The 57,105-nt window shown below is 76.0% G+C and carries 52 protein-coding genes (1 of these 52 running past the window's edge); 15 read left to right on the forward strand and 37 right to left on the reverse strand.

The genetic code is table 11. The features are described 5' to 3' along the window. The 3 genes in view from PHY01_RS04150 to PHY01_RS04155 are tightly spaced (at most 44 nt apart) and all read right to left on the reverse strand, a layout consistent with a single transcriptional unit that may run on beyond the window. A protein-coding gene (locus tag PHY01_RS04150) for a glycosyltransferase (RefSeq protein WP_218029993.1) crosses the window boundary here: on the reverse strand, positions 1 to 602 show its 5' portion. 577 nt of this gene lie to the left of the window's left edge; the window shows 602 of its 1,179 coding nt (coding positions 1-602); it begins with the start codon at positions 600 to 602; its stop codon lies beyond the left edge, outside the window. A 44-nt stretch (positions 603 to 646) separates the two neighbouring features. Continuing rightward, a complete protein-coding gene (locus PHY01_RS26965; protein WP_218029994.1) occupies positions 647 to 1,633 on the reverse strand; it encodes a DMT family protein in 987 nt (328 codons plus the stop codon). Further along, entirely contained in the window at positions 1,630 to 2,340 is a 711-nt protein-coding gene (locus PHY01_RS04155; RefSeq protein ID WP_170183622.1) for a DUF998 domain-containing protein, read from the reverse strand. Before PHY01_RS04155 ends, PHY01_RS26965 begins: the two co-directional genes overlap by 4 nt. A 193-nt stretch (positions 2,341 to 2,533) precedes the next feature. On the opposite strand from PHY01_RS04155, the gene PHY01_RS04160 reads away from it, so the two are divergent. Then, on the forward strand, positions 2,534 to 3,406 hold the full coding sequence (locus PHY01_RS04160; RefSeq protein WP_218029995.1) for an alpha/beta fold hydrolase: 873 nt from the start codon (positions 2,534 to 2,536) through the stop codon (positions 3,404 to 3,406). A 7-nt stretch (positions 3,407 to 3,413) separates the two neighbouring features. After that, positions 3,414 to 4,466 carry a glycosyltransferase family 4 protein gene (locus PHY01_RS04165; protein WP_141277174.1) on the forward strand — a complete coding sequence of 351 codons (1,053 nt, stop codon included), beginning with the start codon at positions 3,414 to 3,416 and terminating at the stop codon, positions 4,464 to 4,466. 22 nt (positions 4,467 to 4,488) lie between these two features. Here PHY01_RS04165 and PHY01_RS04170 read toward each other — a convergent pair whose 3' ends face one another. The 25 genes from PHY01_RS04170 to mraZ all read right to left on the reverse strand — a co-directional run bounded on the left by PHY01_RS04170 (position 4,489) and on the right by mraZ (position 33,541). Next, entirely contained in the window at positions 4,489 to 5,139 is a 651-nt protein-coding gene (locus PHY01_RS04170) for a hypothetical protein (protein WP_141277175.1), read from the reverse strand. Beyond that, complete coding sequence (locus tag PHY01_RS04175; protein WP_218030004.1) at positions 5,136 to 6,020, reverse strand: RluA family pseudouridine synthase; 885 nt, start codon at positions 6,018 to 6,020, stop codon at positions 5,136 to 5,138. The genes PHY01_RS04170 and PHY01_RS04175 overlap by 4 nt, the downstream gene beginning before the upstream one ends. Positions 6,021 to 6,057: 37 nt before the next feature. Next, positions 6,058 to 6,609: a signal peptidase II gene (gene lspA, locus PHY01_RS04180; protein WP_246085690.1), complete on the reverse strand. Its 552-nt coding sequence runs from the start codon at positions 6,607 to 6,609 to the stop codon at positions 6,058 to 6,060. A 14-nt stretch (positions 6,610 to 6,623) separates the two neighbouring features. Further along, positions 6,624 to 8,102, reverse strand: coding sequence for a potassium/proton antiporter (locus tag PHY01_RS04185; RefSeq protein ID WP_141277177.1), 1,479 nt, complete (start codon positions 8,100 to 8,102; stop codon positions 6,624 to 6,626). A 22-nt stretch (positions 8,103 to 8,124) separates the two neighbouring features. After that, positions 8,125 to 8,889: a class I SAM-dependent methyltransferase gene (locus tag PHY01_RS04190; protein ID WP_141277178.1), complete on the reverse strand. Its 765-nt coding sequence runs from the start codon at positions 8,887 to 8,889 to the stop codon at positions 8,125 to 8,127. 184 nt (positions 8,890 to 9,073) lie between these two features. After that, positions 9,074 to 12,214, reverse strand: coding sequence for an isoleucine--tRNA ligase (ileS, locus tag PHY01_RS04195; protein WP_141277179.1), 3,141 nt, complete (start codon positions 12,212 to 12,214; stop codon positions 9,074 to 9,076). Positions 12,215 to 12,488: 274 nt separating this feature from the next. Then, a complete protein-coding gene (locus PHY01_RS04200; RefSeq protein WP_141277180.1) occupies positions 12,489 to 13,826 on the reverse strand; it encodes a hypothetical protein in 1,338 nt (445 codons plus the stop codon). Positions 13,827 to 13,896: 70 nt separating this feature from the next. Continuing rightward, positions 13,897 to 14,790, reverse strand: a complete 894-nt coding sequence (gene wag31, locus PHY01_RS04205; protein WP_141277181.1) for a DivIVA-like cell division protein Wag31 — start codon at positions 14,788 to 14,790, stop codon at positions 13,897 to 13,899. 56 nt (positions 14,791 to 14,846) lie between these two features. Next, positions 14,847 to 15,131, reverse strand: coding sequence for a YggT family protein (locus PHY01_RS04210; RefSeq protein WP_141277182.1), 285 nt, complete (start codon positions 15,129 to 15,131; stop codon positions 14,847 to 14,849). 3 nt (positions 15,132 to 15,134) lie between these two features. Beyond that, a complete protein-coding gene (locus PHY01_RS04215) occupies positions 15,135 to 15,815 on the reverse strand; it encodes a cell division protein SepF (RefSeq protein ID WP_141277183.1) in 681 nt (226 codons plus the stop codon). 61 nt (positions 15,816 to 15,876) lie between these two features. Then, complete coding sequence (locus PHY01_RS04220) at positions 15,877 to 16,611, reverse strand: YggS family pyridoxal phosphate-dependent enzyme (protein WP_141277184.1); 735 nt, start codon at positions 16,609 to 16,611, stop codon at positions 15,877 to 15,879. Beyond that, on the reverse strand, positions 16,608 to 17,309 hold the full coding sequence (gene pgeF / locus PHY01_RS04225; protein ID WP_246085691.1) for a peptidoglycan editing factor PgeF: 702 nt from the start codon (positions 17,307 to 17,309) through the stop codon (positions 16,608 to 16,610). Before pgeF ends, PHY01_RS04220 begins: the two co-directional genes overlap by 4 nt. Positions 17,310 to 17,347: 38 nt before the next feature. Further along, positions 17,348 to 18,703: a cell division protein FtsZ gene (gene ftsZ, locus PHY01_RS04230; protein WP_141277186.1), complete on the reverse strand. Its 1,356-nt coding sequence runs from the start codon at positions 18,701 to 18,703 to the stop codon at positions 17,348 to 17,350. 138 nt (positions 18,704 to 18,841) lie between these two features. Then, complete coding sequence (locus PHY01_RS04235) at positions 18,842 to 19,768, reverse strand: cell division protein FtsQ/DivIB (protein WP_141277187.1); 927 nt, start codon at positions 19,766 to 19,768, stop codon at positions 18,842 to 18,844. Beyond that, positions 19,768 to 21,177 (reverse strand): UDP-N-acetylmuramate--L-alanine ligase, encoded by a 1,410-nt coding sequence (gene murC, locus PHY01_RS04240; protein WP_141277188.1) that lies wholly within the window; start codon positions 21,175 to 21,177, stop codon positions 19,768 to 19,770. Before murC ends, PHY01_RS04235 begins: the two co-directional genes overlap by 1 nt. Next, positions 21,174 to 22,247 carry a UDP-N-acetylglucosamine--N-acetylmuramyl-(pentapeptide) pyrophosphoryl-undecaprenol N-acetylglucosamine transferase gene (locus tag PHY01_RS04245; RefSeq protein WP_141277189.1) on the reverse strand — a complete coding sequence of 358 codons (1,074 nt, stop codon included), beginning with the start codon at positions 22,245 to 22,247 and terminating at the stop codon, positions 21,174 to 21,176. The genes murC and PHY01_RS04245 overlap by 4 nt, the downstream gene beginning before the upstream one ends. Next, positions 22,244 to 23,539 carry a putative lipid II flippase FtsW gene (gene ftsW / locus PHY01_RS04250; RefSeq protein WP_307723938.1) on the reverse strand — a complete coding sequence of 432 codons (1,296 nt, stop codon included), beginning with the start codon at positions 23,537 to 23,539 and terminating at the stop codon, positions 22,244 to 22,246. Before ftsW ends, PHY01_RS04245 begins: the two co-directional genes overlap by 4 nt. Then, the gene (gene murD, locus PHY01_RS04255) at positions 23,536 to 24,906 is read right to left on the reverse strand and encodes a UDP-N-acetylmuramoyl-L-alanine--D-glutamate ligase (protein WP_141277190.1); all 1,371 of its coding nucleotides are present in this window, start codon (positions 24,904 to 24,906) and stop codon (positions 23,536 to 23,538) included. The genes ftsW and murD overlap by 4 nt, the downstream gene beginning before the upstream one ends. Further along, positions 24,906 to 25,976, reverse strand: a complete 1,071-nt coding sequence (mraY, locus tag PHY01_RS04260; protein WP_141277191.1) for a phospho-N-acetylmuramoyl-pentapeptide-transferase — start codon at positions 25,974 to 25,976, stop codon at positions 24,906 to 24,908. The genes murD and mraY overlap by 1 nt, the downstream gene beginning before the upstream one ends. Next, positions 25,973 to 27,373, reverse strand: a complete 1,401-nt coding sequence (locus PHY01_RS04265) for a UDP-N-acetylmuramoyl-tripeptide--D-alanyl-D-alanine ligase (protein ID WP_141277192.1) — start codon at positions 27,371 to 27,373, stop codon at positions 25,973 to 25,975. The genes mraY and PHY01_RS04265 overlap by 4 nt, the downstream gene beginning before the upstream one ends. Further along, positions 27,370 to 28,845 (reverse strand): UDP-N-acetylmuramoyl-L-alanyl-D-glutamate--2,6-diaminopimelate ligase, encoded by a 1,476-nt coding sequence (locus PHY01_RS04270; RefSeq protein ID WP_445009113.1) that lies wholly within the window; start codon positions 28,843 to 28,845, stop codon positions 27,370 to 27,372. The genes PHY01_RS04265 and PHY01_RS04270 overlap by 4 nt, the downstream gene beginning before the upstream one ends. A gap of 406 nt (positions 28,846 to 29,251) precedes the next feature. Further along, positions 29,252 to 31,090, reverse strand: a complete 1,839-nt coding sequence (locus PHY01_RS04275) for a peptidoglycan D,D-transpeptidase FtsI family protein (RefSeq protein WP_141277194.1) — start codon at positions 31,088 to 31,090, stop codon at positions 29,252 to 29,254. Further along, positions 31,090 to 31,815, reverse strand: coding sequence for a cell division protein FtsL (gene ftsL / locus PHY01_RS04280; protein WP_141277195.1), 726 nt, complete (start codon positions 31,813 to 31,815; stop codon positions 31,090 to 31,092). The genes PHY01_RS04275 and ftsL overlap by 1 nt, the downstream gene beginning before the upstream one ends. A gap of 64 nt (positions 31,816 to 31,879) precedes the next feature. After that, positions 31,880 to 32,878, reverse strand: a complete 999-nt coding sequence (gene rsmH, locus PHY01_RS04285; protein ID WP_141277196.1) for a 16S rRNA (cytosine(1402)-N(4))-methyltransferase RsmH — start codon at positions 32,876 to 32,878, stop codon at positions 31,880 to 31,882. 231 nt (positions 32,879 to 33,109) lie between these two features. Continuing rightward, entirely contained in the window at positions 33,110 to 33,541 is a 432-nt protein-coding gene (mraZ, locus tag PHY01_RS04290) for a division/cell wall cluster transcriptional repressor MraZ (protein WP_141277197.1), read from the reverse strand. A gap of 418 nt (positions 33,542 to 33,959) precedes the next feature. Between mraZ and PHY01_RS04295 the strand changes: the two genes are divergently transcribed. The 3 genes from PHY01_RS04295 to PHY01_RS04305 are packed head-to-tail and all read left to right on the forward strand — an operon-like array spanning position 33,960 to position 38,414. Next, positions 33,960 to 34,958 (forward strand): AAA family ATPase, encoded by a 999-nt coding sequence (locus PHY01_RS04295; protein ID WP_141277198.1) that lies wholly within the window; start codon positions 33,960 to 33,962, stop codon positions 34,956 to 34,958. Between the two features lie 4 nt (positions 34,959 to 34,962). Continuing rightward, positions 34,963 to 36,174: a DUF58 domain-containing protein gene (locus tag PHY01_RS04300; RefSeq protein WP_141277199.1), complete on the forward strand. Its 1,212-nt coding sequence runs from the start codon at positions 34,963 to 34,965 to the stop codon at positions 36,172 to 36,174. Beyond that, the gene (locus PHY01_RS04305; protein ID WP_141277200.1) at positions 36,171 to 38,414 is read left to right on the forward strand and encodes a transglutaminase-like domain-containing protein; all 2,244 of its coding nucleotides are present in this window, start codon (positions 36,171 to 36,173) and stop codon (positions 38,412 to 38,414) included. Before PHY01_RS04300 ends, PHY01_RS04305 begins: the two co-directional genes overlap by 4 nt. Before the next feature lie 100 nt (positions 38,415 to 38,514). Here PHY01_RS04305 and PHY01_RS04310 read toward each other — a convergent pair whose 3' ends face one another. Together PHY01_RS04310 and PHY01_RS04315 are read right to left on the reverse strand one after the other, a co-directional pair. Then, entirely contained in the window at positions 38,515 to 38,910 is a 396-nt protein-coding gene (locus PHY01_RS04310) for an SCO2097 family morphological protein (RefSeq protein ID WP_141277201.1), read from the reverse strand. 327 nt (positions 38,911 to 39,237) lie between these two features. Next, positions 39,238 to 40,017 carry a class I SAM-dependent methyltransferase gene (locus tag PHY01_RS04315; protein ID WP_370467367.1) on the reverse strand — a complete coding sequence of 260 codons (780 nt, stop codon included), beginning with the start codon at positions 40,015 to 40,017 and terminating at the stop codon, positions 39,238 to 39,240. A 43-nt stretch (positions 40,018 to 40,060) separates the two neighbouring features. Here PHY01_RS04315 and PHY01_RS04320 point away from each other — a divergent pair, with 43 nt between their 5' ends. Beyond that, complete coding sequence (locus PHY01_RS04320) at positions 40,061 to 40,921, forward strand: ParA family protein (RefSeq protein WP_141277202.1); 861 nt, start codon at positions 40,061 to 40,063, stop codon at positions 40,919 to 40,921. Between the two features lie 68 nt (positions 40,922 to 40,989). On the opposite strand, the gene PHY01_RS04325 is transcribed toward PHY01_RS04320, so the two are convergent. After that, entirely contained in the window at positions 40,990 to 41,442 is a 453-nt protein-coding gene (locus PHY01_RS04325) for an SAV_6107 family HEPN domain-containing protein (protein ID WP_170183623.1), read from the reverse strand. A gap of 37 nt (positions 41,443 to 41,479) precedes the next feature. Continuing rightward, a complete protein-coding gene (locus PHY01_RS04330; RefSeq protein WP_141277203.1) occupies positions 41,480 to 41,797 on the reverse strand; it encodes a hypothetical protein in 318 nt (105 codons plus the stop codon). Positions 41,798 to 42,025: 228 nt separating this feature from the next. Here PHY01_RS04330 and PHY01_RS04335 point away from each other — a divergent pair, with 228 nt between their 5' ends. Then, positions 42,026 to 42,616 (forward strand): GNAT family N-acetyltransferase, encoded by a 591-nt coding sequence (locus PHY01_RS04335; RefSeq protein ID WP_246085693.1) that lies wholly within the window; start codon positions 42,026 to 42,028, stop codon positions 42,614 to 42,616. 29 nt (positions 42,617 to 42,645) lie between these two features. Beyond that, entirely contained in the window at positions 42,646 to 43,308 is a 663-nt protein-coding gene (locus PHY01_RS04340) for an LppM family (lipo)protein (protein WP_141277204.1), read from the forward strand. A gap of 3 nt (positions 43,309 to 43,311) precedes the next feature. Here the strand turns inward: PHY01_RS04340 and PHY01_RS04345 are convergent, their stop codons facing one another. Next, positions 43,312 to 44,205, reverse strand: a complete 894-nt coding sequence (locus tag PHY01_RS04345) for a methylenetetrahydrofolate reductase (RefSeq protein ID WP_141277205.1) — start codon at positions 44,203 to 44,205, stop codon at positions 43,312 to 43,314. Positions 44,206 to 44,331: 126 nt separating this feature from the next. Between PHY01_RS04345 and PHY01_RS04350 the strand changes: the two genes are divergently transcribed. Genes PHY01_RS04350 through PHY01_RS04365 form a run of 4 tightly spaced genes read left to right on the forward strand, consistent with a single transcriptional unit; the run spans position 44,332 to position 49,534 of the window. Beyond that, complete coding sequence (locus PHY01_RS04350; RefSeq protein ID WP_246085694.1) at positions 44,332 to 45,441, forward strand: polyprenyl synthetase family protein; 1,110 nt, start codon at positions 44,332 to 44,334, stop codon at positions 45,439 to 45,441. A gap of 2 nt (positions 45,442 to 45,443) precedes the next feature. Continuing rightward, positions 45,444 to 46,997: a phytoene desaturase family protein gene (crtI, locus tag PHY01_RS04355; RefSeq protein WP_141277206.1), complete on the forward strand. Its 1,554-nt coding sequence runs from the start codon at positions 45,444 to 45,446 to the stop codon at positions 46,995 to 46,997. A 28-nt stretch (positions 46,998 to 47,025) separates the two neighbouring features. Then, positions 47,026 to 48,585, forward strand: coding sequence for a polyprenol phosphomannose-dependent alpha 1,6 mannosyltransferase MptB (gene mptB / locus PHY01_RS04360; protein ID WP_246085695.1), 1,560 nt, complete (start codon positions 47,026 to 47,028; stop codon positions 48,583 to 48,585). Continuing rightward, positions 48,575 to 49,534, forward strand: a complete 960-nt coding sequence (locus tag PHY01_RS04365; RefSeq protein ID WP_141277207.1) for a phytoene/squalene synthase family protein — start codon at positions 48,575 to 48,577, stop codon at positions 49,532 to 49,534. Before mptB ends, PHY01_RS04365 begins: the two co-directional genes overlap by 11 nt. Here PHY01_RS04365 and PHY01_RS04370 read toward each other — a convergent pair. Beyond that, positions 49,503 to 49,868, reverse strand: a complete 366-nt coding sequence (locus PHY01_RS04370; RefSeq protein WP_246085696.1) for an Rv2175c family DNA-binding protein — start codon at positions 49,866 to 49,868, stop codon at positions 49,503 to 49,505. The two genes, PHY01_RS04365 and PHY01_RS04370, sit on opposite strands and share 32 nt — an antisense overlap. A 79-nt stretch (positions 49,869 to 49,947) precedes the next feature. Here PHY01_RS04370 and pknB point away from each other — a divergent pair, with 79 nt between their 5' ends. After that, complete coding sequence (pknB, locus tag PHY01_RS04375; RefSeq protein WP_141277208.1) at positions 49,948 to 51,672, forward strand: Stk1 family PASTA domain-containing Ser/Thr kinase; 1,725 nt, start codon at positions 49,948 to 49,950, stop codon at positions 51,670 to 51,672. Between the two features lie 4 nt (positions 51,673 to 51,676). Here the strand turns inward: pknB and PHY01_RS04380 are convergent, their stop codons facing one another. Next, positions 51,677 to 53,065 carry a class II 3-deoxy-7-phosphoheptulonate synthase gene (locus tag PHY01_RS04380; protein WP_141277209.1) on the reverse strand — a complete coding sequence of 463 codons (1,389 nt, stop codon included), beginning with the start codon at positions 53,063 to 53,065 and terminating at the stop codon, positions 51,677 to 51,679. A gap of 144 nt (positions 53,066 to 53,209) precedes the next feature. Between PHY01_RS04380 and PHY01_RS26190 the strand changes: the two genes are divergently transcribed. Continuing rightward, the gene (locus PHY01_RS26190) at positions 53,210 to 53,353 is read left to right on the forward strand and encodes a GPGG-motif small membrane protein (protein ID WP_170183625.1); all 144 of its coding nucleotides are present in this window, start codon (positions 53,210 to 53,212) and stop codon (positions 53,351 to 53,353) included. Between the two features lie 18 nt (positions 53,354 to 53,371). Here the strand turns inward: PHY01_RS26190 and PHY01_RS04385 are convergent, their stop codons facing one another. Next, complete coding sequence (locus tag PHY01_RS04385) at positions 53,372 to 53,863, reverse strand: polyadenylate-specific 3'-exoribonuclease AS (RefSeq protein ID WP_141277210.1); 492 nt, start codon at positions 53,861 to 53,863, stop codon at positions 53,372 to 53,374. 159 nt (positions 53,864 to 54,022) lie between these two features. Here PHY01_RS04385 and PHY01_RS04390 point away from each other — a divergent pair, with 159 nt between their 5' ends. Beyond that, positions 54,023 to 56,233 carry a diguanylate cyclase domain-containing protein gene (locus tag PHY01_RS04390; protein ID WP_141277211.1) on the forward strand — a complete coding sequence of 737 codons (2,211 nt, stop codon included), beginning with the start codon at positions 54,023 to 54,025 and terminating at the stop codon, positions 56,231 to 56,233. A 27-nt stretch (positions 56,234 to 56,260) separates the two neighbouring features. Here the strand turns inward: PHY01_RS04390 and PHY01_RS04395 are convergent, their stop codons facing one another. Beyond that, positions 56,261 to 57,001, reverse strand: a complete 741-nt coding sequence (locus tag PHY01_RS04395) for a lysophospholipid acyltransferase family protein (RefSeq protein WP_141277212.1) — start codon at positions 56,999 to 57,001, stop codon at positions 56,261 to 56,263. Positions 57,002 to 57,105 lie beyond the last annotated feature (104 nt).

The following is a 57,105-nucleotide window of genomic DNA, read 5'->3' on the forward strand; positions in this document are numbered from 1 at the left end:
TCGGGCTCGGCCCCCCGGTACCGGGCGGCGTCGATGCCGCAGGACACGGCGAGCGAGCCGGTCATCCCGGTGGCCTTCTCCAGCAGCTCGACCGCGCGCGGCGTCGGCGCCGTGACGACGTCGGCGTGCCGGTAGATGAGGTTCATGTCCCACCAGCCGATCTTGGTCACCGGCTTCTGCAGCGGCCGGGGGACGCGGGCGTGCCCGACCAGGTTCTCCGGCATGAAGTGGTTGGTGGCGACGATCGGGGTGCCGGCGGCGCGGGCGGCGTGCACCAGCCCGCGGCCGACCGGGAAGTGGCCCTGCACGTGCAGCACGTCGGGGGCGATCTCGGCGAACAGCCGGGCCGTGCGCGGCCGGGTGGTCCACGGCCAGGCGACGCGGAAGGTCGGGTGGCTGAACCAGCGGTGCGACTTCACGGTGTGCACGGTGACGCCGTCCTCGACGCGGACGGCCGGGGGACCGTCGTGCGAGGGGGCGACGACGTGCACCTCGTGGCCGCGCGCGGCCAGTCCGGCGGCCAGCCGCGAGGAGAAGCGCGACAGTCCGTTGACGTCGGGCGCGTAGGTGTCGGCGCCGATAAGGATGCGCAGCGGCTTCACGGGGGGTGATCCTCTCGGATGCGGTCGGGCGGGCCCGACGCGGGTCACGGGCGGGGAGCGGGCCGCGGCACCGCGGCGGGATCGTCGGAGGGGGCGGCCGGGGCCTGCCCGGCGGGAGCGGAGGGGTCGACGGTCCGGGCCGCGGCGCGGGCGCGCCGGGCGTCGGGGTGGTAGCGGGCCAGGGACACGACCCCGGCGGCCGCGGCGGCGGCGCAGCCGAGGAGGACGGCGGCGGCGACGCCCGAGGTCGCGGGCCCCTCGCCGAGCAGGACGATGCCGAGCAGGACCGCGACGATGGGGTCGACGACGGTGAGGCAGGCGATGACGACCTCGGGCGGGCCGGAGGCGAACCCCTGCTGGATGAGCCAGCCGCCCACCAGCAGGGCCACCCCGATCCCGGCGGCGGTGCCGAGCAGGCGGGGGTCGTTCCAGGCGACGAGCCCGGTGGTGACCTGCAGCGACAGCGCCCGGACCAGCGCCGACACCAGCCCGAACGCGACGGCGCCCGCGGTGACGTAGGCGACGCACCGCAGCCATCCCCCGGTGACCAGGGCGATGCCGACGAGCACCAGGATCAGGGCCGTGCTGATGCCGCCCGCGATCAGGGTGGCGAAGTCGGGCACGCGGGTGGCGCTGGTGGAGTTGGCCGCGATCGTGACGAAGGACGCCACGCCCGCCACGCTCAGCGCGACCCCGAGCAGCACCCCGCGGCCGGGGCTCTCCCGGGTGCGCCGCGCGGTGAGCAGAACCGCGATCGGCACGGCGAGCACCCCGATCGGCTGGACGACCGACAGCGGGCTGAGCACCAGCGCGACGGCGTGCAGGCCGGAGCCCGCCACCGCGGCGGCGAGCCCGAGCAGCCACCCGGGGCGGCTGACCAGCGTGCGGAACGCCGCCAGGCCCAGCCGGTTGCCGTCGGTGGACACGTCGTCGACGGCGTCGTGCTGCAGGGTGGCGGCCACCGCGAAGCAGCCGGCCGCGACCACCGCCAGCGCGATGGCCGGGGTGGACGCCAGGAGGGTGGGGCTCACGCGGCCCCCCCGCAGCCGGCGGGGCCCCGCAGCGGCACCGGCGCGGGCGGGTGGGCCGCCGACACCGTCGACGCGGCCCGGGCGAGCACCACGAGCAGCACCGCCGTCAGCACGAACATCAGCCGCTGCACCGTCCCGATACCCGGGAGCGCGGGCCCGAGGCCGAACCCGACCGGCGCCTGCCCGGCCAGGAAGACCAGGGTGAGCAGCCCGGACACCGCGGCCCAGCGCCGCAGGCCCGGCACGACCGACGCCCAGTGCGCGTCGCGCGCCCCGGACCGCGCGACGAGCGCGACGATCACCGGGAGCAGCCCGAACACCACGGCGCCGCCGAGGCGGTGCACCCAGGCCGTGACGGTGACCGGGGTGCCCGGGACGTTGGTCGGGAACACCGCGACGACCGTCAGCGCGGCGGCCCAGACGACCAGCACGGACCCGACCCGGCGCGCACCGGGCAACCGCGCCGCCCCCAGCCCGGCGGCCAGCACCAGCCCCGCCACGGCGAGGGCGACGGCGCTCACGCCGATCAGCGCGTACCCCCCGGCGACGGCGACGTAGTCGCTGATCGGGGCGGTGACCGGGTCGACGGCGGTGGAGCCCAGGAGGTGCAGCAGGCCCATCGGCACCAGGGCGACGATCATCGCACCGAGGACCGCGGAGTCCCCGGCCCATGCGGCAGGCGCCGCGGACCTACCGATCGTCGTCATGATCCCACCGTGGCATCCCGAAGCTGAGACGTACATCAGGATCACTACCGAGTGGCATCGGGGTTCACCCCGAAACACGCACGTCACGGCAGTGTTCTCCGACTCGTGGCCCCACCGACGCCGTACCGTGATCCGACCGTATCCTGCGCGGCCGGCTGTCTGCGGGTCCAGGAGGCCACCTACACTCCGCGCGGTGGCCAGCCTCCCCTCCGCATCGCGCTCGGAGCGTCTGCCGGGCCGTCGTCACGAGGTGGACCTCCCGACGGGGATGGTTCCGTACCGCACGTACGGCGACGTCACCGCCCCTCCCCTGGTCATGCTGCACGGCCTGCGCGGCGACCACCACGGCCTCGTGCCGATCGTGTCGCACCTGTCCGGTTTCCACGTCGTCGTGCCCGATCTTCCCGGCTTCGGCGAGGCCCCACCCCTGACGACCGGCAGCCACGACCTCGCCGGGTACGCGGCGTGGACCCGCGCGTTCGTCGCCGCGGTGGCCCCCGGTGCGGCGCTGCTCGGGCACTCGTTCGGCTCGATCGTGGCGGCCGCCGCGGTCGCGGACGGGCTGCCGGTGCGGGCGCTGGTGCTGGTCACGCCCGTCGCCGGGTCGGCGCTCGCCGGGCCGCGCCAGGTCATGACGCGGGCCACGGTGCTGGTCCACCGGCTCTGCGCCGCGCTGCCCGAGCGGACCGGCACGGCGGTGCTGCGCAGCAGGCTGTTCACGCGGGTCGCGAGCATCGCGATGGTGAAGACGCCCGACCGCGCGCTGCGGCGCTGGATCCACGCCGAGCACGACCGATGGTTCGGCGGGTTCGCCGACCGGCGGGTGCTGCTGGAGGCGTTCGGGGCGTCGGTGTCGCACGGGGTGGACGAGTCGGCGGCGCGGATCCTGATACCGACGCTGCTGGTCGGCACCACCCTCGACGACATCACCACCCCCGCCGAGCAGGAGCGCCTGGCCGCGCTCTTCCCCGACGCCCGGCTGGAGATGCTCGACGGCACCGGGCACCTGGTGCACTACGAGCGGCCCGACGCGGTGGCCGCGCTCATCGGGCGCTTCCTGACGTGAGGGTCCCGTGAGGATCGCCGTCGACTGCCGCTACGTCCGCGTCGACCACCACGACGGCATCAGCCGCTTCACCGCGGGGCTGGTCGCCGCGCTCGCCGAGCTGCACCCCGTCACCATGCTCATCAGTGACGAGCGGCAGCTGCGGATGCTGCCCGACCTGCCCTCGTTCCGGGTGAGCGGGCCGACCAGCGTCCGGGAGCCGCTGGTGGCCCGGCAGGTCAACCGCCTCGCCCCCGACGTCGTGTTCAGCCCGATGCAGACCATGGGCACCTGGGGCCGCCGCTACGGCCTGGTCCTCACGCTGCACGACCTCATCTACTACCGCCACAGCACGCCCCCGCGCGACCTCCCCGCCCCGATCCGGCTGCTCTGGCGGCTCTACCACCTCGCCTGGTGGCCGCAGCGGGTGCTGCTGGACCGCGCCGACGCCGTCGTCACGGTCTCGGCGACGACGGCCGGACTCATCGCGGAGCACCGGCTGACCCGCCGCCCGGTGACGGTGGTGCCGAACGCGGCCGACCCGCTGCCCCCCGCGTCCGGCACCCCGGGCAGGCGGCTGGTCTACATGGGCTCGTTCATGCCGTACAAGAACGTCGACACCCTGGTCCGGGCGGCGGGCCGGCTGCCCGGCCACGAGCTGCACCTGATGAGCCGGGTCGCCCCCGCCGAGCGGGCACGGCTGGAGGCGCTGGCGCCCGCGGCGCGGCTGGTGTTCCACGACGGCGCCTCCGACGCGGAGTACGCCGCGGCACTGCGGGGCGCGACGGCGCTGGTGTCGGCCTCGCGCGACGAGGGCTTCGGGATCCCGCTCGTCGAGGCGATGGGGGTGGGCACGCCGGTGGTGGTCAGCGACATCCCGGTGTTCCGCGAGGTCGGGGCCGACGCGGGCGCCTACGTCGACCCCGACGACGTCGACGGCTTCGTCGCGGCGATCGGGGCGCTGGACGATCCCGCGGTGCGTGCGGCCCGCGGCGAGGCGGCCCGGCGGCGGGCGGAGCACTACTCCTGGGCCAACAGCGCACGCACGTTGCTCGACCTGCTGCAGCGCACGACGCCCTGACCCCCGCCCCGGGCGGGGCGCCTCAGCCGCGCGGGGGCTCGCCGTCGTCGGGCAGGGGGTCGGCCGCCCGCGTCTGCTCGGGGAGCAGGGGCGCCAGGGCCAGCTCCACCGGTCGGGCGTCGGGCGGGGCGGCGTGCACCGCCCGGACCTCCGGGCGGGTGCCCAGCGCGTCGAGCGCCGCCCGGTCGCCGCGGACCACGAGCGCGGCCACGCACGCGCACGCCGGATCGGCCAGTGCCGCGGCCTCCGCCGACGCGACGGCGGCCGGGCGGCCGGTGAGCCGGGCCGCGTCGGCCTGCGCGGCGGCGACGGCGCGGTTGCGGGCGAGGTCGACGGTGCCCAGGTCCTCGAACCGCAGCGCCGTCTGCACCCGCTCGATCGGCACGCGGAACACCGCCGTCACCGGCTGCGCGCCCGCGACCACGTCCACCGCGGCGGGCCCGGCCAGCCCGGCGCGGAACTGCACCAGCGCGTAGGCCGCCTCCCCGGGGCCGGGGAGCTCGGCGGGGATCCGGGCGAGGTAGGCGTCGACGGCCTCCCCGGCGTCGGGCCCCAACCGCACCGATCCCGGGGTGGGCCCGGGGGTCGCGGGCTCGAAGCGCGACCCGGCGTACCAGGCCGTCAGCAGGGCGACGACCAGGCACCCGGCCAGCACGGCGAGGCGGGGTCTCACTCGCGCAGCAGGTCCAGGGCCGCGGCGAGGTCGGCCGGGTAGGGGCTCGTGTAGGAGACCCACCGCCCGTCGCCGGGGTGCTCGAACCCGAGCTCGTGCGCGTGCAGCCACTGCCGGTCCAGCTTCAGCCGCTTGGCCAGCGTGGGGTCGGCGCCGTAGGCGAGGTCGCCGACGCAGGGGTGGCGCAGGGCGGACAGGTGCACCCGGATCTGGTGGGTGCGCCCCGTCTCCAGCCGCACGTCGAGCAGCGACGCGGCGCGGAACGCCTCGATCGTGTCGTAGTGCGTGACGCTCGGCTTCCCGTCGGCGACGACGGCGAAGCGGTAGTCGTGCTTGGGGTGCCGGCCGATCGGGGCGTCGATGGTGCCGCTGCTGGGATCGGGGTGCCCCTGCGCGACGGCGTGGTAGCGCTTGGACACCGTCCGCTCCTTGAACGCCCGCTTGAGGACGGTGTAGGCGCGCTCGGAGGTGGCCACGACCATCACGCCGGTGGTGCCCACGTCGAGCCGGTGGACGATGCCCTGCCGCTCCTCGGACCCCGACGTCGAGACGCGGTGGCCCAGCGCGGCCAGCCCCCCGACGACGGTGGGCCCGGTCCAGCCGGGGCTCGGGTGCGCGGCGACGCCGACGGGCTTGTCGACCACCACGATGTCGTCGTCGGCGTGCAGCACCGTCAGGCCGTGGACGACCTCGGGCGGCGCGGAGATGGTCGTCGGGCCCGCGGGCTCGGGCAGCGTGACCTCCAGCCAGGACCCGGCGACGAGGCGGTCGGACTTGCCGGCGGCCCGGCCGTCGACCTCGACCCGGCCCTCCTCGGCCAACCCGGCCACCACGGTGCGCGACATGCCGAGCAGCCGCGCCAGCCCGGCGTCGACGCGCATCCCGTCGAGTCCGTCGGGGACGGGGAGGCTGCGCAGGTCACTCACCGGCGGTCTCCGTGGCCGAGGACTCCTTCTTCGACGGCGTGCGGGTGCCGTCGAGCTCCCGGCCGAGCAGCGCGAGCACGACCAGCAGCGCGCCGCCGCAGACGATGGAGGAGTCGGCGAGGTTGAACACCGGGAAGACGCGACCGTCGGGGGCGAACGGCGACACGAGGTCGACGACGTGGCCCTGCAGCGGCCCGGGTGCCCGGAATATGCGGTCGACGAGGTTGCCCGTCGCGCCCCCGAGGATGAGCCCGAGCGCGATTGCCCAGCCGGTGGAGCGCAGCTTGCGCGACACCCGGATGATCACGACCACCACCCCGAGCGCGATCAGCGACAGCACCCAGGTGTAGCCGGTGGCCAGCGAGAACGCCGCACCCGGGTTGCGCACGAGCTGCAGGTTGATCAGACCCCCCAGCAGCTCGACGGGCTCGCGGCCCTCCAGCAGCGCCACACCGATCGCCTTCGTGGCGATGTCGGCGGCCAGGATCAGGACCGCGATCAGGGCGAGCAGCCGGACACGGGGGGCGGTTGCGGGGGCACTCACCCGGCCATCATCCCTCAACGCGGGGTGCTGCCGCGCCAGCGGGCCAGGCGTCCGCCCGCGTCGACGGCCCGGATGCGCGCCTCCGTCGCCTGCCGCACCCCCGACGTGGCGACGACCAGCAGCTGGTCGCGCTCGCGCAGCCGGGTCCCGCCGTCCGGGGTGAACGCCTCCCCGCGGCGCACCACCAGGCTGACCGTCGCCCCCACGGGCAGCCGCAGCTCGCGCAGGTAGACGCCCTGCAGCCGCGACCCGACGGGCACCCGCACCTGGATCAGGTCGGCGCCGAGCTCGTCGAGCGGGGCGGCGTCGACCTCGATCCGCTGGGCGTCGACGGCCTGGGTCACCCCCAGCAGCCGGGCGACGGCGGGCAGCGTCGTGCCCTGCACCAGCGTCAGCACCACGACCAGCACGAACACGACGTCGACGAGCATGCCCGCGCCGGGCGCGCCCTCCGTCAACGCGATGAGGGCGAGCACGATCGGGACCGCGCCGCGCAGACCCGCCCAGGACAGGAAGGCCTGCTCCCGCCACGGCACCCGGAACGGCGTGGCGGCGACCAGCACCGACAGGGGGCGGGCCGCCAGCACCAGTACCAGCCCGGCGACCGCGGCGGGGGCCACCGCGTCGAGCAGCCGGCCCGGGGAGGCGTAGAGCCCCAGCAGCACGAACAGCCCGATCTGGGCCAGCCAGCCGGTGCCCTCCGCGAAGGACTGCACGCCGCCGCGGTGGGGCAGGTCGGAGTTGCCGAGCACGAGCGCGCAGACGTAGGTGGCGAGCAGGCCGGAGGCGTGCGCGAACTGCCCGCCGGAGTACGCCAGCACGCACACGGCGATCGCCGCCAGCGGGTACAGGCCCGTCGACGGCAGGGCGGCCCGGCGCAGCGCCCACGCCCCGCCGAGCCCGAGCAGCACCCCGATCGCGGCCCCGGCGCCCAGCTCGTAGACGACCAGGACCGGGGTGAGCCAGGTGATCGGGTCGGCGGCGGCGAGCAGCAGCACGGCGAGCACGACCGGCGCGTCGTTCATCCCGGACTCCAGCTCCAGCGCACCGGCGAGCCGCCGCGACACCCCGACCCCGCGCAGCACGCTGAACACCGCCGCCGCGTCCGTCGAGGACAGCACCGCGCCCCACAGGAACGCCGTGCGCCACTCCAGGTCGAGCAGCACGTGCAGCGACACCCCGACCACGCCGATGCTGACGACCACCGCCACCGTCGACAGCGCGATGCCGACCCCGAGCGAGGGCCGCACCGCGTCCCACCGGGTCGTCAGGCCGCCCTCGATGAGGATCAGCACGAGCGCCGCGAGCCCGATCGACTCCGTCAGCAGCGCGTCGGAGAACTCGATGCCCAGCACCGACTCGCCCAGCAGCACCCCGATGCCGAGATAGAGCAGCAGCGAGGGCAGCCCCACCCGGACGGAGACCCGCACGGCGAGCACACCGATCAGGACGACGGCGGCCGCGACGCCGAGCACAGTCTCCAGATCGGGCATATCACCTCCGCTGGAGTCGACTCTAACTACCCGCGTCCCAGGTGAGCGTGGCGGCGTGCCGCGGGCGGGGCGGCGTGGCGGCGAGCGCGGCGGCGACGTCGGGCTCGCGGTCGGGGGGCAGGCACAGCCGTCGCGTCACCCAGGCGGGGTCCTGCTTGGGCGGGGTGCGCCGCTCCCAGCGCCGCACCCGTGGTGCGATCCCCAGCTCGCGCAGGACGGCCACGGCGTCGTCGGTGGTGGCGGGCGGTGGGCGGTGCAGGCCGTGGAAGGTCACCCACAGCCCGTCGAGCCAGGCCATCGGGTGCTCGTCGAGCATCTCGACGACGACCCCGCGCCGGGCGGCCGCGGTCAGCGCCGTCACGAACGGCGGCAGGTCGACGACGTTGTGCAGCACGTGGTGGCTGACCACGACGTCCGCGGTGCCGGCCTGCTCCGCGACGTCGGGCCAGCGGCCGAGGACGGTGCGGAACGGCACACCCCGGGCCGTCGCCTCGGCGGCGAACAGCTCGAGCATGTCGGCCTGCCGGTCGTTCGCGGTGACGTGGGTGGCCGCCCCGGTGAGCGCGAGGCAGGCGTCGCCGCCGCCCGCGCCGACGTCGAGCACCGTGCCGCCCGCGCCGAGCAGCGCCAGGCCGGCGCGCCGCGACGGGGTGTCGGCGGGGACCGCGGGCGGGGTGAAGTAGGACGGGTCGTGCTCCCACGGCGGGGCCGGGGCCTGCGCGAGGATCCCCGGCGGGATGCCCCGCCCCTCCTGCAGCTCCGCCCACCGCCGCGCCACCGATCCCACGACGGCACCCTAGTGGCCCGTTCGACCGCCGGCACCCGTCGCGGGGTGGCGTCGTCGCCCACCCCGGATCGCAGTGGGGTGGCTCCACTCCCGTCCCGTTGCAGTGAAGCCACCCCACTGCGACCAGGGGGCGGGGGCGAGGCGGGGGCGAGGCGGGGTGGGGGCGAGGCGGGGTGGGGCGGGGTCAGGCGCGGGTCACGTGCACCCTCAGGGGGGTCGCGGTGGTGTCGGGGGCCGTCACCGAGCCGACGAGGGTCGGGTCCGCGACCTCCCCGTACCCGACCGAGGTCGCCAGCACCTCGCCCGCCACGAACCCCTCGTGGGCGCGCACGGCGTCGAGCACCGGGGGGGCGGCGTCGAGGACGAGGGCGATCCGGTCGGACACCTCGAGCCCGGCGTCGCGCCGGGCCTGCTGCACGACCCGCACCACGTCGCGGGCGGTGCCCTCGGCCGCCAGCTCCGGCGTGACGGCGGTGTCCAGCACCACCAGCCCCGACGAGCCCGGCAGCGCGAGGGTCTCGTCCGCGTCGGCGGCGACCAGCCGCTCGGTGAACTCGCCCTCCAGCAGCGTGATGCCGCCCGCGGTCACGGTGCCGTCGGCCGCCTGCTCCCACTCCCCCGCCTTGACCGCGCGGATCACCTTCTGGGTGTCACCGCCCAGGCGCGGGCCGCAGGCGCGGGCGTTGACGGCCAGCTCGAACCGGCCGTGCGCGGCCACGTCGGTCGTCAGCACCACGTCCTTGACGTTGACCTCGTCGCGCAGGACGTCGGCGAAGGGCTCCAGCGCGGCCGCGTCGGCCGCGGCCACCGTCAGCCGGGCCAGCGGCAGCCGCACCCGCAGCCGGCGGGCCTTGCGCAGCGACAGCGCCGACGACGCCACCTGCCGCACCCGGTCCATGGCCGTGACCAGTGCGTCGTCGTGCGGGAGCTCCCCGGCCGCCGGCCAGTCGGTCAGGTGCACCGACCGCCCCCCGGTGAGCCCCTGCCAGATCCGCTCGGTGGTGAGCGGCAGCAGCGGCGCCGCGACGCGCGCGGTCACCTCCAGCACGGTGTGCAGGGTGTCGAGCGCGTCGGCGTCGGCGTCCCAGAACCGCTCGCGCGAGCGGCGCACGTACCAGTTCGTCAGCACCTCGGCGTGGTCGCGCACCTGCTCGCAGGCGCCCGCGATGTCGTGGACGTCCAGGGCCGCGGTCACCGCGTCGACCAGCGACGCCGTCTTGGCCAGCACGTACCGGTCGAGCACGTGCGTCGAGTCGGTGCGGGTGACGGGGGTGTGCCCGGCCGCGTAGAGCGACAGGAAGTACCAGGTGTTCCACAGCGGCAGGATCGCCTGGCGCACGCCCTCCCGGATCCCCTGCTCGGTGACGACCAGGTTGCCCCCGCGCAGGATGGGGCTGGACATGAGGAACCAGCGCATCGCGTCGGAGCCGTCGCGGTCGAACACCTCGGTGACGGCCGGGTAGTTGCCGCGCGACTTGCTCATCTTCGTGCCGTCGTCGCCCAGGACGATCCCGTGCGCCACGCAGTCGCGGAACGCCGGGCGGTCGAACAGGGCCGTGGCCAGCACGTGCAGGGTGTAGAACCACCCGCGGGTCTGGCCGTTGTACTCGACGATGAAGTCGCCCGGGTAGTGGTGCTCGAACCAGTCGCGGTTCTCGAACGGGTAGTGCACCTGCGCGAACGGCATCGAGCCCGACTCGAACCAGCAGTCGAGCACCTCCGGCACCCGGCGCATCGTCGAGCGCCCGGTGGGGTCGTCGGGGTTGGGGCGGGTCAGCTCGTCGACGTAGGGCCGGTGCAGGTCGGTGGGGCGCACGCCGAAGTCGCGCTCGAGCTCGTCGAGGGAGCCGTAGACGTCGCGGCGCGGGTACGCCGGGTCGTCGGACTCCCACACCGGGATGGGCGAGCCCCAGTACCGGTTGCGGGAGATCGACCAGTCGTGCGCGCCCTCCAGCCACTTGCCGAACTGCCCGTCCTTGACGTGCTCGGGCACCCAGGTGATCTGCTGGTTCAGCTCCACCATCCGGTCGCGGATCGCCGTGACCTGCACGAACCAGGAGTCGACGGCCCGCTGGATCAGCGGGTTGCCGCAGCGCCAGCAGTGCGGGTACGGGTGGTCGTAGGTCTCGTGGCGCAGCAGCACGCCCTGCACGAACGGCGCGCCGTCCTTGAGGTCGCGGATGATCTGGTGGTTGGCGTCGAACACCTGCATGCCCGCGTACGGGGCCACGCGGGCGTCGAACTCGCCCTTCGAGTCGACGGGGACCACGGCCTCGATCCCCGCCGCGTCGGTGACGACCTTGTCCTCCTCGCCGAAGGCCGGCGCGATGTGCACGATGCCGGTGCCGTCATCGGTGGTGACGTAGTCGGCCGCCAGGACCACGTGCGCGTGCGGCCAGCCGGCGAAGAAGTCGAACGGCGGGGTGTAGGACAGGCCGAGGAGGTCGGCGCCGCGGTAGGTGCCGAGGACCTCCGGCTCCTCCCCCAGCTCGCGGGCGTAGGCGGCGACGCGGGCGGCGGCGAGCAGGTAGCGCTCCCCGTTCGCCGCGACCAGGGCGTAGTCGACCTCGGGGTTGACCGCCATGGCCAGGTTGGACGGCAGCGTCCACGGGGTGGTCGTCCAGATGAGGGCGAGCGCCCCGTCGAGATCGGACCCCGGCGCCGCGAGGCGCAGCCCGACGGTGACGGCCGGGTCCTGCCGGTCCTGGTAGACGTCGTCCATCTTGGTCTCGGTGGCCGAGAGCGGGGTGCCGTCGTGCCAGCAGTACCAGAGCACGCGGAAGCCGGAGTAGACCAGGCCCTTGTCCCACAGCGACTTGAAGGCCCACATGACCGACTCCATGTAGTCCAGGTCGAGGGTCTTGTAGTCGTTGTCGAAGTCCACCCAGCGCGCCTGGCGGGTGACGTACTCGCGCCACTCGTCGGTGTAGCGCAGCACCGACTCCCGGCAGGCGGCGTTGAACGCGGCCACGCCCATCTCGTCGATCTCGGACTTGTCCTTGATCCCGAGCTGCTTCTCGGCCTCGACCTCGGCGGGCAGGCCGTGGGTGTCCCACCCGAACCGGCGCTCCACCCGCCGCCCGCGCATCGTCCGGTAGCGCGGCACGACGTCCTTGACGTAGCCGGTGAGCAGGTGCCCGTAGTGCGGCAGGCCGTTGGCGAAGGGCGGGCCGTCGTAGAAGACGAACTCGTTCGCGCCGTTCTCCCCGGCGTCCCGGGCCTCGACGGACGCGGCGAACGTGCCGTCCTCGGCCCAGAAGTCGAGGACCTCGCGCTCCATCTCGGGGAAGGACGGGTGCGGCGGTACGGCGGGGTAGCCGGTCATCGGTGGTGCTCCCTGGCGGTGTGGTCACGTGCGGCTCGTGCTGCTGCCTGCACGGGGACGACGCCCGCCCGGATCGGACGTGCACCGCGGTACCACCCCGCTTGCCGCGCCGGGGCGCGACCACTCGTGGCCGGCTGTGACGGGCCGTCCCGTCCGGTTCTACTCCGCGCCGCGACACGCGCGGCGCGTTTCTTCCGGAGGCTCCCCGGTGATGGCCGGATCGGTGCCTGTCGGTCCAGGGTAGCGCCGCGGCGCCACCCGGTATTCCGCGCCCCTAACGCGCGGTGGCCTGGTGGCGCCCCGCGAGCGTGCTGTCGGGCGTGCACCAGCCGCACGGGGTGAACCCGAGCTCGACGGCCTCGCGCGCCGGCAGCGGGATCAGCGCCGCCGCGACGAGCGAGCGGCAGCCGGGGACGTGGTAGCGGGGCTGCTCGTCGATGACGACCACCTCGTCGTCGAGCCCGGCGACCAGCGCCGTGACCGCGGGCTCGGCCTGCTCCTCCGGCGGGTCGGCGTCGGGGGCCGCGTCGGCCTCGGCCGCCGCGGGGGGCGTGTGGTCGACGACGGTCGACTCGGCCGGCGCGGCCGGGTCGGCGGCGACCGCCGCGGACGGGCCCGCACCGTCGCCGGACGCGGGATCGCCCGGGGGTGGGTCGGCGGGCGCGGCGTCGGCGGGCGCGGCGTCGGTGGGCGCGGGATCTGCGGGCACGCGATCTGCGGGCGCGGCATCGGCGGGCGCGGGATCGGCGGCGCCTGCTCCCCCCGCCGTCGTGTCGACGACCGCGGTCACGTCGGCGGAGCGGCCCGCAGGCGTGCCGTTCGTGCCCGCCGGACCGGCGGCGGGGACGTCGGCCCGGCGGGGCGGCTCGACCGGGCGGATGGGGCCGAAGCCCCCGGTTCCCGGTCCGGAGCCCGGGGACCTCGCCTCCGACGGACTGGTGAACAGCGACTCGGGTTCGGCGGCCGCGGCGGGGCGGGCGGCGTCCGCCGCGGGCGGATCGACGACGGCCGGGACCGCGGGACCCGGAGCCCCGGACGTCCCCGCGGCCGGCACGGGTTCGGCCGCGACGACCGTGGCGGCGCCGCCGCCGGTCCCGTCCACGGAGCCGGCGGGGGCACCGGGCTCGGGTGTGGACGCGGAACGAGGGTCGTCCGCCACGGTTACGGTGGGTGACTCGGATTCGCTCGATGGTGTGATCGGAGGGTGAGCGCCGGACGGTCCCGACGGAGAGCCGGACGGTTGCACGGCGGGCATCAGCACCGTCTGCTGGGCGTCGGAGTCGGGACCGAACCGGGGGTCGACGGCCTGGTTCGGCGCGCCGGAGGGCATCCCCGAGGGCCGGACCACCGGGATGACCTCGGTGACCGGCTCGACCTCACGGGTGCCCGGGGACGAGGAGGACGTGGCGTCCTCCGTGCCACCGGAGCCGACGGCACGGTCGTCACCGGCCTTGACCGCCGACCGACGGGAGATCCAGTCCACCGCCAGCACCGCGCCTGCGGCCAGGCTCACGGCGACCGATACCCAGGCCCAGACGATGCTGCTCGACAACAGTCCGACGAGGAGCAGCCCGAAGGCGATCATGACCAGGATCAGAACCAGCAGCAGCACTCTTCACTCCAGATGCGGCGGCGCGGTCGGACACCGCGCCGCCGTGTAGGTGTCACGGGGAGCGGTCTGGTCAGCTGCCCGCGTCGGCGCGCTGACCGTACCCGGTGGCGGCGTAGCCACCGTCCCGCGTGCTCCGACCGTCGGTCGGCGCAGCGGAGCCACGACCCTCCAGGTCCCTGAGCTGGGACTCCAGGTAGGTCTTGAGGCGGGTGCGGTACTCCCGCTCGAAGGTGCGGAGCTCGTCGATCTTCTTCTCGAGCACCGTCTTCTCACGGGTGATGCTGCCGATGATCTCGTTCTGCTTGCGCTCGGCGTCGCCGACCAGCGTGGCGGCCTTGTCGCGCGACTGGCGCTCCAGGGTCTCCGCCCTGGTACGGGCGTCGTTCAGCATCGTCTCGGCCCGCGAGCGGGCGTCGTTGACGAGGCCGTCGGACTTGGTGCGGGCCTCCGACAGCAGCTGCTCGGACTTGGTCCGGGCGTCGCTGAGCATGGAGTCGGCCTCGGACTTGGCCTCGGCGGTGAGCCGCTCGGCCATCTCCTGCGCCATCGAGAGCACCTTGGCGACCTGGACGTGGTGGTCACCGCCCTGGTCGCCCGGCTCGGCCATCTGCGGCGGCGGCGCCGACATGGAGCGCTCGGACATGGAGCGCTGGGGCTCCATGGGCGGGCGCATGGGCGGCGGCTCCACCTGGCGCTGGATCTGCTGCGTCGGTGGAGACACCGGCGCAGCCATCGCGGCAGGCGGGCGCGACCGCGCCTCCTCCAGGTCGGCCTGTGCGTTCCCGAGGCGTTGCTCGAGCTCCGAGACCTGTTCGCGCAGGTCCTCGTTCTCCTCGATCAGTCGAGCCAACTCGGCCTCGACAAGGTCGAGGAACGCGTCGACCTCGTCCTCGTTGTACCCCCTCTTCCCGATAGGGGGTTTGCTGAACGCGACGTTGTGAACGTCGGCGGGTGTCAGCGGCATCGGATCACCTCATGCAGTCCTCGGCGGCGAAACCGGGTGACTGGGGCTCACTCCGGCTACGGCTGGGCAACGCTCATCAGTATGAACACGACCAGCAGCAGAACCATAATCGACAGGTCCAGTCCTACGCCGCCGATCCTGACGACGGGGATCACTCTCCGCAACAACTTCACGGGAGGATCGGTGGCGGTGAAGATCAGCTCGAGGGCGACGGCGCTGGGCCCGGCCGGCACCCACTGCCGCGCGAAGCTGCGCACGAGCTCGGCCACGATGCGGCCGATGAGCAGCAGCCAGAAGAAGAACAGCAGGTAGTACAGGACGAACTGGATCGCGAGGGGCACGGCTCAATCCTGGCGGAAGATGCCGCGTTCTGCGAGCTTGCGGGCGTCGTCCGCGGAGACCTCGACATCGGCGGGTGTGAGCAGGAAGACCCGGTTGGTCACCTTGTCGATCGAGCCGCGCAGCGCGAACGCCAGCCCGGCCGCGAAGTCGACGAGCCGCTTGGCGTCCGCGGCGTCCAGCTCGGTCAGGTTCATGATCACCGGCTGGCCGTCGCGGTAGTGCTCCCCGATCGTCCGCGCCTCCTTGTAGCTGCGCGGCTGGAGGGTCGTGATGCGGGTGGGCGAGGCGGCCGCGCGGTCCCGCTGCTCGGGCACGACCTGCGGCGACGGCGCCACGGGCAGCCGCACGGGCTCCCTCAGGACGGCGTCGGTGTCGATGGCCAGCGCGCCGCGGACGGCCCCCGGACCGAGGCCGGTGACGCCGGCGCGGGGGTCCCGGTCGGGCGTCACGGAGCGGACCGGACGGCGGTCGCGCTCGACGCGGACCGGCTCGGGGCGCGCGGGGGGATCGTCGTCGGCGTAGGGGTCGTCGGTGTAGGAGAAGCGGTCGTCCCACCGGTCCTCGGAGTGGTCGCGCCCCCGCCGCGGAACGGGGTAGCGCTCCACCGGCTCGTCGGCGTAGTCGGCCATCTCGTCGGCCGGAACCATCCCGAAGTAGGCCTTGAGCCGGTACATCGCGCTCATCGGCGCTCCAATCGTTGCCGCTGCCCCCGACACACCGGAGGCCCGTTCCGACCTCCAGCGATCACCGCGAGGTTATCCGCCTGTCCCCCACAAGGGCCGTTCCGACACGCACCACGCCCGAACCGTGACCGATGGCGACCTCCAGGTCCCCACTCATCCCCGCCGACAGCGTCGTGGCCTGCGGAAACGCCGCCCGCAGCCGAGCCGCGGCCGCCGCGACGGCGGAAAAGGCACGCTCCGTGTCCATGCCGAGCGGAGCCACGGCCATCGTCCCGTCGAGCCGCAGCCCGGCGCACCCGGCGACGTGTTCGGCGAGCGGGAGGAGCCTGTCGAGGGGCACTCCGCCCCGATCCGGGTCGCCGTCGACGCTGAACTGGAGCAGTACGGGGAGGGGGTCGGAACGGTCACCGGCGTCCTGCGCGCGCCGGACGGCGGCGTCGAGGGCGTCGGCGAGGCGCACGGAGTCGACCGACTCGACCCGGTCGGCCCACCGGACCGCGGCGCGGGCCTTGTTCCGCTGCAGTCCGCCGACCAGGTGCCAGCGCGCGCCGGGGTGCGTCGCGGCCACCTCGGCGACCTTCGCCGCCGCCTCCTGCACGCGGTTCTCCCCGAACGCGGTGAGGCCGAGCTCCATGAGCAGCGTCACGTCCGACGCCGGCACGGTCTTGGTGACGGCGAGCAGCGCGACCTCGTCCGGCGACCGCCCGGCCGCCGCGCAGGCGTCGGCGATCCGGACACGCAGCGCCGCCAGCCGGGACCCGAGCTCGGCGCGCCGGGCCTCCCGGTCCGCGGTCATCGGGCGTCGAGCCAGGTGATGGCCGCCTGCCGCCCGGTGGGCGCGTCGCGGCGGTGGCTGTACAGGTCGCGGCTCTCCATCGTGCAGCGCGGGTCGGCCCCGACCCGGGCGACGCCGAGCGCCGCCAGCTGGTGGTACAGCCCGGCCCGCAGGTCGAGCCCGGCCGTGCCCTTCCGGGTGCGGACGGCGCTGCCCGGCAGCGCGGCGTCGACCTCGGCCGCCATCGCGGCCGGCACCTCGTAGCAGCCGCCGCACACGGCGGGCCCGAGCAGCACCTCGACGTCGCCGGTGCGGGCCCCCAGCGCCACCATCGCCTCGACGGTGGCGGGCAGCACGCCCGCCGCCGCCCCGACCCGCCCGGCGTGGGCGGCGCCGACGACCCCGGCGCGGGGGTCGGCCAGCAGGACCGGCACGCAGTCGGCGGCGAGGACGGCGATCCCGACCCCCGGCACCGCCGTGACGATCCCGTCGGTCCCGGGGAGGTCGGGCGCCCCGGCGACCGGCACGGCCTCCACGGTCGCGACGCGGACGCCGTGCACCTGCTGCAGGTAGACGATCGGCACCCCGAGCTCACGGGAGGCCCTGGCCCGGTTCGCCGCGACGGCGGCCGGGTCGTCGTCGACGCCGGTGGAGAGGTTGAACCGGGCGAAGCGCCCGGTCGAGCGCCCCCCGGCGCGGGTCGTGACGACCCGGCGCACGCGGGGTACCGGGTGCGGAGGTGTCGTCCCGACCACCGTCAGCGCTTCATGAACGGCGGAACGTCCACGTCGTCGTCCAGGTCGTCGGCCGGGGCCGGCTGCCCGAAGGACGGCCGGGGTGCCGACGGCGGGTCGGCCGGGGGCGGGGTGGACGCCGGGGGCGGCGAGTACGCGGGCGGGGTGTAGGCCGGCGGCTCGGGCGGGGACTCGACGACCGGGCGCACCGACTCGGGGCGACGCGGCTCCGGGAACGCGGACGGGGCGGCCGGGGGCGGGAGCGTCCCGGACTGGTGCGCGCCCCCGTACCCGTTGCCGGCCGCCGGGGCGGGCGCCGCGGGCGGGGCGGCGGGCGCCGCCGGGGCCGTGGTGCCGCTGACCCCCGCAGCGATGACGTTCTTGCCGCCGCCGGACCCGTAGGCCGCGGGGTCGAGCTTCTTGTGCGTCGGGCCGCCCGCCTCGAACCCGGCGGCGATGACGGTGACCCGCACCTCGTCCCCGAGCGAGTCGTCGATCACGGTGCCGAAGATGATGTTGGCCTCGGGGTGGGCGGCCTCCTGCACCAGCGAGGCGGCCTCGTTGATCTCGAACAGGCCGAGGTCGGAGCCGCCCGCGATGGACAGCAGCACGCCCTGGGCGCCGTCCATCGACGCCTCCAGCAGCGGCGAGTTGATCGCCTTGCCCGCGGCGGCCACCGCCCGGCCCTCCCCGCGGGAGGACCCGATGCCCATCAGCGCGCTGCCCGCGCCGGACATCACCGACTTGACGTCGGCGAAGTCCAGGTTGATCAGGCCCGGGGTCGTGATCAGGTTCGTGATGCCCTGGACACCGGAGAGCAGCACCTCGTCGGCGGAGCGGAAGGCGTCCATCAGCGAGACGCCCACGTCGCCCAGCTGCAGCAGCCGGTCGTTGGGGATGACGATGAGCGTGTCGCACTCGTTGCGCATCGACCCGATCCCCTCCTCGGCCTGGCCGGCGCGCCGGCGGCCCTCGAAGGTGAACGGGCGGGTGACGACGCCGATCGTCAGCGCGCCGAGCTTGCGCGCGATCGAGGCGACGACGGGCGCGCCGCCGGTGCCGGTGCCGCCGCCCTCCCCCGCGGTGACGAAGACCATGTCGGCCCCCTTGAGGACCTCCTCGATCTCCTCGCGGTGGTCCTCGGCGGCCTTGCGGCCCACCTCGGGGTTGGCGCCGGCGCCGAGGCCGCGGGTGAGCTCGCGGCCGATGTCGAGCTTCACGTCGGCGTCGGACATGAGCAGGGCCTGCGCGTCGGTGTTCACCGCGATGAACTCGACGCCCTTGAGGCCGACCTCGATCATGCGGTTGACGGCGTTGACCCCGCCGCCACCGATGCCGACGACCTTGATCACGGCCAGGTAGTTGTGCGGGGGCGTCATGCGCGGTCCCTTTCCTACAAAGTGGGGCCGGGGGATGTTTCCTGATCCGACGACTCGAACGCTAGGTCGCTGATCCGCAAGGGTCCAGCAGGCGCGCCGCGCGGCGGCAACCCCCCGACCGGGTCCATCTGCGCGCCGTCACGGCCGCACGGTGGGCAGGGCGGGGCTCGTCACGTCGTACACGCGCCCCGGCTGGGTCAGCAGGGCCGCCAGCACGGCGGCCTTGCGTGCGGACTCCTCGGCCGGGCCCCACCGCACCCGGCGGTCCTCGGTCAGCCCCAGCGCGACCTGCGGGATCCCGCCGCCGACGGTGACGTCGACCGTCCCGACCTGCGCCCGCAGCTCCGGCGGGAGCGCGGCGAGGACGTCGAGCGCGGCGCGGGTGGAGGGGTCGTCGGGCCCGACGGCACCGAAGGTGAGCTGCGGCAGGCCGGGCGCGACCGGTGCGGGATAGACCACACCGGTCGCGTCGACGGGCATCGGGCCCTGCGGCGTCCCGGCCACCGCGACCGCGGTGCGCTCGGTGATCGCGATGGTGACGGTGTGCGGCCAGCCGCGGCCGACCTCGACCGACCCGATCCCGGGCAGCTGCGCCACCCGCGCGGCGATCCCGGCGGTGTCGACGGCCGCCAGCGGCCCGCCGGGCACCACCGCGGCGGCGGCCAGGACGTCGGCCTGCGGCACGTCGAGGGTGCCGGTGATCTCGACCCCCTCGACGTCGAGCAGGCCCAGGTCGTAGACCAGGACCCGGACACCGGCGGCGAGCAGTGCGAGCAGCACCAGCACCCCGGCCAGCGCGGCCACCCGCCTGCGCCGCCGGTGCACGGGCGAGGGCTCGGGGCGGGGGCGCCCCCCGGGCGGTCGGGTCGCCCGGTCCGGTCCCGTGGGCCGGCCGGACCCGGCCCGGCGCGGTGCCCGGCTCGCGGGCGGGTCGTCGGCGGCCCGCGGGCGGGGATCCGGCGACTCGCGGGGGGACGGGGCGCGCTCCCGGGCCGCGCGCCGGGCCACCGCCTCGCCGACGGTCTCCCGCCTGCGGGCGCCGCCGGACGGCGAACGGGAGCTCATCAGCGGTCCGGGCGGCGCTCGAGCTCGAGCAGGACCTCCGGCCCGAGGACGGTGACGTCGCCCGCGCCCATCGTGATGACCAGGTCGCCCGGCTGCGCGAGGCCGGCCACCACACCCGGCACCTCCGACCAGCTCGGCACGAACCGCACGTGCTCGGCGGGCAGCGGCACGGCGTCGGCGACGAGGGCCCCGGTGACACCGGGGACCGGGTCCTCCCGGGCGCCGTAGACGTCGAGGACCACGACCTCGTCGGCCAGGGCGAGCGCGCGGCCGAAGTCGGCGGCGAACTCACGGGTGCGGGAGAACAGGTGCGGCTGGAAGGCCACGACGACCCGGCCGGTGCCGGCGACGACGTCGCGGGCGGCGCGCAGCTGCGCCGCCACCTTGCTGGGGTGGTGGGCGTAGTCGTCGTAGACCGCGACCCCGCCGACGCGGCCCTTGAACTCGAACCGGCGGCGCACGCCGTCGAATCCGGCCAGGCCCTCCAGCAGGCCCTCCACCGTCGCCCCCAGCTCGACGCCGGCCAGGAGCGCGGCCAGCGCGTTGAGCGCCATGTGCTCACCCGGCACGCCCAGGCGCAGCAGGTGCTCCACCCCGCGGTGCACCAGCACGACGCGCGCACCCGCGCCGTCGGGGCGGAAGTCGACCAGGCGGGCGTCGGCGTCCTCGGCGCGGCCGTAGCGCAGCACCCTGATCCCGCGCGACCGCGCCTGCGCGGCCAGGTCGGCCGCGCCCGGGTCGTCGGCGCAGGCCACCAGCGAGCCGCCGGGGGTGATCCGGCCGAGGAACTCGCCGAACGCGGCGACGTAGGCCTCGGGGGTGCCGTAGTGGTCGAGGTGGTCGGCCTCGACGTTGGTGACGACCGCGACCCGCGGGCTGAAGACCAGGAACGAGGCGTCGCTCTCGTCGGCCTCGGCGACGAACACGTCACCGAGGCCCTCGTGCGCGCCCGACCCGGACGAGGCCAGGTCGCCGCCGATGGCGAAGGACGGGTCGAGCCCCGCGTGCTGCAGCGCGACCGTCAGCATCGAGGTGGTGGAGGTCTTGCCCGCCGTGCCGGTGACGCAGACCAGCCGGCGCCCGACCGTCAGCGCGGCGAGGGCCTGGGCACGGTGGGCGACGTCGAGGCCGCGGGCCCGGGCCGCGGCGAGCTCCGGATTGGCCTCCCGGATCGCCGAGGAGACCACGACGGTGGCCGGGGCGGCGGGCAGGTGCGCCGCGTCGTGCCCGATCTCGACGCGCGCCCCGAGGGCCCGCAGGGCGAGCACGGTGGGTGAGTCCTTGGCGTCGGAGCCGGACACGGCGACGCCGCGCGCGAGCAGGATGCGGGCGATGCCGCTCATCCCGGCGCCGCCGATCCCGATGAGGTGGACGCGCTCGTGCAACGTCACGGGGCCGGTGGGGGTCATCCGCGGGCCACCTCCAGCACGACGCGGGCGAGCCGCTCGTCGGCGTCGGCGTGGCCCGACGCGCGCGCGGCGGCGCCCATCGCGGCGAGCCGGGCCGGGTCGGTGAGCAGCGGCAGCAGCTCGGCGAGCACCCGGTCGCCGGTCAGCTCGCCGTCGAGGACCAGCACCCCGCCGCCGACCGCGACGACCGGGCCCGCGTTGAGCGCCTGCTCCCCGTTGCCGTGCGGGAGCGGGACGTAGACGGCGGGCAGGCCGACCGCCGACACCTCGGCGACGGTCATCGCCCCGGCGCGGCCCAGCACGGCGTCGGCCGCGGCGTAGGCGAGGTGCATGTCGTCGATGTAGGGCAGCGGGACGTACCCGGCCGCGGCCGGGGCGGGCGTGCCGGTGCGGCCGTGCGCGTGCAGCACCGCGACCCGGGCGTCGAGCAGGCCCGGCAGGGCGGCGGCGACCGCCGAGTTCAGCGTGCGGGCCCCCTGGGAGCCGCCGAAGACGAGCAGCACCGGGCCGTCGGCGGGCAGGCCGTAGGCGGTCCGGGCCTGCGCGCGCAGCGCGGCACGGTCCAGCGTGGTGACGGCGCGGCGCAGCGGGATGCCGAGCACCTCGGCGCCCGGCAGGCCCGACCCGGGCACGGCCGCGACGACCCGCGCCGCGAACCGGGCGCCGACCTTGTTGGCCAGCCCGGCGCGGGCGTTGGCCTCGTGCACGACGATGGGGACCCTGCCGCGGGCACCGAGGTAGGCGGGCAGCGCGACGTAGCCGCCGAAGCCGACCACCACGTCGGCATCGACGGCGGCGAGCACCTCGCGGACCCGCAGCACGGCACCGCGCACCCGCCCGGGCAGGCGCAGCAGGTCGGCGCTGGGGCGGCGCGGCAGCGGCACCGGCGGGATGAGCTCGAGCGGGTAGCCCCGCGCCGGGATGAGCGTGGAGTCCAGGCCCCGCTCGGTGCCCAGTGCGGTGACGCGGGCGCCGGGGGCGAGCCGGCGCACGGCGTCGGCGAGGGCGAGCGCGGGCTCGATGTGCCCCGCGCTCCCCCCACCCGCGACGACGACGGACGGCGCGCTCACCGGACCCTCGCCGAGGCCCGGCTGACCGGGGCCCGGTAGGGCTCCGGCGGCGGCAGCAGCAGCATCCGGGCGACCCGGCCCTGGCCGGGGCGGCGCAGCACGGCGACCGCCTCCGGCTCGTGGCGGGCGGCGTTGGCGAGGACGCCGAACACGAACATGGTGACCACGAGCGAGGTGCCTCCGGACGAGATCAGCGGAAGCTGCAGCCCGGTCACCGGCAGCAGCCCCACGACGTACCCGATGTTGATGGCGGCCTGGGCGACCAGCCAGGTGGTGGACGTGGCGACGACGATCCGCAGCCACGGGTCCCGCGTGCGGGCGGCGATGCGGAACCCGGTGTAGGCCAGCGTGGCGAACAGGGCCAGCACCGCGAACGCCCCGGCGAACCCCAGCTCCTCGCCGATGATCGCGAAGATGAAGTCGTTGCTGGCGTTGGGCAGGTAGCTCCACTTGGCCCGGCCCTGGCCCAGGCCCACGCCGAACAGCCCGCCGTCGGCGAGCGAGTACAGCGCCTGGCGGGCCTGGAACCCGGCCGCCTGGGTGTCGCTGCTGTCGAGGAACGAGGTGATCCGCGCGAGCCGGTACGGGGCGGCCAGGCCGAGGACCAGCGCGCCCCCCGCGGCGCCCGCGAGCAGCGCGCCCATCAGCCGCAGCGGCGCCCCGGCGAAGAACAGCAGCGCCACCAGCACGACGCCGAGCGTGATCGTCATGCCCAGGTCGGGCTGGAGCACCAGCAGCACGCACAGCAGCAGCGCCACCGGCACGACCGGCGACAGCGCGTACTTCCAGCGGTGCATCACCGCGCGCCGGGCGACGAGCACGTGCGCGCCCCACAGCGTCAGCGCCACCTTGACGGCCTCCGACGGCTGGATCGTGAACGACCCGCCGATCGCGATCCAGGCCTTCGAGCCGCTGCGCTCGGTGCCCACCAGCAGCACCGCGACGAGCGCAAGGACGCCGACGACGAGCGCGGCGGGCGCGAGCGAGCGCAGCCGCCGCGGCGTGATCCGCAGGCCCAGCCAGAACACCGCGAGGCCGGGCACGCAGAACAGCAGCTGGCGGTAGAACACGTCGTAGGACGAGCCGTCGCTGACCAGGGATTCCACCGACGACGCCGACAGCACCATGACCAGCCCGAACAGCGTCAGCAGCCCGAACACGCCGAGCACCAGGTGCAGGGAGGTGAGCGGCCGCGACAGCCACTGGGCCAGTGCCGCGCCGGCCCGGCCGACGGCCTGGCGCACGACACCGGGCGCAGGCGCGGGCCGCCGTCCCGGGGTGCGGGTGCTCACGCGGACGCCCCCACGCCGCCGGACGGGACGAGGGCGCGGACCGCACGGGCGAACGCCTCCCCGCGGTCGGCGTAGTCGCGGAACTGGTCCATCGACGCTGCCGCGGGCGCGAGCAGGACGACGTCCCCGGGCCGGGCGAGGTCGGCGGCACGGCGCACGGCGGACGGCATGGGCCCATCGTCGCCCGCCACCACCTCGCTGACGGGGACCTCGGGCGCGTGTCGCGCGAGTGCCCCGAGGATCTCCGAGCGGTCGGTGCCGATCACCACGACGCCCCGCAGCCGGCCGGCGTGCCGGGCCACCAGCTCGTCGACGGAGGCGCCCTTGAGCAGCCCGCCCGCGATCCAGACGACGTGCTCCCCCGCCGCGGCCAGCGAGGCGGCGGCCGCGTGCGGGTTGGTGGCCTTCGAGTCGTCGACGTAGCCGACGCCGTCGACCTCGGCGACCCGCTCCGCGCGGTGGCGGCCGGGCCGGAACCCGGCGAGGCCCGCCCGCACCGCCGCGGGCGCCACGCCGTGGGCGCGGGCCAGCGCCGCGGCCGCCAGCGCGTCGGTGACGCCGGGCGGCCCGCCGGGCTCGACGTCGGCGGCCGGGGCGAGCTCGACCCCGTCGGAGAAGGCGCGGTCGACCAGCGTCCCGTCGACGACGCCCAGCTGCCCCGCCCGCGGCTCACCGAGGGTGACCCCGACGCGACGGGGGGCCGGGGCGGCGGCGAGCAGGGCGGCGGCGCGGCCGTCGTCGACACCGGCGACGGCGACCGGGCCCCGCAGGGCGCGGGCCTTCGCGGCGGCGTAGGCGTCCATCGAGCCGTGCCAGTCGAGGTGGTCCTCGGCGACGTTGAGCACGCACCCCGCCGCCGGCACGATCGACGGCGACCAGTGCAGCTGGAAGCTCGACAGCTCCACCGCGAGCACCGGGTGCCCCGCCCGCACGGCGTCGACGGCGGGGTAGCCGATGTTGCCGCAGGCCACGGCGTCGAGATCGGAGGCGCGCAGGATCGCAGCGAGCATCCCGGTGGTGGTGGTCTTGCCGTTGGTGCCGGTGGCGACCAGCCAGGCGGGCGGTTCGGGGCGGGCCGAGCCGAGCCACCAGGCCAGCTCGGTCTCCCCCACGACCGGCACCCCGGAGCGCACGAGCGGGTGGTCGGGCCGCCGCCCCGGCCCGGTGACGACCAGCGCGGTGCCCGCCGGGAGGGCGTCCTCGGAGCCCGCGACGGCCCCGTCGGGCAGGTCGGTGAGCGCCTCGGGCCGGGCGTCGGTGACGGTGACCCGGGCCCCGAGGTCGAGCAGCGCCCGGGCGGCGGCGAGCCCGGAGATCCCGGCCCCCGCGACCACGACGACGGCCCCCCGGAGGGCGTCCGGCCGCATCAGGCCCCCGCGCTCGCCGTGAGCCACTCGCTGTAGAAAAGCCCGAGCCCCAGCGCCGCGCACATGGCTGCGAGCAGCCAGAACCGGATGATGACGGTGGTCTCGGCCCAGCCGGCCAGCTCGAAGTGGTGGTGGAACGGGGCCATCCGGAACAGCCGTCGCCGGGTCGTCCGGAAGATCACGATCTGCAGCGCCACCGACAGCGCCTCGACGACGAACACCCCGCCGATGACGACGAGCAGCAGCTCGGTGCGCGTCACCATGGACAGCCCGGCGATGAGCCCGCCCAGCGCCAGCGAGCCGGTGTCGCCCATGAAGATCCGGGCGGGGGCGGCGTTCCACCACAGGAACCCGATGCAGGCGCCCATCGCGGCGGCGGCGACCAGCCCGACGTCGAGCGGGTCGCGCACCTGGTAGCACCCGGCGGCGGCGCTGATCTCACAGGCGTTGCGGAACTGCCAGAACGCGATGATCACGTAGGTGGCCAGGACCATGGCCGAGGTGCCGGCCGCGAGCCCGTCGAGGCCGTCCGTGAGGTTGACCGCGTTCGACCAGGCGGCCACGACCAGGTAGGCGAACAGCACGAAGCCGACGACCCCGAAGCTCAGCACCGCGATGTCGCGGACGAACGACAGGTTCGTCGAGGCCGGGGTGAGTCCGTCGCCGTTGGCGAAACGGACGGCCAGCACCCCGAAGACCACGGCCGTGACGAGCTGGCCGACCAGCTTGGAGGTCTTGTTCAGGCCCAGGTTGCGCTTGCGGCGCAGCTTGAGGAAGTCGTCGAGGAAGCCGACGGCGCCGAGCGCGGTCGTCAGGAACAGCACCAGCAGCGCCGAGAGCGTGATCGGCTCGCCGGTGAACAGGTGCGAGAGCAGGTAGCCCAGCCAGATCGCGATGAGGATCGCGACGCCGCCCATCGTCGGCGTGCCGCGCTTGGCCTGGTGGCTCGACGGCCCCTCGGCCCGGATCTCCTGACCGAACCCCTGCCGCGCGAAGAAGCGGATCAGGTACGGCGTGAGCAGGATCGACACCGCGAGCGCCACGCCCGCGGCGATGAAGACACCTCTCACCGAGCTCCCTCCAGCAGGCCGGCGGCGAGGCGTTCGAGCCCCGCGGCCCGTGAGGCCTTGACCAGTACGACGTCTCCGGGCCGGAGCTCGGCCCGCAGCAGTTCCAGTGCGGCGTCGACGTCGGGCGCGTCGCGCGGGGCGCCGTACTCCGGCGCGCCCACCGCCACCAGCTCGTCGACGCCGTGGGCCAGCGCGTCCTGCGCGACCTGCACGTGCGCGGCGTCGGAGCCTGCCCCCAGCTCGCCGATCCGGCCCAGCACCGCCCAGGTGCGGCGCCCGGCGCCGATCGAGGCCAGCGCCGAGAGCGCGGCCCGCATCGACTCCGGGTTCGCGTTGTAGGCGTCGTTGACGACCGTGACGCCGTCGGGGCGTTCGGTGAGCTCCATCCGCCAGCGCGACGCCGGCTCGGCCAGCGACAGCGCGTGCGCGACGGCGTCCGGGGTGGCCCCCAGCTCCAGGGCCACGGCGGCGGCGGCGAGCGCGTTGCCGACGTGGTGCTCCCCGACCAGCCGCAGTGCCACCGGCGCCGACCCGCCGGGCGCGACGAGGGTGAACCGGGCCCGTCCCGCGTCGACCGCGACGTCCTCGGCGCGCACGTGGGCGTTGGGATGGCGCCCGGTGAGCACGACCCGCGCGCGGGTGCGGATGCCCATCGCGGCGACGGCGGGGTCGTCGGCGTTGAGGACGGCCACCCCGTCGTCGTCGAGGGCCTCCACCAGCTCGCCCTTGGCCTCGGCGATCGCGGCGGTGGAGCCGAACTCGCCCAGGTGGGCGGAGCCGACGTTGAGCACGACCCCGATCCGCGGCGGCACGGCCGCGGCCAGCGCGGCGATGTGGCCCGCCCCGCGCGCGGAGAACTCCAGCACGAGGTGGCGGGTGGACTCCCCGGCCCGCAGCGCCGTCCAGGGCAGGCCCAGCTCGTTGTTGAACGACCCGGGCGGGGCGACGGTCTCCCCCAGCGGGGCCAGCACGGCGGCCAGCAGGTCCTTCGTCGACGTCTTGCCCGAGCTGCCGGTGATGCCGACGACCGTGCAGCGCGGCAGCTCCGCGACGGCATGCCCGGCCAGGCGGGCGAGCGCGGCAAGCACGGCGGCGCCGTGGCCGTCGGGATCGGTGGCGGCGAGGTAGGTGTCGGTGCGGCGCCCCGGCACCGGCGGGACGACGACGGCCGGGGCGTCGACCTCGCGCCCGGCCAGCACGCACCCGGCCCCGGCGGCCACGGCGGCGGCGGCGAAGTCGTGCCCGTCCACCCGCTCGCCGGGCAGCGCCACGAACAGGCCGCCGGGGCGGATCGCGCGGGTGTCGAACTCCACGGCCGTCACGGGCTCATCGCCGGTGGCCCGGTGCAGGCGCCCGCCGGTGACGGCCGCGACCTGCGCCGACGTCGTCGGCCTCACCGGTGCACGCCCGCCGCGGAGATGGCCGAGGCCAGCTCGGCGGCGTCGTCGAAGGGGTGCTTGACGCCGTGGATCTCCTGGCCGACCTCGTGCCCCTTGCCCGCGACGACGACCGCGTCGCCCGGCCGGGCGGCGGCCACGGCGGCCGCGATGGCGGCCCGCCGGTCGCCGATCTCCACGACCTCGCCGCGGCCCGGCTCGGCCACCGCCCCGGCCAGCATCGCCGCGCGGATCTCCGCCGGGTCCTCGGTGCGGGGGTTGTCGTCGGTGACGACCAGCAGCGCCGACCGGGCGGCCGCGGCCGCACCCATCATCGGGCGCTTGCCGCGGTCGCGGTCGCCGCCGCAGCCCAGGACGGTGATGACCCGGCCCGGCACCTCGTCGCGCAGGGCGTCGAGCAGGGCCGCGACGGCGGCGGGCTTGTGCGCGTAGTCGACCACGGCGAGGTAGGGCTGGCCGGAGTCGACGCGCTGCATCCGCCCCGGCACCGCGACGCCCGCGATCCCGGCCGCCCCGGTCTCCACCGGCACCCCGACGGCGTCCAGGCAGGCCAGCGCGACCAGCGCGTTGGCCACGTTGAACGCCCCCGGCAGCAGCAGCCGGGCCGGGACCGCCCGGCCGTAGGGGGTGAGCACGGTGAAGGTCTGCGACCCGTCCTGGCCGGTCACCGCGTCGACCGCGCGCCAGTCGGCGGGGGCGCCGGTGCTGCTGACGGTGACCACGCCCGGGGTGCGCGCGGCCAGGCGCTGCCCCCACCCGTCGTCGACGCAGACGACGCCGTGCTGCGACCAGGCGTCGAACAGGGTGGCCTTGGTCTCGAAGTAGTCGTCCATGTCGCGGTGGAAGTCGAGGTGGTCCTGCGAGAGGTTCGTGAACGCGCCGACGGCGAAGCGGGTGCCCGCGACCCGGCCCAGCGCGAGCGCGTGGCTGGAGACCTCCATCGCGACGTCGGTGACCCCGGCCTGCGCCATCACCGCGAACAGCGCCTGCAGGTCGGGCGCCTCCGGCGTGGTGAACGAGCTCGGCAGCCGCCGGGCGCCGATCCGGGTGCCGATGGTGCCGATCAGGCCCGTCGGGCGGCCGGCCGCCGCCAGACCCGTCTCGATCAGGTGCGAGACGGTGGTCTTGCCGCTGGTGCCGGTGACGCCGAGCACCGTCAGCGCGGCCGTCGGGTCGCCGTAGACCAGCGAGGAGGCCGAGCCGAGCACCGCGCGCGGGGCGGGGTGGACCAGGACGGGAACGCCGACCGGCCGGGTCGCGCCCGCGGGGTCGGTGAGCACGGCCACCGCACCCGCGGCGACGGCGGCGGCCGCGAAGTCGGCGCCGTGGGCGCGGGAGCCGGGAAGGGCCGCGAACAGGTCGCCCGGACGGACGTCGGAGGCCCGCAACGTGACGCCCGTGACCGCGACGCCGGGCGGGGGCGGGGCGACCCCGATCCGGGCCGCGACGGCGCGCAGATCCACCGGTGGCAACGACCGCGGTCGGGTCGGCGCCTCGGGGGGCGGGCTCGCGTACGACGACACGGGGGGAGGCTACCGGCGGGCGTACCGACCCCCGCCCGCGCACCGGGCCGCGTCACCGCAGGCCGGGACCGCCCGGCTCACCCCACCCACCGGTCGCCGCGCGCCCGCCCGCCCCCGTGGCCCGCGGGCCCTCCCCCGACCGGTGATCGTCGGCGGCCGGTGCACCGAACCGGACCCCACGGGCGGTTCCGGACATCCGGGTCGCCGCCGCGCCGGCCGCCCCGGTCACCGCCCCCACCCCGCCGACCACCGACGCCCGCGTCCACCACCGGCACCCGACGCGCGCGTGCGCGCAGGTCGTGCCGGGGCGGGTGGTGTCAGGGGTGCGGGGTGGTGTCAGGGGTGCGGGGTGGTGTCAGGGCGCGACGAGGGTCTGGACGGGGGCGGGCTCGGCGGACACCGGCAGGCCCTCGCGCTGGGCGAGGTAGCTGGCGATGTCGTGGAACAGCGGCGCGGCGCTGGACCCGCCCGCCGGGGCGTCGAGCATGATCGCGACGACGTAGCGCGGGTCCTGGGCCGGGATCATGCCCGCGAAGGTGATCCAGTACGACGAGCGCGAGTAGCACGCGCACTCCGGGTCGACCTGCTGCGCCGTGCCCGTCTTGCCCGCCACCTGGTACCCCGGGACGGCCGCCTGCGGGCCGGTGCCGCGCTGGCCGCGGGCGTCCTGGGTGACCGCGGTGAGCATCGTCCGGACCTGCGCCGCGGTCTCGGGCGAGACGACCCGCACCGGCTCCGGGGCGGGGGTCGGGGTGCGCAGGCCGTCGGGCCCGATCGTCCCGGCCACGATCCGGGGCGGGATCCGCACCCCGTCGTTGGCGATGGCCTGGTACATCCCGGCCATCTGCAGCACCGTCATCGACAGGCCCTGCCCGATCGGCAGGTTGCCGAACGTGGAACCCGACCACGCCTCACGCGCGGGCACCGAGCCGGGGCTCTCGCCGGGCAGCCCGACCTCGGTGCGCACGCCGACCCCGAACGCCGCGAGCATCGCGGCGAAGCGGTCCTCGCCCACCCGCTGCGCGGTCATGATCGTGCCGACGTTCGACGACTTCGCGAGCACCCCGGTGAGGGTGTAGTTCTCGGTGCCGTGGCTCCAGGCGTCCTTGATCGTCCGGTCGGCGACGTCGATCGTGCCGGGCACCGCCAGGACCTCGTCGGGGGTGGCGAGCCCGTACTCCAGCGCCGCGGCCATCGTGACGACCTTGTTCACCGACCCGGGCTCGAACGGGCTGGTGACGGCCGGGTTGCCGCCCCCGCTGCCGGTGGAGCGGTCGGCGTCACCGCCGTTGGCCAGCGCGAGCACCTGCCCGGTCGCGACGTCGAGCACGACCGCCGACGACGACTCCCCCGCCCCGGTGGCCGCCACCTCGTCGGCGAGCGCGCGCTGCACCGTGAACTGCAGGTCGGAGTCGAGCGTGAGCTGCAGGTCCGACCCCGGCACCACGGGCCGCTCGAACTGGGTGCTGCCCGGGATCTCCGCCGCGCTCTCCTCGGCCTGGCCCACGACCCGCAGCCCCGGCGAGCCGGCCAGCAGGTTGTCCTGCGAGTTCTCCAGGCCCTCCCGGCCGGTGATGCGCTCCTCGCCCGCGTCCCAGCGGGAGAACCCGACGATGCTCGACGCCAGCGACCCGCCCGGGTACTCCCGCTTCTCGCGGTACTCCTCGGCGATCAGCGGGAAGCGGTCCCGCAGGTCGCGGGCCACGTCGGGGTCGACGTACTCGGCGAGCACGACGTAGCCGCGGTCGGCGCTCAGCTTGTCGACGAGCTCGGCCCGGTCCTGCCCGGTCGACGCCGCGACCGCCGTGGCCATCTCCTGGATCATCGTCGCGGTGCCGTCGCCCAGGGTGCGGGCGAGGGTGCGCGGGTTGGCCACCAGCGCGCGGGCCTCGACGCTGAACGCCAGCGGGGAGCCCGCCCGGTCCAGGATCGCGCCGCGCTCGGCCGGCACCACCAGCTCGACGGTGCGCTGCCGCTCGGCGGCCGCCTTCAACTCGGCGGCCTGCAGCGTCTGCACCGTGACGAGCTTGAGCGTGGCGAGGGCCAGGGCGACCACCAGGACGATGCGGCCGACCTTGAACCGGGCGTCGTGGTCGCGGGTGCGCGGCGCGGGGCGCCGCGCGGGGGCCTTGCGAGCGGCGGGCGCGGAGCGGGCCGCGCCGCCGGGCCGGGTCCGGGGCGGGGCGGAGGGCATCAGCCCGCTGCCGCCCCGTCGGCGCCCGTGGCGGGATCGCCCGCGGGATCGACGGCCGGCTCGGCCACGGCCGGCGCGACCCCGGCGGCCAGCTCCGGGTCCACCGCCGGTCCGGCGGCGGGATCGGCGGCGGCCGGGTCCACCGGTGCGTTCGGGTCGACCGGTGCGTTCGGGTCCACTGTCGCGTTCGGGTCCACCGGGGCGGGCGGCGGCGCGGGCGCGACGGGCGGCGCCGGGGGACGCGCCATGACCGGCTCGCCCACCACCGTCACCGCGCCGTCGGGCCCGACGACGAGCCGGGCGGGGTCCTGCACCGGGATCATGCCCATCTCCGTGGCGCGGCGGGCCAGCTCGGGAGCCGACGCCGCCACGGCGACCTCGCGGCGCAGGCGCTCCACCTGCTCGGTCAGCACGCCGGCCTCCACCCGCGCGGCCTGCAGCCGGTAGGAGTCGGCCGCGGCGGCCGTCGACAGCCACAGCGTCGTCACCATCCCGACGGCGAGCAGCGCCATCACCAGCAGCACGAACTGCGCCCGGCGCGACGACGGGGCGTTCCGCGCGGGACGCCCCCCGCCGACGACGCGGCGCAGTCGCTCGTCCCGCTTGGCGTAGGCCCGCCGGGCCGCGGGCGCCCCCCGCTGTGCGGGGATCGCCGCCGGCTCGGTCGCACGCCCCGGCCGGGGCGCGGTGCGCACCCGCGACCGCTCGGTCACCGGCGCGCTCATCGCCGCGCCCCGCTCCGCGAGCCCCGCACCGCACGCCCGCCCATGGCCGCCCCCACCTTCGTACTCATGCCGCGTTGCCCCCGATCGGTCGCGCCTGGATCCTTTCCGCCGCCCGCAGGCGCACCGAGGCCGCCCGCGGGTTGTCGGCGATCTCGTCCTCGCCCGCGGGCTCCGAGCCGCGGGTCAGCAACCGCAGCTGGGGGCCGTGCCCGGGCAGCTCCACCGGCAGGCCGGCCGGCGTGCGCGAGCCGGCCCGCGCGGCCAGCTCCCGCTTCACCATCCGGTCCTCCAGCGAGTGGTAGGACAGCACCACCAGCCGACCGCCGACGCCGAGCGCGTCGAGCGCGGCGGGCAACGCACCCCGCAGCGCCTCCAGCTCGGCGTTCACCTCGATCCGCAGCGCCTGGAACGTCCGCTTCGCGGGGTGCCCCCCGGTCCGCCGCGACGCCGCGGGCACCGCCGCGTAGAGCAGCTCGACGAGCTCGGCGCTGCGCCGCAGCGGCTCCGTGGCCCGGCGCCTGCCCACCGCCTGGGCGATGCGCAGCGCGAACCGCTCCTCGCCGTACTCCCGCAGCACGCGCGCGAGCTGCGGGACGGGGTAGGTGTTGAGCACGTCGGCCGCGGTGGGCCCGGTGGTCGGGTCCATCCGCATGTCGAGGTCGGCGTCCCGGGAGTAGGAGAACCCGCGGGACTCCGCGTCGAGCTGCAACGAGGACACGCCGAGGTCGAACAGCACGCCGTCGACGGGCCCCAGCCCGAGGTCGGCGAGCACGTCGGCGATCTCGTCGTAGACCGCGTGCACCAGGTGCGTGCGGTCGGAGTACGCGACCAGCCTGCGCCCGGCGAGCGCGAGGGCGTCCGGGTCGCGGTCGAGCCCGACCAGGACCAGCCGCGGGTGCGCGGCCAGCAACGCCGCCGCATGGCCGCCGAGGCCCAGCGTGGCGTCGACCAGCACGGGCGGTGGCCCGGGCCGGTCCAGGGCGGGCGCGAGCAGCTCGGTGACGCGACGCAGGAGCACCGGGACGTGCCTGGCCCCAGCCGGCCCGCCCTCGTGTTCCTGCACCGCTCACCTCCCTGGCCGCCGCCGAACCGTCGTACCCCCGCCGGTGTCCCGCGGACCACGCCCGTGCTCCCCAGCCAGGGCGTGATCGGCGGTGTCCCCACCCGGGCGCCGCGCCCGCCTCCACGTCGCCGCCGGACCTGGCACCGGGGAAGGTGTGCCAGGGCCGCAGGCGCCGGGGAAGGGACGCGGCGCCCGGGTGGGGACACCGACTTCGTTCGTTGCTCCACGGGCTCAGATGAGCCCGGGCAGGACCTCCTCCTGCGCTTTGGCGTACTCGTCCTCGTGCTGTTCCTGGTACTGCTGCCAGGCCTGCGCGTCCCAGATCTCGGCGCGCGTGAACGCGCCGATCACCACGCAGTCCTTGCTGAGCCCCGCGTAGCGCCGCAGCTCCGCGTTGATGGCGATGCGGCCCTGCGAGTCGGGGTTCTGGTCGTCGGTGCCGGAGAAGAGGTTGCGTTGGAAGATCCGGGCCGACTCGCTGGTGAGCGGAGCCGAGGCGACCTTGGCCGCCATCTCGCCGAAGGCCTCCCTGGTGAACACGTAGAGGCAGTGGTCCTGCCCTTTCGTGATCATCAGACCGCCCCGCAGCTCGTCCCGGAACTTGGCGGGCAGCGTGAGCCGCCCCTTGTCGTCCAGCTTCGGGGTGTAGGTGCCGAGGAACATCGGCGCCACCTCCACCGCGGCCGGGCTGCGACGTCCCAGTGCGCCCCAGCGATCTCCACACTACCCCACTTCCCTCCACCGTCAACCTGTGCGGAGCCCGCCTTTCCGCTGGTCGGGCGGTGAATCCGCAGCTCAGAGCCTCGTCGACGGAGTGGGGGGCCGTGGGGCACCACACGGCCGCGCGACGGCTCTCGTCGCCCAGGAAGCGCCGTTCAGTCACACGGAGTGACCGTTCTCGCCACACGGGACCGCGCCGTGCGGGCCGGTGGGGGATCGTGGGGGCCCCGGGAGGCGGTGGTGGGGCGCGGTGGTGGGGCGGGGTGGGGAGCCCGACATCACCCGTCCGGGCACACCGCACGCGATCGTTTGAGAGACTGGCCGCACAGCGGTCCGCCGGGGCCGCGCGCGAGGAGGTCGGGTGACCACGACGAGCAGCCGTTCCGGACGGGACGCGGTCCCCGCGGTCGGCCTGGCCGAGGTGGCCGAGCTGAGCGCCCGCGTCGCCGCCAACATCCAGCGCGTCATCGTCGGCAAGCCCGACGTCGTGCGGGTCGCACTGGTCACGCTGCTGGCCGAGGGCCACCTGCTCGTCGAGGACGTGCCGGGGGTCGGCAAGACCTCGCTGGCCAAGGCGCTGGCGCGGTCGATCGACTGCTCGGTGAGCCGCGTGCAGTTCACCCCCGACCTGCTGCCCGGCGACATCACCGGCATGTCGATCTACAACCGGCAGACCACCGACTTCGAGTTCCGGCCGGGCCCGGTGTTCGCCAACATCGTCATCGCCGACGAGATCAACCGGGCGTCGCCCAAGACGCAGTCGGCGCTGCTGGAGTGCATGGCCGAGAACCAGGTCACCGTCGACGGCGCCACCTACGCCCTGGCCAGCCCCTTCATGGTCGTCGCCACCCAGAACCCGATCGAGATGGACGGCACCTACCCGCTGCCCGAGGCCCAGCGCGACCGGTTCACCGCGCGCGTGTCCGTCGGCTACCCCGACGCCGCCGCCGAGCTCTCGATGGTCGACGAGCACGCGAGCAGCGATCCGCTCGACACGCTCGGCCCGGTCACCGACGCCCGGCACCTGCACTCCGTGATCGAGGCGGTGCGCCAGGTGCGGCTCGGACCGGAGGTGCGGCAGTACTGCGTCGAGCTCGTCGGGATCACCCGCCGGCTGCCCGAGGTGCGCCTCGGGGCCTCGCCGCGGGCCACGCTGCAGCTCGTCCGCGCGGCGAAGGCCCAGGCCGCGCTGGCCGGGCGCGGGTTCGTCGTGCCCGACGACGTCCAGGCCGTCGCGGTGCCGGTGCTGGCCCACCGCCTGCTGCTCACCCCGGACGCCCAGGCGTCGCGGCGGTCCGCGGTCGACCTGGTCCGCGGGCTGCTGGGCCGCCATCCGGTGCCCCAGCGCGCCGGCGGCTGACCGCGTGCGCCGCGCCGCCCTGACCACGCGCGGGCGCTGCCTGCTCGCGGCAGGCGTCGCCACCGCGGTGTCGGCGCTCGTGCTCGACGAGCGCGACCTGCTCCGCGTGGGCGCCTTCGTGGCCCTGCTCCCCCTGCTCGCCCTGCTCGTGGCGGTGCGCACCCGCCGGTCGGTGCGCGCCACCCGCGAGGTCTCCCCCGAGCGCGTCCCGGCCGGGGGCCGGGTGGACGTGGAGGTCACGCTCCGCGGCGGGCCCCTGGTCGGGGCGCTACGGCTGGTCGACACCGTTCCCGATGCCGCAGGCCCGCAGCCGGCCGCCCCGCCCCGTTTCACCGTGCACCGGCTCTCCCCCCGCGCCGGCGCTCGGCTGGCCTACCCGCTGGTGCCCGGGCGACGCGGCGTGCACCGGGTCGGCCCGCTCGTCGGCAGCGCGGGCGACCCGCTCGGGCTGGCCGACTTCGAGCGCGAGCTGGCCCCGGCGTCGCGGCTGGTCGTGCTGCCGCGGGTCGTCGCCCTGCGCGGGATGCCGCAGGCACTGGGCTCCGGCGAGGGCACGCCCGGCGCCGCACTGGCCCACCAGGGCCAGGGCCGGTCCGACGTCCTCGTGCGCCAGTACCGCCAGGGCGACGAGCTGCGCCGCGTGCACTGGCGCAGCACCGCCCGCCACGACGAGCTGATGGTCCGGCTCGAGGAGCGGCCGTGGCGCACCGGCACCACCGTGCTGCTCGACCGCCGGGCCGCCGCGCACCGCGGCCACGGGCCCGACTCCAGCCTGGAGGTCGCCGTCAGCCTCGCCGCCAGCATCTGCACCCACCTCGGCGGGCGCGGCGAGGTGATCACCCTCGTCGGCGAGGACGGCACCGCGCTGGGCACCGCCTCCGGCGACGTCGACCCGCTGCTCGACACCCTCGCCGCCCTGCGCCCCGCGGCCCGCTCCGACCTCGACGGCCCCGAGCTCAGCGGTGACGTCCTCGCCGTGCTCGGCTCGCTCGGCTCCGGCGACCTGGACGCCCTGCTCACCCGCCAGCCCGCCGGGGGGCACGCGATCCTGCTCGACGTCGCCGGCTGGGCCCCGGGCGGCCGGGGCCCCGACGTCACCGCCGCGGCGAGCGCCCTGCGGGGCGCGGGCTGGCGGGTGGCCGTGGCCGCGGCCGGTGTCCCGCCCGACCGGGCATGGGACGATCTGGTCGCACAGAGCATCGGGAGCACGTCGTGACGCTCACCGCCCCGCGGCCCACCCGCGCCGCGCCGACTCCCCCGGCCGCCGTCCCCGGCGCGGCGCCGCGGGTACTGGCGCCCGTCCTGTGCGCGGTGGCGGTGCTGCTCGCCGCGGCCCCGGTCTCCGCCGTCGTCCGCGGCCCGGAGTGGATCGGCTACGCGGGAGCGGCGGTCGCGGCCGTCGCCGCCGTCGGGGTGCTGGGCGCGGTGGCGCCCCGGATCCCGACCCTCCTGGTGGCGTCGGCGCAGGTCACGGCTTTGACCTGCCTGCTGACCGCGCTCTTCAGCGACGACGGGGTGGCCGGCATCCTGCCCGGCCCCGCCGCGCTCGGCGACCTGGGGGCGCTGCTCGCGGGAGCGGGTGCGCAGATCGACGTCGGCACGGCGCCCGTCGACCCGACCCCGGAGATCCTGTTCCTCGTGGCGGCCGCGCTCGGACTGCTCGCGGTGGCGGTGCACCTCGCCGCCGTCGGCGCGCAGGCGCCCGCCGCGGCCGGGATACCCCTGCTCGCCGCATTCGCCGTGCCCGCCGCGCTCGCCGACGACCTGCTCCCCTGGTGGACCCTCGCCGCCGCCGCGCTCGGCTTCGGCCTGCTGTTGCTCGCCCCGGACGGCAACCGCCGCCATATCCCCGGCGGCACGGTGCTCATCGCGGCGGCCGCGGCCGTCGCCCTGCTGGTGGGGACCGCCACCGCCTTCGTCGGCACCGCCGGCCGGTTCGACGGCGACGGCGCCGGTCGCGGCGCGATCGGGCTCAGCCCGTTCACCGCGCTGCGCGGCCAACTCAACGAGAGCACACCCACCCCGCTGCTGACTGTCCGCGGCCTCGACCAGCCCCGCTACCTGCGCGCCCTCACGCTGTCGGACTACGTGCCCGGCGTCGGCTGGCAGGCCACCCGGCCGGGGCCGGGCGTGCAGGCCGAGGGGCCCTTCGCCCAGCCGCCGGTACCCGGTGACACCGCCGACGTGCGTTTCGACAACCTCGATTTCCGCGACTACTGGCTGCCGCTCTACGGCAGCCCGCTGGGCGTCGCCGATCTCGAACCGGGGGTGTGGGTCTACGACGAGCCCAGCGGCATCGCGTACACCGCCCGCCCGCAGCGGCAGCAGAGCTGGCGCCAGTGGGCCTTCTTCCCCGCGCCCACCACCGACCTGCTCCGTGCGGCCCGGGGCGAGCGCCCCGCGGCGATCTACTCCAACGTCCTCGGCGTCGACCAGCGGGTCACCGACCTGGCCGCCGAGGTGACCGCGGGTGCCGCCACCGACTTCGACCGGGCCATGGCGCTGCAGGAGTACTTCACCAGCCCGGACAGCGAGTTCACCTACGACCTGCAGACCGCCCCGCCCGCGGGTGACGACGCGCTGGTCGAGTTCCTCACCGTCGGCCGCGTCGGCTACTGCGAGCAGTTCGCCTCGGCGATGGCGGTCATGCTGCGCACCGTCGGCGTCCCGGCGCGGGTCGCGGTCGGCTTCACCGGCGGCTCTCCCGTCCAGGACTACCGGGTGATCACCACCGCCGACGCGCACGCCTGGGTGGAGGCCTGGTTCCCCGGCATCGGCTGGACCACCTTCGACCCGACGCCGCTGACCGACGGCCGCACCATCACCCCGCCGTACGTGGAGCAGGCCCGCGCGGAGGCGGCGGGCGGCGGTGTCGGCGCCGGCGGCGTCCCGGTCCCGGCCGCCCCCGCGGCGCCCCCGACAGCCCCCGCGCCGGACGCGGGCGGGCAGACCCCCGAGGCCCCCGCGCCGGCGCCCGCCGACGACACCGGAGGGTTCCCGCTGTGGCCCCTGCCGGTGCTGCTCCTGGTCGTGCTGTCCGCGCTCGTCCCCGCCGCGCTGCGGGCCCTGCGGGCCCGTTCCCGGCTCGCGGCCGCGGCGGCCGGCGGCGTCGGCTCGGCCGGGGCGGCGTGGGACGAGCTCGTGGCCACCTCGGTCGACCGGCGGGTCCCCGTCCCGGCCACCGACACCGTGCGCGCGGCCGCGCGGCGGCTGGTCCGCCAGCACCGGCTCGACGCGGCGGCCCAGGACGCCGTCCGGGCCGTGGTCGGCGCCGTCGAGGCCAGCTGGTTCGGCGACCGGCACCCCGATCCCGGCGAGCTCACCGCCCCGGTCCGCACCGTCCGGGACGCGATCGCCGCGGGCAGCCCGATCGCCCTGCGCGCCCGGCTGCTCCCGCCGTCGGTGCTGACCCGCCCGGAGCGCCCCGCCCCCGATCCGGCGACGACCCCGGCCTGAACAGGTCCGGGGCCCGGCCACCGGCTACCGCGGGCACACGGACGCCGCGGCGCCCGGACCGTCGTGGCCCGGACGCCGCGGCGTCGGAGAGTGGGTGCTGCTACTCCTGCTCGAACCGCCGACGGAAGCGCTCTTCCATGCGGCCGGTGAAGCCGTTCTTCTCGGGCTCGGCCTCCGCACTGGGGGCCGCGCCGCCGGGCGCCTTGCCGGAGGAGGTGACCGCGAGCACGGACCCGCCGAGCATGACGACGAAGCCGAGCACGCTGAGCACGATCAGCGCGACCATGCCCCCGCCGTCGGAGACGGACTGGATGACCACCCCGACGACCAGCATGACGAGACCGAGCACGAACAGGGCGACGCCCTGCATCCGCCTACGGCGTGTGGGTTTGCGCAACCGGCCGCCGCGCACGGTCGATGCGAACTTCGGGTCCTCGGCGTAGAGAGCGCGCTCGATCTGTTCGAGCAGTCGCTGCTCGTGCTCGGAGAGGGGCATTACATCGCCTCCGGCACTACGTGTGCTGTTGTCGGTCATCTTCCATGGTGCCGGAACGACGCGACGAACGCCCGGGGTGGGCCTCCTACGGCAGAGGATACGAGCCCGCGGCCGAGTCGACCACCCGCGTTCGTCGAGCGGGTGGTTGCGATTCACCGGCGGCTGCGCCAGGTGGCCCCATCGGGCGGACGACGGGCACTCTGCGCAGTGTCTCGACCACCGGGCGCAGCCGGGGGCACCCCCGCCGACCAGCACGGCGACCTCCGGACGACGGGCCGGCCGGCCCTCCGGTGACGGAGCGCGACACCCGGACGGGCGTGCGCGGAGTCACTCCACCGGGTGCGGCCTCCGGGCCAGCACGTGCAGGCGGGCGGCCAGCTCCAGCAGGGCGGGACGGCCCGCGGCCAGCGCCTCCAGCTCGGCGACCGCCCGCGACGCGGCCGGGCCGCCGTCCCGGACCGAGCCGGGCACCCAGCCCTCGAGCACCCCGTCGCCCTGCACCGTCTCGGGGACCAGGCCGGCGGCGACGAGCAGCGCGTGCAGGCCCGCGGCGTCGAGGCGGCGGCGCAGGGGGTCGTCGGGGCCGCAGCGGCCGTGCGGGTCCACCAGCAGCGCCCGGGCCTCGGCGAGGCGGCCGGCCAGGGTGCGGCCGAGCACCGCGGCGTGCCGGCCCGCGACGAGCACGGAGACCGCCCCGCCCGGTGCGGTGGCCTCGGCGAGGGCGCGGACGGCGTGCTCGGCGTCGTCGACGACCTCCAGCAGGCCGTGGCCCAGCACCAGGTCGGCCCCGCCGTCGGGGGCCACGTCGGCCAGCGCGTCGACGTCGCCCTGGACCGGGGTGACCAGCCCGTCGACGCCCGCGTCACGGGCGCGCCGGTGCAGCGCGGCCAGCGCGTTCGGGCTGTTGTCGACGACGGTGACGGCGCACCCGAGGCCGGCGAGCGCGACGGCCCATGCACCGCTGCCCCCGCCGACGTCCAGCACGCGCGGGGCGGCCCCGTCGCGGGCCCCCTCGGCCGCGCGCGCGACCTCGGAAGCCAGCACGCGGTGCACGGGTCCGGGCAGCGCGGCGCCCGTCGCGTCGGGGGCATTCTGGTCCGGCCTCACGGCAGCAGCGTAGTGGGCACCCGGTCGGGGTAGGTTGATCGCCGTGCAGGTCGTCGCCACGTTGAGCCTCAAGGGTGGGGTGGGCAAGACCACGGTCGCCCTCGGGCTCGCCGGGGCCGCCCAGCAGCACGGGGTGCGCACCCTGCTGGTCGATCTGGACCCCCAGGCCAACGCCACGATCGCCCTCGACGTGGGCGACACCACCGCCACCGCCACCGTCGCCGACGTGCTCGACGACCCGCGCCGCTCGGTGCTGCGCCGGGCGATCGTGCCCAGCGGCTGGGGCGAGGGCCTCGACGTGCTCGTGGGCGCGGAGCAGACCGAGCGGCACAACCACCCCGATCCCGCCGCCAAGCAGCTCGGGCGGCTGGGCCGGGCGCTGGGCCGGCTCGCCGGCGGCGCCGACCCGGGGCGGGAGGAGCCCGGCGACGACGTCGACACCCCGGGCCCGTACCGCCTGGTCGTCATCGACTGCCCGCCGTCGCTGGGCCAGCTCACCCGCAGCGCGCTCGCCGCGGCGCACCGGGCCGTGCTGGTGACCGATCCGACGATGTTCGCCGTGTCGGGCGTGCAGCGGGCGTTCGACGCCGTGCAGGCCGAGCGCCAGCGGGGCAACCCCGATCTCCAGCCGCTCGGCGTGCTGATCAACAGGGTGCGCCCGCGCAACGCCGAGCACGAGTTCCGGGTGGCCGAGCTGCGGGAGCTGTTCGGCCCGCTGGTGTTCAGCGGCGTGCTGCCCGACCGGTCGGCCGTGCAGCAGGCCCAGGGCGCGTGCGTGCCCATCCAGAGCTGGGACACCCCCGGGGCGCGGGAGGTGTCGGCGGTGTTCACCACGCTGCTGGGCCGGGTGCTGCGCAGCGAGCGCCGGCCCCGCGCCGCGACCGCCCCGCCGCCCACCCGGTAGCGCACCCCGGCTCGACCGGCTCGGGGCAGCGGGATCGACCGGCTCGGCGCAGGGGGGGATCGACCGGCTCAGCGCAGCGGGATCGTCTCCGTGACCAGCGCGACGAACTGCTCGGCCTGGCGCAGCAGGTCGTCGGCCGCCCGCCGGTCGACCAGCCGGGCGATCCCGGCCTCGGCCGCGGCCCGGGTGGCGGAGCAGGAGGCGAAGAACGCCGCCCACTCCCCCAGATCGGGGGCGACCGCGGCCAGCAGGTCCCACACCGCCCGCGGGGCGCCGCGGCGGGGCTGCGGGGTGGCCCGCACCGCCAGGACGGCGGCCCCGGCGCGGAGCGCGGCCAGGTAGGCCGCCGGGTAGCGGAGCAGCGGGTCGTCCTCGCGGTGGGCCTCGGCCAGCCCGTCGGCGGACTGTCGCAGCAGCGCCAGCGCGGAGCGCGACACCGGGGCCGTCCGCGGGGCGGGCACCGGCCGGGCGGCGGGTGCCCGGCGCGGTGCGGGCACCGGCCGGTCGGTCGTGACGGTCATCGGGGCTCCTGTCCTCGGAGGTGCGCGCACCGGGGCCTCATTCGGCGACCCGGACCAGGTCCCACACCCCGGGGCCCGCGCGCATGCGCAGCACGAACTCGCGCCCGGGGCCCTCGGGTTCCTCGGCGGATCGGGCCTCGACCCGCCAGCAGCGCAACCGGTCGCCCCCGACCGGCATCGGCGACGGGAACGGCCACGGCGACTGCTCGATCCAGCGCTCGCGGACGTCGACGACCAGGTAGCGCACACCGCGCCTGGCGGGCCTGCGCTGGAACTCGACGGGCTCGCCGTCGAGCCAGCGCACCTGGACGGGCGTGGGCTCACGCGAACGGAACACCCGGCTGAAGGCACTCACCTGCACTCCTCCCGACCGGCCTGTCCCGGCCGGCGCCCGCCCGGCCGGGTCTGGGTTCCGGCCGGGCCCGGTCGGCCCGGTGGCCGGGCGCTTCCCCCGCCCCACCACCGGACCCACCGATGATCGAACACATGTTCGATCCCCTCCAGTACAACTCCCCGCGGGCGTCGCGTCAAGTCGCCGCGGCCGCGACGGGACGCGACGCCGTCCGCGTGGTGAGATGGTCCGGTGACCACCGCACCGGCCCGGCACCTCGTGGAGTGGGGCCCGACCGATCTCGCGGCCCGCGTCGACGAGGCGCTGGCCGTGTACGTCGCGGCCATGGGGTACCCGCCGAGCACGGCGCGGCACCGGCGCAGCCTCTGGCTCGACCACGTGCGCCGCCCCGGCTGGCGTTGCGTCGCCCGGCTCGACGACGCCGACCGGCTGCTCGGCGTCGCCTACGGCTACACCGGGGCGCCCGGCCAGTGGTGGTACGAGGAGGTCGCCCGCGGGCTGCGGGCCCGCCCGGCCGACCGCGCGCTCCTCGGGGACTACTTCGAGCTCACCGAGCTGCACGTGCGCCCCGACGCCCAGGGCGCGGGCCTGGGCGAGGCGCTCCTGCGTGCCCTGCTGGCCGGCGTCGGTTCCCGGCACGTGCTGCTGTCCACCCCGGAGCACGACGGCCGCCCCGTCAACCGCGCGTGGACGCTCTACCGGCGCACCGGGTTCACCGACCTGCTGCGGCGGCACCGCTTCAGCGGCGACACGCGGCCGTTCGCGGTACTGGGCCGCGAGCTGCCGCTCCCGCCCGCCGCACCCCCCGCGCCCCCGCGCTGAGGCCCCGCGCCGGATGGCACGATGGCCCGATGCCGTCGCGCCGCCGCCCCTCGCCCACGGTGCTGCTGGTCACGCTGCTCCTGGCGATGGCCGCCCTGTCGGGCTGCGCACGGGTGCAGGCCGCGCTGGCCGTCCAGCCCGACGACACGGTCCGCGGCCAGGTCGTGGTCGCCACCCCGGAGCAGGGCCCCGAGGACCCCGGCCCGGCACTGACGATCCCCCCGGGGCTCACCGACGCCGTCGACGTGTCGCAGTACCGGCAGGAGGGCTACACCGGGTCCCTGGTCCGCTTCTCGGACCTCACGTTCCCGCAGGTCGGTGAGCTGATCTCGGCCGCGGGCGCGCCGGGTGAGAAGGTGCGGCTGGAGATCCGCCGGGCCGGCAACCGGGTCGTCGTCGACGGTGCGGTGGACCTCACGACCGTCGACGTCGACCGGGCCGACTTCCAGCTCAAGATCGCGTTCCCCGGCCAGGTCCTCGACGCCAACGGTGAGGCCGACTCGGGCGAGGTGAGCTGGGTCTTCGACGCGGGCGAGGTCGGCGACATCGAGGCCGTCGTGGCGTTCGACGACCCCGACGCGCCCTCGCCGGTCAACTGGAGCATCGGGCTGTTCGTCGTGGTCGCGCTCGCCGCGGCCGCGGTGGTCCTGCTGGCCCGGCGCACCCGCAACCCGCCGCTGCGCCGGACCTGAGCGTCACGCCACGGAGGCCCCGCGGCGGGCCTGCAGCCCGAGCCGGTGCACCAGCTCGGACGTGGCCGTGGAGCGGTTGAACGTGTAGAAGTGCAGGCCGCCCACGCCCTCGGCCAGCAGCCGCTCGCACAGCGCGACGGTGAGGTCCATCCCGGCCGCCCGGAACGCGACCGGGTCGTCGGCGTAGCGCTCCAGCCGCTCGGCCAGGCCGGGCGGCAGCGGGGCGCCGGAGAGCTCGGGGCCGCGGTGCAGCGTGCGGAGGGTCGTCAGCGGCATGATCCCGGGCAGCATCGGCACCTCGCACCCGGCGGCGGACAGGCGGTCGCGCAGCCGCAGGAAGCCCTCGGGCTCCAGGAACAGCTGCGTGATCGCGAAGTCGGCACCCGCCCGGACCTTGGCGATCAGCCGCTGCAGGTCGGAGTCCTCGTCGGGCGAGCGCGGGTGGCCGTAGGGGAACGCCGCCACGCCGACGCAGAAGTCGCCCAGGCTGCGGGTGAGGGTGACCAGCTCGTCGGCGTAGGTGAGGCCCTCGGGGTGCGCGACCCACTCGCCCAGCGGGTCGCCGGGGGGGTCGCCGCGCACCGCCAGGATGTTGCGGATGCCCGCCGCCGCGTACTCGGCGATGACGTGGCGCAGCTCGGCCACCGAGTGCGACACCGCGGTGAGGTGCGCCATAGCGACGAGCGTGGTCTCCGAGGCGATCCGCCCGGTGGTGCGCACCGTGCGGTCGCGGCTCGACCCGCCCGCGCCGTAGGTGACCGAGGCGAACGCCGGGTCCAGCGGTTCGAGCCTGCGGATCGCCTTCCACAGCTCCGCCTCGCCCGCGTCGTCCTTCGGTGGCATGAACTCCACCGAGAACACCGGCCGGTCGCCGCCGATCCGGTCCGTGATCTTCATCGGATGGTCTCCATGGTGTCGTCACGCACGCGCCGACAGTACGGGGCGGGTCCGTCGGCGCGCCGGGCTCCGCCCCCGCCGTTACGCTCGCTTCGTGCCCTGCCGACCGTTACCCCGGCCGATCCCGTGACCCGCACCGCCCCCGAGCGGGCCCGTGCCGACGACGACGGGCTCACCTCCGCCGTCGAACAGGTGCTCGAGCAGTACCTCCACCGACGCTGCGCCGACGCGTCCCGGGTCGACCCGGCGTTCGGCGTCGCCACCGACGCCCTCGCCGATTTCGTGCTCGGCGGCGGCAAGCGCCTGCGCCCGACGTTCGCCTGGTGGGGCTGGCGCGGGGCCGGCGGCTCGCCCGAGGGGCCCGACGCGCCCGCCGTGTTGGAGGCCGTCAGCGCGCTGGAGCTGATCCAGGCCTGTGCGCTGGTGCACGACGACCTCATGGACGCCTCGGCCACCCGCCGCGGGCGGCCCACGGTGCACGTCGACTTCGCCCGCCGCCACGCCGACGCGGGCTGGCGCGGTCGCCCCGCCCGCTTCGGCGCCGCCGCGGCGATCCTGCTGGGCGACCTCGCGCTGGTCTGGGCCGACGACCTGTTCCGCTCCTCCGGCCTGCCGACCGAGGCCCTGCGCCGCGCCGCGGAGCCGTGGGAGGGCATGCGCACCGAGGTGCTCGGCGGCCAGTACCTCGACGTCCTGCACCAGGCCACCGGCGACGCCACGCCGCGGGCCGCGCTGCAGGTCGACCGCTACAAGACCGCCGCGTACACCGTCGAGCGGCCGCTGCACCTGGGTGCCGCGATCGCCGACGCCTCCCCCGCGCTCACGGCCTGCTACCGGAGGTTCGGGGCCGACATCGGCGTCGCCTTCCAGCTGCGCGACGACCTGCTCGGGGTGTTCGGCGACCCGGCCGTCACCGGCAAACCGGCGGGTGACGACCTGCGGGAGGGCAAGCGCACGCTGCTGCTCGCCCTGGCGCTGGAACGCGCCGCGGAACGGGGCGACACCGCGTCGGCCGCGGCGATCGAGGCGGCGCTGGGTGATCCCGACCTCGACGACGACGGGGTCGACCGCGTCCGCGGGCTGCTCGTCGACCTGGGCGCCGAGCAGGCCGTGGAGCAGCGCATCGCCGCGATGACGGGCTCGGCGCTCGACGCGCTGAGCACCGTCGAGATCGAGGAACCGGCCGCGACCCGGCTGGCCGAGCTGGCGATCGCCGCCACGCGACGGCGGCGGTGAGCATGCGGACGGTCCGCGGGAACACCGATCACGTCGTCGTCGTCGGAGCCGGGTTCGCCGGGCTGACGTGCGCGCTGCACCTGCTGGGTGCCGGGCGCGAGGTGACGATCCTGGAGCGCGGCGAGCACCCCGGCGGCCGGGCCGGGCGCCTGGACCTGCACACCGCCGACGGCACGTACCAGGTCGACACCGGCCCCACCGTGCTGACGATGCCCGACCTGTTCGCCGAGGCCCTCGCCGCGGTCGGGGAGAAGCTGGAGGAGCGCCTCGACCTCGTCGAGCTCGACCCGGCCTACCGCACCCACTTCGCCGACGGCTCCACCATCGACGTCCACACCGATCCCGGGGCGATGGAGGCGGAGGTCCGGGCGGTGTGCGGGCCGGACGCCGCGGCCGGCTACGTCCGCATGCGGGAGTGGCTCACCCGGCTCTACCGCGCCGAGATCGACACGTTCATCGGCGCCAACTTCGACTCCCCGCTGAACCTGCTGGGCCCCGACCTGGTGCGCCTCGCCGCGCTGGGCGGCTTCGGCCGCCTGGGCCCGCGCGTCGAGCGGCTGCTGCCCGACGAGCGGCTGCAGCGGATCTTCTCCTTCCAGGCCCTCTACGCGGGCGTCCCCCCGCAGACCGCGCTGGGCGCCTACGGCGTGATCGCCTACATGGACACCATCGCCGGGGTGTACTTCCCGAAGGGCGGCATGCGCGCGGTCGGGCAGGCACTGGCCGACGCCGCGGTCGCCGCCGGGGCGCGCATCCACTACGGCCGCACGGTCACCGGCCTGGAGCGCGGCGCGGGCCGGATCACCGCGCTGCGCCACCGCCCGACCGACGACCCGGCGGGCGGCACCGACCGCACCCCGGCCGACGCCGTCGTGCTCACCCCCGACCTGCCCGTCGTGCACGACCTGCTCGGCCGGGCCCCCCGGCGGGTGGTGCCGCTGCGCTGGTCGCCGAGCGCGGTGGTGCTGCACGCCGGGCTGCGGACCGCGCGGCCCGAGGCCGCCCACCACACCATCTCGTTCGGTGCGGCGTGGCGCGACACCTTCCGCGAGATCATCGACGACGGGCGCCCGATGAGCGATCCGTCACTGTTGATCACCCGGCCCACCGCCACCGACCCGTCGCTGGCCCCCGACGGCACCGACCTGCTGTTCGTCCTCGCGCCGTGCCCCAACCTCGACGGCCCCGGCGGGCGCATCGACTGGGAGCGGGTCGGCCCGGCCTACCGCGACGAGCTGCTCGGCGTCCTGGAGTCCCGCGGGCACCCCGGGCTCACCGGCGTCGAGGGCGACATCGCGGTGTCCGACCTGGTCACCCCGGCCGACTGGGCCGCGCAGGGCATGGCGGCGGGCACCCCGTTCTCCGCGGCACACACCTTCGCCCAGACCGGCCCGTTCCGCCCCCGCAACCTGGTCCGCGGGCTCGACAACGTGGTGCTGGCCGGCTGCGGCACCACGCCGGGCGTCGGCATCCCCCCGGTGCTGCTCTCCGGGCGTCTCGCCGCGGCCCGGATCACCGGGCCAGCGGCCGGACGCAGGGTCAGCACAGGACGCTGACCACCGTCATGGCAGCATGGTTCACGTCATGACCGCGCAGCCCTCCTCCCCCGTCGACCGGTCGGAACCACCCGATCGTGTCGTGGCGGCGCCCGCCGGCGCACCCCGGCAGGCGCCCACCTGGCGTGCCCGTCTCGGTGCCCCCCCGCGGGGCCCCCTGCTGCTCGGCCTCACCGGGTCGCTGCTGATGGTGCTCGGCGGGTTCGGCGCCGCGGGCGTCCTCGTCGACGACCCGCTGCTGACGAACTCCCCGCTCGGGTTCTGGCGCTACGGCCACGGCCGGGAAATCGCCAACTCGCTGATCTACCTCGGCGTCGGGCTGCTCGCCTGGGCGTGGGTCCGGCTCGGCCGCGACGTGCTGGCGCGGCGCGTCGGCGGTCGCGCGGTGCTCACCACGGCGTCGGTGTGGCTGCTTCCGATGCTGGTGTCGCCGCCGCTGTTCACCCGCGACCCGTACAGCTACCTCGCCCAGGGTGCCCTGCCGCTCAACGGGTTCGATCCCTACGCCGTGGGGCCGGAGGTGCTGCCGGGCGTCTTCACCGACAACGTCCACTACTTCTGGCAGGACACCCCGGCGCCCTACGGCCCGTTGTTCATCCTGCTCGCCAAAGCCGTCTCCTGGCTCGCCGTCGACCAGATCATCCTCGGCGTCGTGCTCATGCGGTTGACACTGCTGGTCGGGCTCGTGCTCCTGGTCAGGGCCCTGCCGGAGCTGTCACGGCGGATGGGCGGGCGGCCCTCGCTCGCGCTGTGGATCGTCGTCGCCAACCCGGTGATGGTGATCCACATGGTCGGCGGCGTCCACAACGACCTGCTCGTCATGGGCCTGCTCGCCACGGCCGCGCTGGCCGCCCTGCGCGGGCAGCACGCTTGGGGCATCGTGCTCGCGACCCTGGCGATGGCGGTGAAGGCGAGCGCGGGCGTCGCGCTGCCGTTCCTGGTACTGGTCTGGGCCGCCGCGATGGCGGGCCCGGTCCTCGCCCGCACGCTGCGCGCCACCGCATACGGCATCGCGATCTTCGTGCCGGTGTTCGCGCTGTGCACGTTCGCCGCGGGGGTCGGCCTGGGCTGGCTGCCGGCGTTGAGCGCCCCGTCGATGATCGTCAACTGGATGTCGCTGCCCACCGGGGCGGGCCAGCTGGTGCACTCGGTCGTCAGCATCTTCGGGCCCGTGCCGATGCAGCCGTTCGTCAACGTCGGTCGCGCGATCGGCGCCCTGATCCTGCTGGTCATCGCCGTGCGGCAGTGGTGGGCCGCGCGCGACGGCGGTCCCGACGCGATCCGCCGCGCCGGCATCGTGCTGCTCGCCGTCGCGCTGCTGTCCCCCACCATGCTGCCCTGGTACGTCAGCTGGGGCATGGCCCTGCTGGCGATGGTCGACTGGACGCCGCGCGCGCTGCAGATCCTGGTGTTCTTCTCGCTCTGGCTCATGATCGTCTACTACCCGGACGGCGAGGCCGCGCTCTACGACCTCGCGGTGCTGGGCATCGGCGCGGCGCTCGCGGCGTTGGCCGCGGTCTCGCTGCTGCGGCCCGACCCCTTGGGGCTGGCCAGGCGCCCGGTGGGGGCCGACCCGGTTGTCCGGTAGCACCGAGCTCGACGCCGCGGGGATCACCGACCCCGCCCTGCGCGCCGCGTACGCCAACTGCCGGCGGCTCAACGCCGTCCACGGGCGCACGTACTTCCTGGCCACCCGCCTGCTGCCGCCCGACCGCCGCCCGGCCGTGCACGCCCTCTACGGCTTCGCCCGGCACGCCGACGAGATCGTCGACGACCTCGGCGACGACCGCCCGGTCGCGGAGAAGGCGGCGGAGCTCGACGCGCTGACCGCCGACCTGCACGCCGCGCTCGACGGCGCCGCCACCGCGGTGCCGGTGCTGGCCGCGCTGGCCGACACCGCCCGCCGCCACGGCATCGACCGCGCCCATTTCACCGACTTCATGACATCGATGCGGATGGACACCCACGTCACCTCCTACGCCACCGACGCCGACCTGGCCGTCTACGTCCACGGCTCGGCCGCCGTGATCGGGCTGCAGATGCTGCCGGTGCTCGGCACGACGGTGCCGCTGGCGGAGGCCGAGCCGCCCGCCGTCGCGCTGGGCGTGGCGTTCCAGCTCACCAACTTCCTGCGCGACGTCGGCGAGGACCTCGACCGCGGGCGCGTGTACCTGCCCGCCGACGAGCTGGCCGCGTTCGGCGTCGACCGCGGGCTGCTGCAGTGGTGCCGCACCCACGGCCGCACCGACCCCCGCGTGCGGCGGGCCCTCGCGCACCTCGTGGCGCGCACCCGCGCCACCTACCGGCGCGCGGAGCCCGGGATCGGGATGCTGGAGCCGGTGTCCCGGGCGTGCGTCGGCTGCGCGTTCACCCTCTACCAGGGCATCCTCGACGAGATCGAGGCGGCCGACTACGCGGTGCTGCACCGCCGGGTCGCGGTGCCGAACCGGCGGCGGCTGGCCGTGGCCGTGCCCGGGCTGGCCCGGGCGGTACGCGCCCGGACCGTCAGAACGCCATCGCCTGCGCGCGGCGCTTGATCTCGCGGTGGCGCCCCTCGACGAGGAACGTCATCGGGGTGCCGGGCAGCGAGTCGTCCTCGGCGAACAGCCAGCGCAGGATGTCCTCGTCGGAGTAGCCGCCGTCGCGCAGCACGGTGATGGTGCCGGGCAGGCCCTTCACCACCTCGGCCCGTTCCTCGCCGGTGACGAGGAACGCGGCGGGCACCACCACCTCGCCGCCGCGCCGCAGCGACAGCAGTTGCCCGTCGCGCACCAGTTGGTGCACCCGGGACACGGGTTGGTTCAGCAGGCTTGCGACCTCGGCGACGGGCAACGTGACCACGTCGTCGGCCAGAACGGACACCTCACTCACGAGGCGACAGGATGCCACACCCGGCGGGTTCCCCGCGCCTGCTCCGGGCCCCCGGGAAGCCGGCCGGTACGGTCGGGTCGTGAACGCCCCGCCCGCCGCGCTGCTCGACGCGCGCTACCGGCTCGGTCCGGTGCTCGCCCGCGGGGGCATGTCCACGGTCTACCGGGGCACCGACACCCGGCTCGACCGGCCCGTGGCCATCAAGGTCATGGAGCCGCGGCTCGCCGCCGATCCGGCGTTCCGCACCCGGTTCGAGCGGGAGGCCCGCTCCGCCGCCCGGATCGACCACCCCTCCGTGGTCGACGTCTTCGACCAGGGCGACGACCGCAACGGACCCGAGCCCGTGCTGTTCCTGGTCATGGAGCTGGTCGAGGGCGCCACCCTGCGCGAGGTCCTGCGGCTGCGCGGTCAGCTCGGCGTCCCGGCCGCGGTCGCCGTGCTCGACCGGGTGCTCTCCGGGCTCGCCGAGGCCCACCGGCTCGGGCTGGTGCACCGCGACGTCAAACCGGAGAACGTGCTCATCAGCCACACCGGTGAGGTCAAGGTCGCCGACTTCGGGCTGGTCGTCGCAGCCGCCCAGGCGGGCGCCAGCCACGTCGGCACGATCATGGGGACGGTCGCCTACCTCTCCCCCGAGCAGGTCGCCACCGGCACCGCCGACGCCCGCAGCGACGTCTACGCCGCCGGGATCCTGCTCTACGAGCTGCTCACCGGCGCCCCGCCGTTCACCGGCGACACGGCGATCTCGGTGGCGTTCCGGCACGTCAACGACCGGGTCCCGGCACCGTCGCTGATCGCGGGCGACGTGCCGCCCGAGCTCGACGCGCTCGTGCTGCGCGCCACCGACCGCGACCCGGCCGCCCGGCCCGCCGACGCGGGCGCGCTGCTGGCCGAGCTGCGCCAGGTGGCGCACCGCCTCGAGGTGCCCCGCGTGCCCGTGCCGGTGCCGCCCTCGGACACCGCCGGGGACACGCAGCCCGTCGCGGCCGTGGGGATGCGGGGCACGCGGGCGCTGCCCGGTGGCGTGCCGGGCCCGCGCCCGTCCACCGACCTGCCCGCCCCGCCCGACCACGTCCACGCCCGCCGCCGCAGCCGCCGGTTCTTCGGCATCGGGATCGCCGTCGTGCTGGTGATCGCGCTTGCGGTGGGTGTGGGGGCGTGGTGGCTGGGCACCGGCCGGTGGACCGAGGTGCCGTCGCTGGTCGGCGTCCAGGAGAGCGCGGCCGCCAAGCTGCTCGACGACTACGGCCTGGTCGCCGGGCCCGCCAGCGCCACCTTCGACGACGCCGCGCCCGCCGGGGCCGTGCTGGCCGCCGACCCGCCCGTCGGGACGCGGCTGCTGCGCGGCGAGATCGTGACGCTCACCGTCTCCACCGGCCGCCCGACGGTGCCCGCGATCGACGCGGGCACGGCCGTGGCCACCGCCGAGCAGCTCGTCCGCGACGCCGGGCTCACCCCCACCCGCACCAGCGGTGACGCCGAGTACGACGACACGGTGCCCGAGGGCACCGTCATCCGCACCGAGCCCGCCGCCGGGCAGCCGGTGGCGATCGGCGGGCCGGTCACGCTCGTCGTCAGCCGGGGGGTGGAGCCGCCGCCCCAGCCCCAGCGCGTGTCGGTGCCGCTGGTGGTCGGCCAGACCGCGAACGAGGCCCAGGCCCTGCTCGCCGAGCTGGGCCTGAGCACCGTCGTGCAGTCGGCCCTGCCGTTCCAGCTCAACGAGAACCCCACCGTCATCGGGCAGAGCCCGTCGGCGGGCGCGGTGGTCGAGGCCGGCACCCAGGTCGTGCTGGACACCCTCTGACGGGCTACCCGCGCAGCATCTCCGCCACGAGGAACGCCAGCTCCAGCGACTGCTGGGTGTTCAGGCGCGGGTCGCACGCCGTCTCGTAGCGGCCGCCCAGGTCGGCGTCGGAGATCTCCTGCGCCCCGCCCAGGCACTCCGTGACGTCCTCACCGGTGACCTCGACGTGAATGCCGCCGGGGTGCGTGCCCAGGCCCCGGTGCACCTCGAAGAAGCCCTGCACCTCGTCGACGATGCGGTCGAAGTGGCGGGTCTTGTAGCCGGAGGTGGACTCCACGGTGTTGCCGTGCATCGGGTCGCACTGCCAGATGACCTTGTGGCCGGACGCCTCGACCTTCTCGACGATCGCGGGCAGCACGTCGCGGACCTTACCGTTGCCCATCCGGCTGATCAGCGTGAGCCGGCCCGCGACGTTGCGCGGGTCGAGGCGCTCGACGTACTCGACCGCCTGCTCGGGGGTGGTGGTCGGGCCGATCTTGACCCCGATCGGGTTGGACAGCAGCTCCGCGAGCGCGATGTGCGCACCGTCGAGCTGGCGCGTGCGCTCGCCGATCCACAGGAAGTGCGCCGAGAGGTCGTAGAGCCGGGCCTCGTCACGGGTGCGGTCCATCCGCAGCATCGCGCGCTCGTAGTCGACGAGCAGCGCCTCGTGCGAGGCGTAGAACTCCACGCTGTGCAGGTTGTGGTCCTCGACCCCGCAGGCGTCCATGAACCGGACGGCGCGCTCGATCTCCGCGGCGACCGCCTCGTACCGCTCCCCCGCGGCGGAGGTGCGGACGAAGTCCTTGTTCCAGTCGTGCACCGTGGACAGGTCGGCCATGCCGGTGGCGGTGAGCGCGCGGACCAGGTTCATGGCCGCGCTGGCGTTGGCGTACGCGCGGACCATCCGCGAGGGGTCGGGGCGGCGCGCGTCGGGGTCGGCGACGATCGAGTGCACGATGTCGCCGCGGTAGGACGGCAGGCCGAGCGCGTCGACGGGGGAACTGCGCGGCTTCGCGTACTGGCCGGCGATCCGGCCGACCTTCACCACCGGGGTGGACGCGCCGTAGGTGAGCACGATCGCCATCTGCAGCAGGGTGCGGATGGTGGCGCGGATGTGCGGCTCGGTGTTGTCGACGAAGGTCTCCGCGCAGTCGCCGCCCTGCAGCAGGAACGCGCGGCCGTTGGCGACGTCGGCCAGCCGGGACTGAAGGCGGTCGACCTCGGGCGGCAGCGTGACCGGGGGCACGCTCTCCAGCACCGTGCGGACGTGGGCGACCTCGGCCGCGTCGGGCCAGTCGGGCTGCTGCGCGGCCGGGCGGGACAGCGCGTCGTCGAGACGGCTGCGCAGGTCGGCGGGAAGCGGCGGGAGCTCGGGCAGCACTTCGACCGGGGCGTCGACGGTCCAGTTCACGCCGTTCAGACTAGGCGGTGACCGCACCGGCCACGATGCCGGGACGGCGCCACCCGAACGGCCCGTTTCGCCGGTCGCACCCACCCGCCCGGCCGACGCCCGGACGGACCGGTTCCACAGTGGATCCGCCGGGAACCTCCGGACATGGCAACTCTCCTGTGGATCCTCGCGGTCGTCCTGGTCGTCGCCGGTGTGCTGGCGATCGTCCGAAAGCAGCTCCTGTGGGGCATCGTGCTGATCGTCGTCGGGCTGCTCGTCGGGCCGGGCGGGGTCAGCATCTTCACCTGACCCGGGCCGGCGGTGGCCTCACGGACGTGCGGCTACCGCCGACTCGATCGCCTCCCACCGGCGCAGGTTGAGCCGGGCGTCGGCCAGCGCGTCGTGCGCGTCGGCGGCGGGCGGGGGCAGCGGCGGCCGGCCGCTGTCCTCCCAGCGCTGGCGCAGCTCACGGGTGAAGCGCGGCAGCGCGCGCGGCAGCGCGGGCATGGCCCCCCACAGCTGGCACAGCGCCACGTGGTCGTAGGCGGCGATCCAGGCCCACAGCTCGACGTCCCCGCCGGGGGCGGTGACGAAGTCGAGCAGGTCGGCCCGCAACCGCGCCCGCGACCGCCACGACGGGTCCGCGGGTGAGGGGAGCTTCGGCAGCACGTTGGCACGGACCCAGGCCCCCGCACGCGACGGGTCGAACTCCGTGGAGACCGCGTAGAACTCCCGCCCGTCCTCGCCGACGACCCCGATCGACACCAGGTCGATCGTGGTGCCGTCCTCGATGAACTCGCAGTCGTAGAAGAAGCGCACGTCACGAGGTTAGCCGCCGGTCCGGCAGCCCGGCGCACCGCCGGACCGTACGGCGATCCCCGCCCCCCGCGCGGTAACGGAACACGGCAGGCTCCGACCTCAAGAACGGGGAGCACCGGTCCGCGTCGCGGCCCGGTGTCCGGCGACCTCGGGGGGAGCATGTCCGGAACGCCGCGCGACCGTGCCCACGTCCGGGCCGCCGCACTCGTCCGGTCCCCCCTGGTCGTGGGGGGCGCGGTCTTCGTCACCGCGCTCGCCGCCGCGCTGCTGCGCCCCGAGGGCTCCGCGGTGGCGGCGTGGTGGCCCGCGGCGGGTGTCGCGGTCGCCGCCGCAGCCTGCACGACCGGCCGCAGGCGGCACGCGGTGCTGCTCGCCGTCGCGGTCGCGAGCCTGGCCGCCAGCCTCGCCGCCGGGCGTCCGCCGGCGTTGGCGCTGTGCTTCGCCGCGGGCAACGCGGCCGAGGCCGCCGTGGCCGGCCGCATCCTGTCCCGGGACGGGCGGCCCGAGCTCGGCACGCTCGCGCAGCTGGGCAGGCTGTTCGCCGCGGCCTGCGCGGGCGCCGCCGTGGCCGCGACGGTCGCCGCGCTCGCCGTCGCCGCACTCACCGGGGGCACCCCGTGGACGGCCTGGACCGCCGCGGCGACCTCCCACGTCGCCGCGATCGTCGTGCTGGTGCCCACCGTGATGCGGGTGCCGCCGCGGCCGTCCACCGCCCGCACCCGCGAGACCGTCGCCCTGTGGGCCCTCGTGGTCGGGGTGACCGCCGCCGTGTTCGCCCCCGGGCAGACGCTGCCGCTGGCCTACCTGGCCGTCGCCGCGCTCGTCACCGGCGTGCGCCTCGGGGTCCGGGCGGCGTCGGCGCAGCTGGTGGCGGTCGCCGTGCTGGCCGCGGTGCTCGGCGGGCGGGGCGGCGGGCCGTTCGCGGCGGCCGGCCGGGAGCTGACGCCGGCCGTGGCGGGCACGCTGCTGCAGCTGTTCCTCGGCTCCTGCGCGCTCGTCGTGCTCGCCCTCGCGATCTCCGTCGCCCAGCGCGAGGCCGCGCTGGGCCGGTTCGCCGACCAGCGCCGGTTCGACCGGGCCGTGCTGGAGGCGGTCGGCGCCGGGGTGCTCGCCTGCGACGCCGAGGGCCACGTCGTCGTCCGCAACCGCGCGCACCGGCGCGCCACCGGCGTCGACGGGGAGCCCGACGTCGACCCCGACCGGCTCGCGCGCGACCTGCGCGTCACCTCCGACGGGGTGCCGGTGCCACCGGAGCGCACCCCGCTGCGGCGCGCGCTGGCGGGTGAGGAGCTCGCCCACCTGTCGCTGCGGTTCGAACCCGACGGCGCACCGCCGACCGAGGTCGTCGCCACCGCCCGTCCCATCCTCGACGACGACGGCCGCCTCCTCGGCGCCGTCGCGGCGTTCGCCGACGTCACCGCGGAGCGCGACGTGCAGGACCGGCTGCGGGAGAGCCTCGCGTTCCGGGAGGCGGTGCTGGCCGTCAGCCCCGACACGCTGTTCATCCTCGACCCGGTCGCGCGCGAGACCCTCTGGCTGTCCCGGCCCGAACCCGACCACGACCGGTGCTCCCCCGCCGACCTCGTCGCGCTGGGCCCGCTCCGCTGCCGCGACCGGGTGCACCCCGACGACGTGGCGGCGCTCGACGCCGCCGACGAGGCGGCAGGCGGCCTGGCCGACGGGGCCGTGCGCAAGGTGCGCCTACGCGTGCGCGACGGCGGCCGCTACCGGTGGGTCTCCCGGCGCGTCACCCCGTTCGCCCGCGACGCCACCGGTGCCGTCACCCGGTTGCTCGGGGTCACCCGCGACATCACCGAGAACGTCGAGCTGGAACAGCGCCTCGCCGCCGAGGCGCTGCACGACCCGCTGACCGGGCTGCCCAACCGGCGGCTGCTCACCGACCGGCTCGGCACCGCGCTGCAGCGCAGCACGGTCCCCGTGCCCGTCCTCTACTGCGACCTGGACGGGTTCAAGACCGTCAACGACGCGGCCGGGCACGCCGTCGGCGACGCCGTGCTCTGCGCCACCGCCCGCCGGCTGGCCTCGGTGCTGCGGCCGCTCGACACCGTCGCACGGGTGGGCGGCGACGAGTTCGTCGCCGTGCTCGACCCCGCCCTGCGGGTGGTCGACGGCGAACCCGAACCGGCCGGGACACGCCGCCGGGCCCGGTCGGTGGCCCGGCGCATCATCGCCGCGCTCGCCGAACCGGTCGTCGTCGACGGCGTGGAGCACCGCGTCACGGTGAGCATCGGCATCACCTTCGCGCGCCCTGGCGACCCGCCCGAGCAGGCGCTGGGCGAGGCCGACCGGGCGATGTACCGCGCCAAGCTGCACGGCAAGGGCCGGCACGAGGTGGCGGGGCTGACCTGAGCACCGGGGCGGCGGTCGGCCCGGGCGTCAGGAGGCGCGGGAGTCCGGCAGCGGAGGCGCCGCCGGGGGCGGGCCCGCCTCGGCCTCGGCCTTCGCCGCCCGCTCCTTCACCGACGCCGCGTACATGTCGACGTAGGTCTGCCCGGACAGCTCCATGAGCGCGTACATGATCTCGTCGGTCATGGACCGTTCGATGAACCGGTCGCCGACCATGCCGGAGTAGCGGCTGAAGTCGAGCGGCTCGCCGACCCGGATGTGCACCTTGTACGGGCGCCACATCCGGGACCCGATCGGGTTGACCCGGTCGGTGCCGATCATCGCCACCGGGATGACGGGGACGTCGGCCTCCAGCGTCATGCGGGCGATCCCGGTCTTGCCCTTGTAGAGGCGCCCGTCCGGGGACCGGGTGCCCTCCGGGTAGATGCCGAGCAGCCGGCCCTCGCGCAGCACCCGCACGGCGGTGTCCATCGCGTCCCGGGCCGCGGAGCCGCCGGAGCGGTCGATCGGGATCTGGCCGACGCCGGTGAAGAACGCCTTCTGCAGGCGCCCCACCAGCCCGGGCTTGGTGAAGTACTCCGACTTCGCGGGAAAGGTGATGCGCCGCGGCACCACCAGCGGGAGCAGGAACGAGTCGACGACGGCCAGGTGGTTGCTCGCGAGGATCGCGCCACCCCGGGCCGGGATGTGTTCCAGCCCCTCGATCGTGGGCCGGCAGAACAACCGCAACAGCGGGCCGAGCAGCACGAACTTGGACCACCAGTACAGCACCTGGGCGTGCCCCCTTCACCGCGACGGCCGTCAGCCTACGGACGGCCGGGGCGCCGCGACAACGCGCCGTGGGCCACACCGGTTCCCGCGACCGCGCGGGCGTG

It is taken from the genome of Pseudonocardia hydrocarbonoxydans, assembly GCF_006539565.1.
Classification (GTDB): domain Bacteria; phylum Actinomycetota; class Actinomycetes; order Mycobacteriales; family Pseudonocardiaceae; genus Pseudonocardia; species Pseudonocardia hydrocarbonoxydans.

What these genes read in the sequence shown, in the direction of transcription:
- PHY01_RS04155 (WP_170183622.1), bottom strand. Translation starts at nt 2,340, where the DNA reads ATGACGACGATCGGTAGGTCCGCGGCGCCTGCCGCATGGGCCGGGGAC.
- PHY01_RS04175 (WP_218030004.1), bottom strand. Translation starts at nt 6,020, where the DNA reads ATGCGCGTCGACGCCGGGCTGGCGCGGCTGCTCGGCATGTCGCGCACC.
- PHY01_RS04185 (WP_141277177.1), bottom strand. Translation starts at nt 8,102, where the DNA reads ATGCCCGATCTGGAGACTGTGCTCGGCGTCGCGGCCGCCGTCGTCCTG.
- ileS (WP_141277179.1), bottom strand. Translation starts at nt 12,214, where the DNA reads ATGACCGGCTACCCCGCCGTACCGCCGCACCCGTCCTTCCCCGAGATG.
- wag31 (WP_141277181.1), bottom strand. Translation starts at nt 14,790, where the DNA reads ATGCCGCTGACACCCGCCGACGTTCACAACGTCGCGTTCAGCAAACCC.
- PHY01_RS04215 (WP_141277183.1), bottom strand. Translation starts at nt 15,815, where the DNA reads ATGAGCGCGATGTACCGGCTCAAGGCCTACTTCGGGATGGTTCCGGCC.
- PHY01_RS04220 (WP_141277184.1), bottom strand. Translation starts at nt 16,611, where the DNA reads ATGACCGCGGACCGGGAGGCCCGGCGCGCCGAGCTCGGGTCCCGGCTG.
- ftsZ (WP_141277186.1), bottom strand. Translation starts at nt 18,703, where the DNA reads ATGACGCCCCCGCACAACTACCTGGCCGTGATCAAGGTCGTCGGCATC.
- PHY01_RS04235 (WP_141277187.1), bottom strand. Translation starts at nt 19,768, where the DNA reads ATGAGCTCCCGTTCGCCGTCCGGCGGCGCCCGCAGGCGGGAGACCGTC.
- murC (WP_141277188.1), bottom strand. Translation starts at nt 21,177, where the DNA reads ATGACCCCCACCGGCCCCGTGACGTTGCACGAGCGCGTCCACCTCATC.
- murD (WP_141277190.1), bottom strand. Translation starts at nt 24,906, where the DNA reads ATGCGGCCGGACGCCCTCCGGGGGGCCGTCGTCGTGGTCGCGGGGGCC.
- PHY01_RS04275 (WP_141277194.1), bottom strand. Translation starts at nt 31,090, where the DNA reads ATGCCCTCCGCCCCGCCCCGGACCCGGCCCGGCGGCGCGGCCCGCTCC.
- ftsL (WP_141277195.1), bottom strand. Translation starts at nt 31,815, where the DNA reads ATGAGCGCGCCGGTGACCGAGCGGTCGCGGGTGCGCACCGCGCCCCGG.
- mraZ (WP_141277197.1), bottom strand. Translation starts at nt 33,541, where the DNA reads ATGTTCCTCGGCACCTACACCCCGAAGCTGGACGACAAGGGGCGGCTC.
- PHY01_RS04310 (WP_141277201.1), bottom strand. Translation starts at nt 38,910, where the DNA reads ATGCCCCTCTCCGAGCACGAGCAGCGACTGCTCGAACAGATCGAGCGC.
- PHY01_RS04325 (WP_170183623.1), bottom strand. Translation starts at nt 41,442, where the DNA reads ATGACCGTCACGACCGACCGGCCGGTGCCCGCACCGCGCCGGGCACCC.
- PHY01_RS04340 (WP_141277204.1), top strand. Translation starts at nt 42,646, where the DNA reads ATGCCGTCGCGCCGCCGCCCCTCGCCCACGGTGCTGCTGGTCACGCTG.
- PHY01_RS04345 (WP_141277205.1), bottom strand. Translation starts at nt 44,205, where the DNA reads ATGAAGATCACGGACCGGATCGGCGGCGACCGGCCGGTGTTCTCGGTG.
- crtI (WP_141277206.1), top strand. Translation starts at nt 45,444, where the DNA reads ATGCGGACGGTCCGCGGGAACACCGATCACGTCGTCGTCGTCGGAGCC.
- mptB (WP_246085695.1), top strand. Translation starts at nt 47,026, where the DNA reads ATGACCGCGCAGCCCTCCTCCCCCGTCGACCGGTCGGAACCACCCGAT.
- PHY01_RS26190 (WP_170183625.1), top strand. Translation starts at nt 53,210, where the DNA reads ATGGCAACTCTCCTGTGGATCCTCGCGGTCGTCCTGGTCGTCGCCGGT.
- PHY01_RS04390 (WP_141277211.1), top strand. Translation starts at nt 54,023, where the DNA reads ATGTCCGGAACGCCGCGCGACCGTGCCCACGTCCGGGCCGCCGCACTC.